Genomic DNA, 51,182 nt, shown 5'->3' with positions numbered 1-51,182 from the left:
GGGGGGGGGGGGGGGGCGGGCCGCGCGCGGGGGGGGGCGGGGGGGCGCCCGCCCCCGCGGGGGGGGGGGGGGGGGGGGGGGGGGGCGGCGGGGGGGGGGGGGGGGGGGGGGGGGGCCCCCCCCCCCCCGCCGCACAGCACCACCGTCATCCATGACATCGACGCCGTCAGGCCAGTGATCGGCGACGAGACCTCCTTGCCCGAGGCATTCGATGCCGGTGCTGAACGTCTGACCAGCAGACTGGCCGATCCTCACGACGCCGACCACTGGCGTGCCAAAGCGGGCTGCCTCCCCGGTGGGCCCCTGAGTGTCCGGTTCCGGGCACGTTCGCCCGTACCCGACGGGGCACATTCGTCCGTACCCGACGGGGCACGTTCGCCCGTACCCGACGGGGCAGTTCACGTGTATACCGATGCCGTGCGCGCGTACCTGATGACCAACGCCATCCACGCGTCCAACATTCCTCGCCGGATTCGCCAGGACGACCGTGCTCCTTGGCTACCCGTCAGCGGCATGCCGGCGCCGGCACCTCAGTCATCGGGTGGTTCTGACGGGTGCACTGTTCCGCCCGCGCGGTCGACCGCTGAGTTCGGCGTCGAGTGTCTCCTGAGCGGCACGCATGACCTCGGCGTACACGGGATCCTGAAGCCGCTTCCACATGTCGCCCTCAGAGACCTCCTCGATGCGGCTGACTACCCACCAGATGTTGCCGAAGGGGTCCTTGACGCGTCCTCCACGCTGCCCGAAGGCGTCGTTGGCCAAAGCGGTGACAACATGGCCGCCGGCCTCCACGGCTCGCGAGAACGCCTCGTCCGCGTCGGCGACGAACACGCGCAGCAGGCTCGGCATGGACGGCCAGTCCGCGTGCCGGTCGAAGGCCAACACGACCGTGTCACCGACCCGGATCTCACCGTGCCCGATCAAGCCGTCCTCGGTCTGCACCCGCCCGAGCTCCTCGCCCCCGAACACCTGGGCTACGAAGTCGAGGAAGGCCCCCGTATCGTCCGTAACGACCCAAGGCGCAACGGTGGTGTAGCCCTCCGGCGCTACGGCGGCCTGCTCAATCATCACAGTCTCCTTTCACTGGTATTGGCGACGGACAGCCACGATAGGCAGGAGCTGGGTCAGTTCCTGTCCTGGACAGCGGTGAGCCTGGGCCACGGTCCGTGCCACCTCGTTGAGTTGCTCGCAGACCTGGCTCAGCACTCGGCGCCGCATCGTCGTGCTCGAAGACCTATGCGCCGCTGGCGTCAACAGGCCCAGGTGGTCTGCCCCAAGTGGTCTGCTCCGTAGGCGAGATGGCCCTCTGTCGAGCTTCGCACCCCGTGCGAACCATCGGTGGCGCGGAATTCAAGCGCGCGCGTTGATCTGGGCCGCAGTGATGTCCGCGAGCCGTTGTGCGGTGTTGAAGTGAGGGGTGAGCCGGGTCTTGGTCAGGGCGAAGGAGACGTTGGTGGCCGGGTCGGCGTAGACGTAACTGCCGCCTCCACCGACCCAGCCGAACGTGGTGGAGGCTTCCTGTCGCTGCTCACCGATGCGCCCAAGGGGATAGCCCATGGCCAGTCTCGCATGGTTGCCGAAGACCTGGTCGGTGCCTTCGAAAGCCACCGCTGCCAGCTCGTCCAGCTGCTGTGAGCCGATGAGGCGGCCGTCGAGAACGGCCGCGTTCATGGCGGCGGCTGCCCGCGCGGTGAAGGTACCGACCGACGGAATGTCTGCCCGCAGGATCTGGGGGCTGTTGCCCATGGCCGCGCTCGGTCGCATCTCCCAGGGCGCGAGCACAGCGTCCCCTGGCGGGGTGGCCGGCGGGGGTGTGGCGTCCTCCAGCCGGGCGAGACGGCTCAGGTCGGCTCGGGGCACCCCGAAATACAGCTCACCCTCGATCCCCAGGGGCACGGTGACCCACTCGCGCAGGAGCTGCCGCATCGGTTTGCCGGTGGCCCGGCGTGCGAGTTCGCCGACCAGGAAGCCGAAGGTGTACGCGTGGTATCCGGTCTTGGTCCCGGGGTACCACTGCGGCTCGGCGTCGGCGATCGCGGCACAGACCCGTGGCCAGTCGGTGAGATCGTCGGGGCCGATGCATCGGGGCATGGCCGGTACACCGACGGAGTGTGTGAGCAGGTGCCGGAGAGTCGCGGTCTCCTTACCGTGGGCACCGAACTCCGGCCACAGATCAACCAGGGGTGTGTTGTATCCGACCGCCCCGGTTTTCACGAGCAGGTGAGCGATCAGTGACGTCACGACCTTGGCCGCGGAGAAGCTGAAGAACGGGGTCTGCGAAGACACCCCGCGCCTGCTTCGGGTGTCGGCGAGACCGGCGACGGCGTCGGCGACAAGTCCGCCCTCGTGGTAGACGGCGACCTGCAAGCCGGTTTCGGCTCCGCTGCCGACAAGTTCGTCCACGGCGCTCTGGATCTCTTGCTGCAGTGAGAACATGATCGTCACCGATTCGCCCAGGTGTAGCGCGTCTGACTGGACGTCGGCAGTTTGCGGAAGGCGAATCCGACCCTCGGCTCGACTCGATAGAGCCTGACAGCACCAGTGATGACCGCTTCGCCCAATCCGTACCAGGTGCCCTCTGGGTCGGTCAGATGTGGGCCGTACTTCCGCTCGAAATCAGCGGTGGCCCGCTCACGCTCGGGGCGGCCGTCCACGGTGTGTGCGACGCCCTCGATGACGACGTCCACACCGGTCAGAGCATTCGTACCGGTCGTCAGCACACAACGGGGATTGTCCTCAAGATTTCGTGCCTTACGCTCCTGACCGCCCGTGGTGAAGCACATTCCACCCAGACTCCAAGCCGCCAACAGTGGTGTCACATGGGGTCGCCCGTCAGGTCGCACCGTGGACAGCCAGAACACCTCGGCCCCGGTCAACACCGCCAAGGCCGACGCCCACGGCGTTACGCGCGCCCTCGGGGACGAGAAGGGTCCCAGGAAGACATCCGGTTCTCGGTCCGACATGTCGCGTCCTCACTCAGTCAGGTTCAGTCACAGGCACCGGTAAGCCGCTTCCGTCCAGCCGACGCGTGATGCTCTGCGGCAGCCGACGTGGTGATGACCCGCGTGCGCCGAGAAAGTCATCGGTCCCGCGACAGACCATCCCCACGTGCGGCCGTCTCCCCCTTCTCAGGCGGGCCACGCGGCTGATCCAGCAATACCGTCACGCTCTCGGGAGGGGCGATTTCGGGAGGGGCGATTGCGGAGCGCTGCACATCCTGCTAAGCCCTCGCGATGATGTTCCAGCTCGTCGAGTCCGCCCAGGAACGCTGGCGCGCGACCACCGGAGCCCACCTGATGTCCCTGGTCCGTGCGGGCGCCCTGTTCGAGAACGGCGTCCTGGTCGAGCGTTCTGAGAGGATCACAGCATGACCGGCCAACGGCACGCCGCCACCGAATCCCACCGTCCCTTTGCTGAGCCCGTCCCGCTCGACCTGTCCGATCCGGACACTCTGCGTCACCTGTGGGACCTTCAGCGGGCCTCCTACGCGGTCGAAGCCCGGCTCATCAACTTCGACGGCATCCCTCCCCTGCACGAGTCCCTGGAGGAGTTGCGCACATGTGACGAGTCCTTCCTCGGGGTTCGCGACGAGTCGGGACTTGTCGGAGCAGTCGCCTGGACCCGCCTGCCGAACGGTGCTCTGGACATCTGCCGCCTCGTGGTTCATCCCGTCGCGCATCGCCGCGGCATTGCAACGGCCCTTCTCGACGCTCTGGACTCGATCGAGCCCGCGGAACTGACCGTCGTGTCCACCGGAGCCGCAAACCTGCCGGCCATCGCGGTCTATCATCGGCGCGGATTCACAGCTGTCGGCGAGCGCCAGATCGCGCCGGGCGTCATGCTCACGCTGCTGGAACGCAAGAACGCATCAGCACCGCCTCCAATCCACAACTCTTGACGATTGCTCCAGTCGATGGCGCACGTCTCTTCCGCTACCTCGGCCGCCTCGGCCAGGGGCTGGTCGCCGATCTGGACGTAGAACTGGACGTAGAAGTCGTTACCGACGTCGTAGCGGAGCTGGATGGCCGGGGCCGTCGCGCCCGTCGTTGGAGCGCAGACGTCGCCAGCAGATGAGTGCACACCTCAGGACGACAAGATGCCCTGGAAGACCAACCGGTCTGGATGCCCCTTGCCTCCCGGGTGGCGGGTGCCGGGGCCGAGGCTCAGCCTTGGGCGAACCGCGCGGTCAGCGGGGCCGGGCGTAGCGGCGGGCGAGGGCCGTCCGTTCCTCGTCCACCCGGCCCGGCACCGGGCGGCCGTCCCTCTCCCGCCGCGTGGCCAGCGGGGTGAGTATCGGCTCCAGCCCGGGGAGCGGAATCATTTCGCTGCCGCTTCGCTGCACGCTGATGATGAACGTGAGCTGCACCGCTGTGGACGGGCATCCCGTCTGCGTGCTCCAGCGCGTCGGTGACCTTGGTGACCTCGCCGTCCGCGTTGTGCTGCGCATGCGGCAGGGGAGGTTCGGCCGCGGGCGCCGGCCCCCGAGGCTGGGCTCGGGGTGGAGACGCCGAGGGGCCCCGCACGGAACCGGGGGGCCGGGGTTCACGTGCGGGGCCGCGCTCACTTGGTGGGGGCCGTCAGACTCCGGTCAGGGCGTACGAACCCGTGCCGTCCTGCCTGCCGCTGGAATACTGGCGGATCAACTCACCGTCCGCGTACCGGTCATGGCCCATCATGGAGCCGGTGTACTTGTTCTGCAGACCGATCTTCGAGCTGCCGGGTACGTCGCGGTAGATGTAGAACCGCTGGAGGTCGTCCTCCCCGCAGGCGGCCGTTGTCAGGTAGGCCTGCTCCTGGTTGGCGATGGTCGCCGGGATGGTCGCGCATCCGCCGTTGCCCCAGTTCCACAGGGAGGCTTCGATGACACCGTTGTTCTCCGTGACGTTGCACAGGCGCCAGTTGTCCAGGTGGGCGCTGAAGAAGTTGGATTCGCGCAGGCGGATGCCGTCGTTGGTGAGGAGCGGTGCGCTCCAGTTCAGGGGCTTGCCGGGGACGTCGATCCGGTAGACGGCGGATTGGCAGTTCAGGGCTGCCCGCGTTTGGGAGGCCGGGTTCCCGGTGGCCTTCACGCTCTTCTCGGCCCCGGCGGCCGTTTCCTGCCCGGCCTTGGCGGCCTCGGCCTTGGCCGAGGGGGCCGGCCCCGCCGGGTGTTTCGCGGTGGCGACGGGTGAGCCGCAGTCGAGGAGGCCTTGCGCCTTGCGCATGATGCTGTTGGCGGGGACCGTGTCCTCGCAGCGCACCGCGCCTTCTTCGAGGGTGGTGAAGGTGGTGTAGCTGCCGGTGTCGGGGCCCTCGGTCCACTTCAACGCCCAGCTGCCGTCTCCCTGTTGGGTGCGGTTGCAGTTGAGGCTGCCGTAGGTGCCTGTGACCTTCTTGGTTCCCTCGTAGAGTCCGTAGTAGCCGGGCTGGCGGAAGTCCCAGGTGATGGACTTGTTGGTGCTGCTGGTGGTGGTGTAGTTGACCTGGACGTTCAAGCCCAGGCTCGCGCCGACCGTGCCGAGAACCTCGACGGGGAAGCTGCCCTGAATGTTGCCGTTGGCGCCCACGGTGACCGAAAGGGTCTCCTGGACGTTGGTGGAGATCGTCTGGGTACCGGTGGAGCCCTGAGTGACGTACCAGCCCTTGAAGTGGGTGATCGTCGGGGACACTTCGGTGGACTTGATGACCGGATGGCGTGTGCCGAGGTCGGCGGACGTGCAGGCCTCGCCCGCCTTCGGCTGGCTGGCGGCCGTGGCGGGTTTCGGATGCCCTGCGGCGGTGGCGGGACCGGTCGCGGCAGTTATGGCGGCGAGCGTCGACGCAGCGGTCACGGTGAGGGCTACCAGCCCTCTGGTCCAGCGGCCGGAAGATCTTAAGTGGCTCATCATGCCCTTTCCTCGGCCGGGCGGCGTGTTGTCCCAGGCCAGAATTCTGTCCGTTATGCAGTGGAGAGCGGTCGATCGAGACGAACGTAGCGTCGGTGGCGCCGCAGTGACGATGACGGAATCAGCCGGTCCGAGGCGAAACCCATGACCCTGCCCGGTCTGTTACTCAGCCTTGACCTCCGCGAGGTCATCAGAATTTCATTTGCGGAGCTATGCTCCGGCACCCCCGTCGCACAGATGGGGTGTTTGATTCGTGATTCCGCTGCCGTCACCTGGGCGCCAAGCGCCACCAGACCGGCCTTTCCTGATCTGCCGGCGCGGCTGACCGCCATAAGCCGCCAGGATATTCGGCCAACTTGCACATTCTGAAACGGAGCACCTTCGACGGCCGTGGCACCTTGAATGATTGCGTGCCAGCGTGAACGGACCCGTGAACGAGGGGCAGAGCACTGTCAGCGCATTCCCGCGGTCGGCCGGGCCCGAGGACGCGGCGGCCGACACTGGACAGTATCCGTGCGCCGGGTCCGGGCAGTGCAGAGCAAGGCGGGGCAGGGCGGCAGCGACGGGAAACAGTGCGTGGACATTACCCCGCGTGCGGTCGGCGGCGTGGCGGGGCGGCACAACCCCCTTGCCGGGGGCGGCGGTTAGGGTAGGTCTGACGGGTCGGGCACGAAGCCACAGGCGTATGGCCGCAACGGTCAGTGCCGCAGAAGACGTCGGCCCGCTCGTCGAAGCTCGCGGCATCCGCTCGGTTGATCTTCAACTCTCCGCCACGGGATACCGGTCCGCAACCGGAACAGAATCCCGTTGATCATCCTGCGGTAGCACTTCCAACGACCGCCCCGCACAACGTTTTTCGGCAAACACGGTCTCCGCCTGGCCCACTCCGCGTCACGGAGCGCCGTGGTGAACATCAAGGTGACCGCCGGAGTGGTGCGTGCGGCCAGCCCGCAGCAGAGGGACAGAGCTTGAGACATCCGGCGTCGTTGCAGGTCCCAGCATCCCTCGCTGTGCGAGCGGTCGCGCCCGAAGGAGGGATTTCCTCGGGTCGCGCGGCAGGCCCACACCGCATCAGCTCCCCCCTCCGTCGGCGAAGGCCGCGCGTACGACTGAGCAGCGAGTTCCAGGGCACGGGATACACGCGTGCGCCCTACGTGGTCGTCACCGCCGCACCGATACACGGCGAACCGCTGAACTCCCGCTCCGGGGGCGGGCAGAGAGGCCCGGTCGACCGCGACCGCTCTAGGAAAGTCCGCTTGGACGGCCGAGATCGTCCGGGTAACGGTATGCGCCGCCCGGGCCGGCGACGTCATCGGTTTCGTAGCGCATCACGAGGTAGTGCCAGTCGTGGTTCCCGCGGACCATTCTGGCAACATTCTCCACGAACGCCTCGGTAGCAGCGCGAACCGTACTGTCGGCCGGGCTGTCGGCCAGGTCGCGCATCAAGTCCCGCCGTGCGGCGCGGAATTGGACGACGCGTTCGGCAAGGATGAGGGATACGGCCTCCACCGCTTGCTGAGTGGTGCACCCCTGGTCGCGTTCGATGATCGCGATGCTGTTGAACCCTCTCGCCTGGTACCGCTCGCGAGGGACGGAGAAGACGTCATTGAGCATGCCCATGTGCAATGACGCCGCACGACGCAGGCGCAGCATCGAGGGAAGGCGCCGGATCCCCGGTGGGAGGAACGTGCCGAGCGAGGGCTCCATGAAGTCGTAGCACCAGTCCATGCCAAAGCTGAGTTCGCGCCAGTCCTCCCAGTCGGTCATGCCCAGTTGCTCCCGCCGGCCCGCTACGTATTCGTAACGTGACTGGTCGGTGTACGAGAGCAGCAACTCGCAGTAGTGGCGGGAGAACTGGTACAGCCAGTCCCGTGGGCGTCCCCTCCGAGTGTGCTCCCAGACCCGCGCCAACGCCATGGACAGGGAGCTGGTGCCCGGCTGTCCACGGCCGCGCAAGATGGCGACCAGTTCGTCCACACCGCAACGCACCGCCTCGGGATCGCCCTGCACGGCTCCTTCTTCGAGCTGATCGTCGAAGCGGAAGAAGAGGAACATCCACTTCATACCCTCAAGGAGGGTGTCCTGGTCGACGTCGGGCCAGGTGAACGAGCAGGCCAGGTCGATGGAGGAGCGGCGTGCGCGCTCACGCGCGGAAGCGGTGGGGGCCAGGTTCGCCTCTTCGACCCACTTCCACAACTGTCTCGCGACCCTACCGGTATAGGGATTTATGGCCAGAGGGAAGGGACAACAGAAGCTGTTCGGGATCACGATGCTCACGACACCCCACCTGACGGTGCTCACGACGCTCCCAGCGCCGGGCCGGTCCCGCGTCTTGTGTGAGGCGATCTGTCCGCTCGGCAGACCCATCACGCGCTACGGGACGGGCGCACAGGAGCATCGGAAACCGTGAGTGCTCCGGGCAGGAGGTACCGGCGCGTTCTGGAGCTCCCCTGTGACCTGGAACCACTGGCTCCGCCTCGCGCGCGCCCCGGGCGACCGAGCCACCGGCTCACGTCGGCCTGAACGCGCCGCACACCACCGCCCACAGCCGCAGGGAACATCCCTGGGGTGGACGCGACAAGGGGCCGCTTCCTCTTGGGGCCACAGTGATCTGGATACGCAACGGTCCGAGCAGTTCGATGCTCCGGGTCGACGAGCTCGCTCCCCCCTCAAGGCCGTCAGGTCGTGCTCCTGGACATGCCGGCACAGTCGCGTACAAGTCGCATGCAAGAGGTACGAACGACCGTATGGGCCTGCGAGGTCGGGCCGGGTATCTACGGCATCCGCACGCCTCGCGTCCCGCCCGAGAACGGACCGCTGACCGCCCGGTCACGGGCTGACCCGGGGGCGGGGGCGCCGAACGTCACCCTGGCACCGCCCGCCCCGAGCCCTCGGTGAGCCCTATACCGACGCGACGGACGTGTAGTGCGAGGCGTCCCCCGCGATCGAGTAGCTCTCCTTGCCCTCGATGCCGACCGGCACATCACCGGCGACCGTCACACGGTTCAGGCGGCGCGGCAGCCCGTCGTAGTTGTCGATGGCGTAGTGCTGGGTGATCCGGTTGTCGAAGAGGACGAGCTGGTTGGGGGACCAGCGCCAGCGCAGGATGTTCTCGGGCCGCACTACGTACGCCTGGAGCAGATCGAGGATCTTGCGGGACTCGGCGACCGAGAGGCCCACGATCCGCTGCGCGAACCCGCCGATGAACAGGCCGCGTTCACCGGTCAGGGGGTGGACGCGGACCACCGGGTGGGCGGTGCGGAAGTTGATCGAGGTGAACTGGGCGCGCTGTTCGGCCTTCTTGTCGTCGATGTCCTCGTCCGGGACCACATAGTCGTAGTCGTTGGTGTGCTCGGCCCACAGCGTGTCGGCGAACTGACGCAGCGGCTGGGGCAGACTGCGGTACGCGGCGGCCGAGTTGGCGATCAGGGTCTCGCCCCCGTACGGCGGGACGGTGATGCTGCGCAGGGTGCTGGCCTGCGGCGGGTTGAGCACGAAGGTGACGTCGGTGTGCCAGTGGTTGGCGCGTCCGCGCTCGCTGTCCACGGGGAGCACGTTGGGCGCGTCGGCGACGGCGGCCACCGTGGGGTGGGCGGTGGTGAGGTCACCGAAGTGGCGGGCGAAGGCCTGCTGGCCCTCGTCGTCCAGGTCGACGTCGTCGAAGACCAGCGCCTTGTGCTCGTTGAGGGCGGCGCGCAGGGCGGCCACGCTCTCCCCGTCGAGCGGCTCGGCGATGTCGACGCCGGACACCTGGGCGCCGATGTGTGCGGTGACCTTGCGGATCTCGATACCGGACATGTTGAGGGGGTCCCTTCGGTCGTGGGTCAGACCCGGCTGAGGGCCGGGACGGTGTGCTGGTTGGCGGGGCGGGGCAGGCCGTAGCGGTCGCGCAGGGTGCCCCGCGGGCCGTACTCGGTGCGGAACAGGCCACGCGCGCGCAGGATCGGCACGACGTGGTCGACGAAGAGTTCGAGGCCGGACGGCAGCACGGCGGGCATGATGTTGAAGCCGTCGGCGGCGCCCAGGCTGAACCAGCTCTCGATCGCGTCGGCCACTTGCTCGGGCGTGCCGGCGAAGGTGAGATGGCCGCGCCCGCCGCCGAGGCGGCCGATGAGCTGACGGACGGTCAGATGCTCGCGACGGGCGAGTTCCACGACCAGGGTGTAGCGGCTCTTCGCGCCCTCGATGGCGCTCTCCGGCGGCAGTCCGGCCGGGAGTTGGGAGTCCAGCTCAAGGACGCCGGGCTCCAGGTGCAGCAGCCGTTCGAGGCGGTGGAGGCCGTGCTCGTGCACGATGTGGTCCTCCAGGACCTGCTCGTGGTCGCGCGCCTCGGCCTCGGTGGAACCGATGACCGGCACGATCCCGGGCAGGATCTTGAGGTGCTCGGGGTCCCGGCCGGCCTCCCGGGCCCGGCTCTTGAGGTCGGCGTAGAAGGCCTGCGCGTCCCCGAGCGTCTGCTGGGCGGTGAAGACGGCCTCCGCGTACCGGGCCGCGTACTGCTTGCCGTCCTGCGAGGAGCCCGCCTGCACGAGCAGCGGATAACCCTGCGGACTGCGCGGGACGTTGAGCGCACCCTCGACGCTGAAGTACGTCCCCCGGTGGCGCGGTGGGTGGATCTTGCCGTCGTCGCCCCAGACGCCGGCCGCCTTGTCCGCGACGACGACGTCGTCCTCCCAGCTGTCCCAGAGCTTGAGCGCCACGTCCAGGAACTCGGCGGCGCGTTCGTACCGGGTGGCGTGGGCGGGTTCGTCGTCCAGCCCGAAGTTGCGGGCGGCCTCGGCGCCCGCGGTGGTCACGATGTTCCAGCCGGCCCGGCCGCCGCTGATGTGGTCGAGCGAGGCGAACCTGCGGGCAAGGTTGTAGGGCGAGTTGTACGAGGTGGAGGCGGTGGCGATGAGGCCGATGTGCTCGGTCGCCACGGCCAGGGCGGTGAGCAGGGTCAGCGGTTCGAGGACGCCCGCGGGGCGCTGGCCGACATGACTGAACAGGACCGGCCCGTCGGCGAGGAAGAGTGAGTCGAAGGTGCCGCGCTCGGCGGTGCGGGCGAGCTCGCGGTAGTGGTTCAGGTCGACGCTCGCGTGCGGGTCGCTCTCGGGCAGCCGCCAGGACGCCTCGTGGTGCCCGGTGCTCATCAGGAAGGCGTTGAGGTGGAGTTGGCGCCGGGTCACTGGGGGTCCTCCTGGTGCTGGGCTCGATCTGGATAGGTGCGCTCTGCATGGGCTGGATAGGTGCGCTCTGTATGGGCGCGCTCTGGACCGGGGCGCTCTGGACGAGGGCGCTCTGGGTGGGCACGCTCTGGACCGGGGCGCTCGTGGCGTCGTTCCTCGTGTGCGGTCACGCCGAGTGCGGCGAGCAGGCGTTCGCGGTAGTCACCGAGGAGCGGATCGCGGTACGAGCGCGGGTGCGGGCGGTCGATGGTGAGGTCCACACCGATGCGGCCCCGGTCGAGGACCAGGACCCGGTCGGCGAGGACGATGGCTTCGTCCACGTCGTGCGTGACGAGCAGCACGGAGGGCCGGTGGCGCTGCCACAGCTCGCGGAGCAGCACGTGCATCCGGATGCGGGTGAGCGCGTCCAGGGCGCCGAACGGCTCGTCGGCCAGCAGCAGTTCGGGGCGGCGCACCAGCGAGCGGGCCAGTGCGGCGCGTTGTGCCTCACCGCCGGAGAGCTCGTTGGGCCAGGCCCGCTCGCGGCCCGCGAGGCCCACCTCGGCGAGGGCTTCTCGGCCCCGCTCGGCTGCTTCCTTGCCGTCCGTGCCCAGCAGGACGTTGTCGAGGACGCGGCGCCAGGGCAGCAGCCGGGAGTCCTGGAAGACCACCGACACCCGTTCCGGGGCGGCCAGTTCACCGGTGCCGGTGACCTGATGGTCCAGTCCGGCGATGGCGCGCAGCAGGGTGCTCTTGCCGGAGCCGCTGTGGCCGAGCAGGGCCGTGAACTGTCCGGCCGGGATGTCGAGGTCGATGCCGTCGAGCACCGTGCGTCCGTCGAAGGACCGGGTGAGCCCGGTGAGCCGGACCGCCGGGGCCTGGACGGTGGTCAGTTGCTCAGTGTGCGTCGCCATGACAGCACCCTCCGTTCGACGAGACGGACCGCGCTGTCGGAGACGAGGCCGAAGACGCCGTAGATCAGCAGTCCGACGAGGATGATGTCGGTGCGGCCGTAGTTCTGGGCCTGGAACATCAGGTAGCCGAGGCCGCTGGTGGCGTTGATCTGCTCCAGGACGACCAGCGAGAGCCAGGACCCGGTCACCCCGAGCCGGAGCCCCACGAAGAAGCCGGGAAGGGCGCCGGGGACGACGATCTGCCGGATGAAGCGGAGCCTGGACAGGCCCTGGACCTCGGCCAGTTCGACATAGCGGTGGTCGATGCCGGACAGCGCGGCGTGCAGGTTGAGGTAGATCGGGATGTAGACGACGATGGCGATGATCGCGATCTTGAAGGTCTCGCCGATGCCGAGCCAGAGGATGAACAGCGGGATCAGGCCGAGGGTGGGGATCGCCCGGTTGAGCTGGACCGTCCCGTCGATGAGCGCCTCGCCGACCCGGCTGAGCCCGGCCGCGAGGGCGAGGACCACTCCGGCGGTGAGCCCGAGGGCGAAGCCGTAAGCGGCGCGTTCCAGCGAGGTGAGCACATCGGTGGACAGGGTGCCGTCGCTCCACAGCTGCCCGGCGGTGCGCAGCACCGTCCAGGGCGCCGGGATCGCGGCGGGGTCCAGCTGTCCGGCGGCGGACGCGGCGGCCCACACGGCGAGGACGAGCCCGGGGCCGATCAGCCGCGCGGCGGGCAGCCGTTTCCCGGGCGCGAGCGCGCGGCGCCTCGGCCTGCGGACGGGGGCCGCCGATGCGGCCGGCGGGGACACCAAGGGGGTGGTCGCGGTGGTGGTCACGGCCGTCACCTCTGGTACTCGGCCGGGACGGCCTTGGCCGCGAGCCCCTCGAAGCGGCGGTCGAAAAGCGAGTCGACCTGGAACTTCTTCACGAAGCCGCCCTCGGCGAGGAGGTCCGCGGTGTCCTGCTCCCACCGGATCGACTCCTCCCAACTGGGCGGAAACAGCGGCTTGTTGGCGAGCGCGGTGATCGACCGGGCCTGGCCGGGAGTGAGGTTCTGGGTCTTGACGTAGAACTCCTGGTTCCAGACGTCGGGGTGTTCGTACGCCCACACCTGGCCCTTGGCCCAGCGCGGTACGTACGCGGCGACCGCGGCGGCCTTCGCGGGGTCGGCGAGCACGGCGGCCGGCGCCCACAGCAGGTTGAGCAGGTCGACCACGCCGGTCGTGATCGTGTGCGCGCCCTTGGGCCCGTACTGCTTCAGGTAGGCGGGGGCCTGGCTGTTGGCGAGCGGGGCGATGTCGACCTGGCCGGCCTGGAGCGCGGTGAAGAACTGGTTGCTGGTCAGCGGTACGAGCTTCACGTCGTCATGGGTCAACCCGGCCTGTTTCAGGGCCCGTAGCAGGACGACGCCCTGCGCCTGCCCCTGTGAGAAGGCCAGCTTCCTGCCCTTGAAACCCTGGACGTCCTTGATGTCGCTGCCGGGCTTGGTGGCGAAGACGTAGGTCGGCTTGCGGGTGATGTCGATCGCGACGATCTTCGCGTCGTAGCCCTGGAAGTGCGCCTGGATCGGGGGGATCCCCGCGTTGTTGGCGACGTCGAGGGACTTGGCGCGGAAGGCGTTGATGACATCGGGGCCGGCTCCGGTGTTCACCCAGTCCGACACGGTGAACGGCAGGTCGTCCAACCCGGCCAGTTTGAACTGGAGTTGCTGGACGCCCTGGTACGAGGCGATCTTCAGACGGGTGCCGGCCGGGACGGCGGTGGACAACGGGGCCGACGCGGCCTTCTTGGTCACGGTGTCGGCCTGGGCGCCCGCACAGCCGCTGAGACCGGCAGCGGCGGCGACGCCCAGCAGGGAGGACAGGAACAGCCGCCGGTCGACACCGGGCACGGCTGGGGGCACTGGTGGCATGGCAGGACTCCGTGATGGCAGCGTGATGACAGGAGGAAGAGAAAGGCGCGCGCAATTGCGCGCGGGCAGGGCAGGGCCGGAAAATGCGGAATGGAAAACACGTCGGCGAAATCCGGACGTGTCGCGGAAGTGAAATGCGGCGCACGCCGTCAGCGGGCCAAGAGGCCAGGGCGCCCGAATGCCGACGGCGGGTCAGGACACTGCCGGACGCCGGCGCGCGGGTGACCGTGGACGTCGTCAGCGCGCTCAATCGCCTTCCGCGACGCGTCAATTCACCGATAGGTCAGCGACAGGGACTTCGGGACGTCAGCGACAGAGGCTTCGAGTGCGGCTGCGCGCGCGGCGGCACATCAGCAACACAGGGTGCGGCCGATCCGCATCAGGTCGATGACCCGGCACCTGGTCAGCAGAACCGGTCGGCAGGGCGTCGGCGCGGCACCGGCGCTCCGGTCGCGGACCTGCCGCGACCGGATAGCCACCGGGGAGAATTCCTGCGCGCTGCTCATGCCGAGAATCCTCGCTTCCGCCCACAATCCCTGTCAACATTCGGAGTTTCTGAATTAATTCGGCTCCATGGTTCTCCTGGCGGGCTTCGCGACCCTCCCCCTCGACGCCTCCGGTACGCCCAGCGGATCCCGGTACAGGACGTCGAGCGCCACCGAACCCCCGGCCACGGCGAGGACGGAATCCGGGAAGCTGCTCGGCACGACCAGCGCGTCCCGGCGCCCCACCGCATCGCGCAGCGCGGTGCGGCAGTCCTGCCGGTACATGACGCCGATCTCGGTGACGACGACGGTCTCCGGGTTGAGGACGTCCAGCAGCAGCCTGGCCGCCTGTCCGACCATCCTGGCCCGCTCCACGAGGAGGCGCACCGCGGCCGGATCCCCGTCGGCCGCCGCCCGCACCACGTGCACCGGATTCGCCGTGCGGATGACCTGGTGTTCGCGGGCCCGTCGGCACAGGGTGCGTTCGCTCAACTCGGCCTGGAGACAACCGGTTCGGCCGCACTCGCACGGTTCCGTACCACCCGCGAGCGGAAGGTGGGCGATGGCGCCCGCCTGCGAACGAGGGCCGTGGTGCACCTCGTCGTGGGTGGCGAAGGCGGCGTCCACCACGTTGCCGACGAACAGGTGCAGCATGCTCCGGCTCCCGCGGGCCCGCCCGAACAGCCGCTCCGCGTTCACCAACGCCCGCGCGTGGCCGTCGACTTGGACCGGAAGACCGGTGCGCTCACCGATCGTGTCGCGTACGGGTACGTCCCGCCAGCCGAGGAGGGCGTGCTCCACGACGGTCCCGGAATCCCGGTCCACCCAGCCGCCGGCCGCCACCCCGACACCCAGCGGGACACGGTCTTCGGCGTCGGACAGCAGCGCGCCGAGCGCGTCGGCGGCGTTGCCGAGGACGCGGTCGGGCTCGGTGCCCTCGCCATGGCTCAGACGCCGCTCCGCGACCACGCGCCCGCGCAGGTCGAGCAGGGCGACGCTGGTGTACGGCACCGCCACGTGCACCCCGCCGACCACGAACCGGTCGGCGTCCAGATCGACCGGCACATGGGGCCGACCCGCCCCTTTCGGACGCCGGGGTGCCGCGGTCTCCCGGATCAGGCCGAGCGCGTCCAGGCGTGCGCAGTGGTCGGTCACCGACGCCGGGGAGAGGCCGGTCAGGCGGGCGATGGTGCTGCGGGCGACGGGGCCGTGCTCAAGAACGGAACGCAGCACCGCGCTGGCGCTGGTACGGCGCCGGGCACCGTCCGCGGCCCGGCGCGCCGCCGGGATGGTGGATGGGTCGAGCAGGGGAAGGGGGGCCGCTGAACGGGACATGGGGTACTTCCTCGGGGAGCTGGTCCGACACCGCGCCGTCGCGTACTCGGCGGATCCGGGCTCGCTGCTCCCGGCCGCCTCAGTCCGGGCGACAGGTGGCCGTGCCCTGGCGCCGCAGGTCGACATAGCGACGCGACGCGAAGTTCTCAGCCTGCGGAACCATGGCCCGAAGCTAGCAAACCGGGCCGTCGCCGCCTAGAGGCCGCCCACGGTACGGACTCCCCGGACGGACCCCCCCGGACGGACTCCCCCCGCGCCCCGCACACCGGAACGTCGGCCGAACGTCGGCCATCCCGACTTTCGGCCGAAGCCCCCTCCGCCCCCTCCACCCGCTTCGCCCACTCCGCCCCCGCCAGTTAGACGCTCTCACCAAGGTTGTTGACGACCCTTTCGCGTGCTGTTAGAACTTATAACGAACGGCAAGCCATTTCACTCAGAGGATCACGCCATGCCCAGCACCCGCCATGTCCGCACCGCCTTCGTCGCCGTCCCGCTCGCTCTCGCCGCGCTCGGCGCCACCGCGGCGCCCGCCGGGGCAGCCTCCCGGCCCGCCGGCTCCCTGACCTGCCGCGGCGAGGGCGTCGACCCCGACGCCGCCGTCCGCTACCGGACCCAGACCGTGATCCACGCCCCGCTCAGCACCATCTGGAAGCTCCAGACCGAGGTGGGGCGCTGGCCCTCCTGGCAGTCCCCCGTCGCCACGACGGAGCGGCTCTACCACGGCCCCCTGCGCCCGGGCGCGGCCTTCCGGTGGACGACCCCCGTCCCGCCCAACCCCTCAACTCCCGCCACCAGCCTGACGATTACCTCGACCGTCCGACAGATCAAGCACAACGCGTGCATCCGCTGGACCGGCCCCGCGGTGGGCGAGGGTCTGCACATCGACGGTGTCCACGTCTGGAACTTCAGCAAGGTCAAGGACGGCGTTCTCGTCCGTACCGAAGAGACGCACACCGGCCCGCAGGTCGATGCCCATGTGCCCGCCGCGACCAAGATCCTCGGCGACGGCCTCGAAGGCTGGCTGCGTGACCTGAAGACCGCGGCGGAGGCTCACCACGGCGGCGGCCGCTCTCGCTGAACCCGGGCCAGGACAGGGCCGCCGCGCCCCTGGGGCACGGCGGCCGAACGGCCGCCGCCTTTCGGCCGCGCGGCACTCCCCCCTGGTGGACCCTGGTGATTCCTCCAGGGCACCGCCCCCCACAGGGCCGTTTTCCGTGTGCTGAACCAGTCGTTTTCAGCCTTCCCCCGGGCTTCACTGGCCTGGATGGCACGGCCGAAGGGCGTTGGGGAGACATGGATCTGAACACGGTGGCGGACGTGCGGGACGCACGGCTTCGCGAGCCCTGGCAGCCGGGGGACGCATGGCTGGGCGGGGGCACCTACCTCTTCTCCGAGCCGCAGCCACATCTGCGGCGCCTGGTGGATCTGAGCCGGATGGGCTGGGAGCCGCTGATCCTCGATCCGGACGGATCCCTGGAGATCGCGGCAACCTGCACCATCGCGCAGCTGTACCGGTTCGGGCGGACGTTCTCCGCCGAGGCCGCTCCCCTGTTCTCGCAGTGCTGCCGGGCCTTCCTCGCCTCGTTCAAGATCTGGAACATGGCGACCGTCGGCGGGAATCTGTGCAACGGGCTGCCGGCCGGGCCCATGATCTCGCTGACCGCGGGACTCGACGGCTCGTGTCTGCTCCAGTCCCAGACCGGCGCGACGCGCAGCGTGAAGGTCGTCGACTTCATCACCGGCGCGGGCCGCAAGGTCCTCCAGGAGGGCGAGCTGTTCCGCTCGGTCACCCTGCCCGCCCGCGCCCTCAACTGCCGTACCGCCTACCGGCAGGCGTCCCTGTACGGGCTCGGCCGCTCGGGCGCCCTGGTCATCGGCACGCTCGACCCGGTCGACGGGTCGATGGCGGTCACGATCAGCGCGGCGACCGTACGGCCGTTCCGGCTCTGGTTCCCGCTGCCCCCGGACCGGGCCGAGCTGCGGCGGGTGATCGAGGCGACCGTCCGCGAGGAGGACTGGTACGACGACATCCACGGACTGCCCGAGTGGCGGCACCACATGGGGCTGCGCCTCGCCGAGGAAGTGCGCAGCGAACTGACTCAGCTCTCCAGGGACGGTGTGCGATGAGCTTCGACATCGAGGTCAACAACCAGCGCTTCGAGGCCGAGCCTCGCGCCGGCCAGTGTCTGCGCACCTATCTGCGCGAACGCGGCTGGTTCGGCGTGAAGAAGGGCTGCGACCAGGGCGACTGCGGGGCCTGCACCGTCCACGTGGACGGCGAACCGGTCCACAGCTGTCTGTACCCGGCGGTACGGGCCGAGGGCCGCAGCGTCACCACGGTCGAGGGGCTCGCCTCGCCGGAAGGCGAACTCCACCCCGTACAACAGAAGTTCCTCGACGCGCAGGGATTCCAGTGCGGCTTCTGCACCGCCGGATTCCTGATGACGACGGCCGCCCTCGAAGCCGAGCGGGGCACCGAGCACGACGACGGCAAACTCGCGGACCTGCCCCGCGCGTTCAAGGGGAACATCTGCCGCTGCACCGGCTACCGCGCCGTCGAGGACGCGGTGCGCGGTGTGCGGCACACCGAACGCCCCTGCGCCGGCAAGGCAGTTGGCAAGAGTCTCGGCGCACCGGCGGGCCCCCAGGTGGTGACCGGCACCGCGCGCTACACCTTCGACGTCGAGGTGCCGGGCCTGCTGCACCTGAAGCTGCTGCGCTCCCCGCACCCGCACGCCCGCATCGTCTCCATCGACACCACCGAGGCGCTGCGCGTACCCGGCGTACACGCCGTCCTCACCCACCACGACGCGCCCGCGACCCTCTACTCCTCGGCCCGCCACGAGCACCCCACCGAGGACCCCGACGACACCCGCGTCCTCGACGACACCGTCCGCTACGTGGGCCAGCGCGTGGCCGCCGTCGTCGCCGACAGCGAACAGGCCGCCGAGGTGGGCTGCCGTCGGGTGGAGGTGGTCTACGAGCAACTCCCGTACGTCGTCGACCCGGAGAAGGCGATGGCCCCGGGCGCCCCGGTGATCCACAAGGGCAAGGGGCCCGAGGTGCGGATCGCCCGCGTGGAGAACAACGTGGCGGGCGAGGTGCACGGCGAGATCGGCTGTGTCGCGGACGGCTTCGCCGAGGCCGACGTGATCTACGAGGAGACCTTCCGCACCCAGCGCGTCCAGCACGCCAGTCTGGAGACCCACGGCTGCGTCGCCTACTTCGAGCCGAAGGAGGACGGCACCGGCGAGCGTCTCACCGTCCGCTCCTCCACCCAGACCCCGTTCCTGACGCGCCGCGCCCTGTGTGCCCTGTACGGCCTGCCCGAGGACGAGGTCCGGGTCGTGGCGGGACGGGTGGGCGGCGGCTTCGGCGGCAAGCAGGAGATGCTGACCGAGGACATCGTGACGCTGGCCGCGCTCAAGCTGCGCCGCCCGGTGAAACTGGAGTACACCCGCGCCGAGCAGTTCTACGGGGCCACCACCCGCCACCCCTTCACCATCGGCATCAAGGTCGGCGCCCGCGCCGACGGCCTCCTGACCGCGATCCAGATGCGTGTGGTCTCCAACACCGGGGCGTACGGCAACCACGGCCCCGCGGTGATGTTCCACAGCGTGGGTGAGTCGTTCGCCGTCTACCGCGCCCCGCACAAGAAGGTGGACGCGTTCTCGGTCTACACCAACGTGGTGCCGGCGGGCGCCTTCCGGGGCTACGGCCTCGGCCAGGTCACCTTCGCCGTCGAGTCGGTGATGGACGAGCTGGCCCGCCGGCTCGGCATCGATCCGCTGGTCTTCCGGGAGAAGAACATCATCGGTCCGGGCGAGCCGATGCACAGCCCGATCGGCGAGGAGGAGGACCTGCACATCGCCTCGTACGGCCTCGACCAGTGCCTGGACGTCGTGCGCAACACGCTGGCAGAGGACGAGAGTTCGGCGAAGGCGCCCGAGGGCTGGCTGGTCGGGCAGGGCACGGCGATGGCGATGATCGCGACCGGTCCGCCCGGCGGGCACTACGCCGACGCCCGGGTCTCGCTGCTCTCCGACGGAACGTACGACATCGCGGTCGGCACGGCCGAGTTCGGCAACGGCACCACCACCGTCCACAAGCAGATCACCGCGGGCGCCCTCAACACCACCGAGGACCGGCTCACCGTCCGGCAGTCCGACACGGACGTCGTCCGCCACGACACCGGCGCCTTCGGCTCGGCCGGCACGGTCGTGGCCGGCAAGGCCGTACTCCTGGCCGCCGGTTCGCTGGCCGAACGGCTGCGGACCTTCGCGGCGCGGCACACCGGGGTGGCCCGCCACCTGTGCGTGCTCGGCGCGGAGGCCGTCGACTGCGCGGGCCGTGTGGTGACGCTCAAGGAGCTGCACGAGGCGGCCGTCGCGGCGGGCGCCGAGGAGGAGATCGCCGCCGACGGCCACTGGGGCGGCTCACCCCGCTCGGTCGCCTTCAACGCCCAGTGGTTCCGGCTCGCCGTGGACCCCGGCTCCGGCGAGATCCGCATCCTGCGCAGTGTGCACGCCGCCGACGCCGGCAAGGTCATGAACCCGATGCAGTGCCGGGGCCAGGTCGAGGGCGGTGTCGCCCAGGCGCTCGGCGCCACCCTCTTCGAGAACGTGCGCGTCGACGACCGGGGCGAGGTCACCACCGCCGCGTTCCGCCGCTACCGGCTGCCGCAGTACGCGGACGTGCCGCGCACCGAGGTCCACTTCATGGAGACCACCGACGCCATCGGGCCGCTCGGCGCCAAGTCGATGAGCGAGAGCCCGTTCAACCCGGTGGGCCCCGCCTTCGCCAACGCGCTGCGCGACGCCACCGGCATCCGGTTCACCGAGCTGCCGGTCACCCGGGACCGCGTCTGGCTCGCCATGGACCAGCGGCGGCGGGCGATGTCCGAAGGGGCCTCGGCCGGCACCTGATCACCACCGGCCGACCGTTGCGGGCGGCGCTACTCGTCCTCCTGGTACGAGTGGCGCTGCTCCGTCCAGGGGTCGGCCAGATTGTGATAGCCCCGCTCCTCCCAGAACCCACGCCGGTCCCGGGTCATGTACTCGATGGCCCGCAGCCACTTCGGCCCCTTGTAGCCGTACAGATGGGGTACGACGAGACGCAGCGGAAAGCCGTGCTCCACGGTGAGGGGCTCGCCGTTGTGGTGGGTGGCCATCAGGGTCCGCTCCGAAGCGAAGTCGGCGAGCCGCAGATTGGCGTTGTATCCGTACTCCGCCCAGGCCATGACGTGGGTGACCCGCGGGTCGGGCGGCGCGAGCTCCAGCAGGACGGACGCGGGTACGCCGTAGAACTCGTGGCCCAGCGTCGTGGTGCCCGAAGCGCAGTGCAGGTCCGTGGTGACCGTGGCCGCGCGCAGGGCCATGACCTCGTCGAAGCTCCAGGTGTACTTCTCCCCCGTGGCGGTGGACCCGAAGACCTGGAGGTTCCAGCGCTCGGCACGGAATCGGGGCACCGGCCCGTAGTGCGAAACCGGCCACCCCTTCACCACCCGCTGCCCCGGCGGAACGGGCCGCCCTCCCGCGGGAACCGGCCCCCGCTCCGGCGGAACGGGCCCCTGCCCCGGGGGGACGTATTCACTGCCCGTCACGCGACTCACCCTTCTTCTGCACCCGCAACAGCAAGATCAAAACACCCACTTGCCTCGCAAATGCTACCCCGTACGCCATGATCCCCTCTTGGATGATTGACCGTACCCATACCGGCCATACGGGCCTGTTTCTGTGTCCTGCTCCAGTAGCCCGCCCCCGGTGGCCCTTGCTTCACTTGGGGCACCGGGACGGGGCGGTTGAGTGGCTCTCGCCGCCGCGGGACACCCGGCAGGAGGCCCCACGCCGTTCGCGGTTCGGCGAGGGGCCTCCTAAGGATTCCCCGCAGGGATCCCTCCGGCACCCACAGGGATTTCGTCGGCATCCGTAGGGATTTCTCCAGCCACCAGCCCCGGCGGGACACGGCATCTCAGCACCAGAGATGGTCTGGCATATGCGCATCGAGTGGGCGCATCCTTGCGTAGATGCCAACCGGTGTGGCCGGAAGGGCTCGTAGGTGAGGAGTGCGCGATGGCCGTGGTCGTCATGCAGCAGGCGTCCGCCGAGACCCCCGCGGCGGTGAGCGGGGCGATCGGCGCGGCAGGTCTCACCGTCCGTCGCGTGCCGCTCGGGGAAGGCACGACCGGGCCGCTCGGACTCGGTGACGTGGAGGGCCTGATCCTGCTGGACGCCCCCGGCCCGGCCGACACCGTCACACCGGCCCTGGTGCGGGCGGCACTCGCCGCGCAGGTGCCGGTCCTGGCCCTGGGCGGCGGCGCCGAGCTGCTGGCCGACTCCGCGGTGCGGGCCGCCGCGACGGGCGCGCCCCGCGGATGCCCGGAGCCGGCCCCGGCGGCCGTCACCGACCCGCTCTTCGCCGGGCACGAGCCGCCACCCACGGCATTCCGCCTCGGCGGCAGCGCGTGGGGCGTGCGGTCCACCGGGGAGCCGGGGCACCCGCCGGACGCCACCTGCGGTGAGACGATGGCCCAACTCCTCGGCCGCTTCGCCGAGTTGGCGGCTTTCCGGGCCGAACACACCACCACCAGGACCTTCTTCACCCAGCGGGCCGACGCATGGGAGGAGCGCTTCGCCTACCAGGCCCCCGCCTATGCCGCCGCCGTCACCCGCATGCGACTGCGGCCCGGCACCACGGCCATGGACCTCGGGTGCGGCACCGGGCGTGCGATGCCCGCCCTGCGGGAGCTGGTCGGACCGCACGGCCGGGTCGTCGGTGTCGACGTGACACCGGCCATGCTCTCCGCCGCCGCCCGGCACGGCCGCACCGAGCACGGTCACCTCCTGGCGGCCGATTGCACCCGGTTGCCCGTGCCGCGCCGTTCCGTGCAGGGCATCTTCTCGGCGGGGCTCCTGGACCACCTGCCCGATCCCCGCGCCGCCCTCACCGAATGGGCCCGCGTCGCCGCTCGCGACTGTGTGCTCCTGCTGTTCCATCCCTCCGGGCGCACCGAGCGTGCGGCCCGGCACGGGCGCCCGCTCGACCCCGCCGACCTGCTCGCCGAGCACAATCTGCGTCCCGCCCTGACCGCGACGGGCTGGCGCCTGGACGAGTACGAGGACGCCTCGGGGCACTTCCTGGCACGGGCGGGACTCGTCGACTGACCGAAGGAGCGAACTCGTCAGGACCGACGGAGAGAACAAGCCGCGACAACCGCACCCCTCCGCTTGTCCCTACCTCCAAAGATCGCCGCGCGAATGCCACCACCGTTGGGCCATCAACCAAGCATCTGCCAGATAATTGTCGAATTTCGGCCGCAGATGCAGGATGGACCCAGACGGTCCGCCGCGGAGGAGGCAAGAGATGGACGACGGGGATCACGGCATTGCCGTGCGTGCCTGGCTGCGGGACATCGCGGTGTTCGCGGGGCCGCTTCCCGAGTTCGAGCCCCAGCAGGCACCGGCCGATCCTACGACCCTGTTCCTGTCCTGGCTCGCGCAGGCCGTGCGGGACGGCTTGCGCGAGCCGCACGCGATGACCCTGTCGACGGTCGACGAGTCGGGCGATCCGGACGCACGCGTCCTGATCCTCAAGGGGGCCGACGCCTTCGGCTGGCAGTTCGCCGGACACGGCTTCAGCCCCAAGGGGCGCCAGCTGACGGTCCATCCGCGGGCCGCGCTCACCTTCTACTGGCCCGAGCACGGGCGGCAGGTCCGGCTGCGCGGAGCGGTTGCGCCCGGATCCCCGAAGGACAACGCGCCCGACTTCCTGGGCCGCTCGACGACCGCCCGCGCCGAGTCGCTGCTCGGCCGCCAGAGCCAGTACCTGGCGGACACCGCCGAACGCGACCAGGCTCTGGAGAAGTCCCTCGCCCTGGTCGAGAGCGAGCCGGCGCTGGTCGACTCCGCCTGGACGCTCTACACCCTCGCCGCGACGGAGGTGGAGTTCTGGCAGGCGGCCAAGAGCCGCGTCCACACCAGGCTGCGGTACGAGCGGACCGAGCGGGGCTGGGAACGCTTCCAGCTCTGGTCGTAGCACCCCTGCCGGTCCCCCGCTCCCGCCCGGCACAACCGATGGGCGCGCGGGACCCCTTCCACGGTTCCTGCTCACGAAGCGAGGCAAACCCATGACCACACGCACCGAGGACGGCAGCGCCGGAGACGTCGACTACGGCGCCATCGGCTCCGGATACGCCTCCTACCGCCGCCCCGACGAGCGGATCGCCCGGCGCATCGCCGAGGCGCTCGGCGACGCCCGGACCGTCCTCAACGTCGGCGCCGGCGCGGGCTCCTACGAGAACGCGGCGCAGGCCGTGACGGCGGTCGAGCCGTCGGAGTCGATGCGTGCCCAGCGGCCCGCCCGCCTCGTGCGCGCCATAGACGCCGTCGCCGAGAACCTGCCGTTCACGGATGGGGAGTTCGACGGGGCGATGACGCTGTTCAGCGTGCACCAGTGGTCGGACGTGCGGGCCGGGCTGCGCGAGATGCGGCGGGTGGCCCGCGGCCCCGTGGTCGTCCTCACCTGCGATCCGGCCCTGGTACGGGACTTCTGGCTGTACCGGTACGCGCCCGAGGTCCTGGACACCGAGGCCCGGCGCTACCCGGCCGTCGAGGAGGTGGTCACCGCGCTCGGCGGCGACTGCACCGTCGAGAACGTGCCCATTCCGCTGGACTGCACGGACGGCTTCAACGAGGCCTACTACGGCCGTCCGGAGAGGCTGCTCGACCCGGCCGCCCGCCAGGCCTGCTCCGCCTGGAGCTTCGTCGACGACCTGGCCCGCGAGCGCTTCGACACCGCCCTGCGCCGCGACCTGGCCTCCGGCGCGTGGGACGAGGAGTTCGGCCATTTGCGCGACCAGCCGGTCTACGAGGGCTCGCTGGTGATCGTGCGGGCCATGCCGTAAGCGCCGTACGAGGACAGCGGACGCTCGGCGGCTCGTGCACGGGGCTGCTCGACCCGGCGTGAGCGGCGGCCCCGCGCCGAGGGTCCGGCCTGCTACTTGTTCGGCCCCCGCAGCCGCCCGAACGCCTTCGTCAGCCCGCTCAGCGGCGAGGCCTCAGCCTTGTCCGGCCTCGGGCCCGGCAGCCGGGGAGCGTCCACGCCGGGCGCCTCGGCCAGGGCGGCGTGGGCCGCCTCCGCCGCCTCGCGGTAGAGGTCGCGCTGGTGGGTCATGGCGTCCAGCGCCTCGGCGTACTGGGCGACCATGGCCTGGGCGTGGGCCAGCTCCTCGTGCGGGTCGAGCAGGTGCCAGCCCCTGCGCAGACGGGTCAGCGCCTGCTCCGCGTCCGCCGTGAGGATCTGCGGCATGGCCGCGAACTCCCGGATCCTGTCGAGGAGTTCGGTCGGTTCCGAACCGTCGAGGAAGACGCTGCGCACCGTGAAGCGGTCCGCGTCGTACCACGTGCCCGGAGGCACCGTGGGCAGCACGACGCCGCCGCCGCGCGGCATCCGCACGCTCAGCTCGCGCTTCATCGCGTGGTCGGCGATCTGTGCCTGCTCCGGCGTGCCCCGGTGTTCGATCACCCGGTGGCGCAGGCTCGGCGGGAGGAAGGCGGAGATGGGCCGCTGTCCCCGCGCGTCCGGCGTCATCGCCTCGTGCACCACGACGTGGACGTACCAGCTCTGCCGGGTGCACTCCCGCAGCAGGTGGCGCAGCTCGTCGTCGTCCTTCGGCAGGTGGTTCGTGGTCCGCAGCCGCAGGTTCGCCACCGTGTCGTGGTCCCAGTCGATCTGGTCGCTGTCCGGCCAGAACATCGTGGCGGGCGACGGCCAGTGCGCGTCCCAGGCCCGCTCGGCCTCGGCGGCCAGGACCCAGGTCACGCCCTCGTCGGTCTTGCGACGGCTGTCGGGCTCGTACGTGGTCAGCTGTGCGCGCACGGTGACGTCGCCGGACACCCGCCAGCGGGCCTCGAACAGGCGGCGGGCCGACGGGCCGGGGTCGGCGGACTCGTCCCGCGGGTACAGGACGGTGGGGCGCGCCGCCTCGACGGGGTCGAGGTCCAGGAAGTCGTCCAGCACGCCGGCCGCCTTGAGGGCGATCAGGTTGCGCCGGACGTCCCGCTCGGGCTCGGGCCCGAGGTGGCGCCCGCGCCCCAGCCACGCGGTGTCGGGGACGGTGGTCGGGGAGGTGCTGTTCTTGGCCATGGAGTCGTTCTGTGAGTGATCGGGGCCCGACCAGTATGCTCTGTGGCTCCCTCGATGCAAGCGGCCCCGCCTTCCCGGCCGCGGCGCCCTCTCGCGCCTGTCCGCATATACCGGTCATTCCCGTCCGCCCCTACCGGTCGAGTCGGCGTCCGGCGGTCGCCGCGGGAGACCGGGATCGGGGCCGGCGGCCGGGAGGATCCCTTGGACGGGCGAGGCCGGCTGGGCGGGAGAATGCGGAAACCCGGCGGGCCCCCGGATCGATCCGGGGGCCCGCCGGGCGTGTCCTGGTACCTCGTGCGGCGGAGCGCCGTGCCTGCCGCGGCGTCCCGAAGGACGCCGCACGGGGTGCCCGCAAGGGCTCAGCGGCTGTCCGCGGAAGGAATCAGTTCGCGGCCGGTACCCCCGCCGCGGGCACGGCCGCCGGCTTCGGGTTGAGCAGGCGCTCCGCCAACTCGCCGAAGATCAGGCCGAGTCCGCCCCACAGGGTGGCCTGGATGGCCAGCGCGGAGAGCCGGAACCGCCACAGCAAGGTGGCGGGGAAGTCGGCCGGCACCTCGTTGATGACCGGCAGGAACGCGTAAGCGAGGCCGATCACCAGCGCGAAGGCCGCCAGTGCGACGACCGTGGCGTACCAGGTGCCCAGGCGCGGCGCGAGACGCTTGCCCAGAATGGTCGCGGCGATCGCGAGGAGCACGCTGAGCACCATCATCAGGAAGTACAGGGAGGTCCGCTTGCCGATGGTGTCGGGGTCGCCGACCGACGGCGGGTTCGCCGGGTACTTCAGGAACGGCACGACGTACACCGCGAGCAGCGCCGCTCCCGACAGGAGCAGTGCAGTGGCGCGCGCGGAGAAGCGCCCGACCCGGCCGAGCGCGAAGCAGAACGCGAGCGCGGCGATGCCGCCGAAGGCGATCCCGTAGACCAGGACGCCGGTGGCGAGGCCCGCGGTGGACTGGAGGGAGCGGGAGACCAGTTCGACCTCGTGCTCGTGTGCCGGGGCGTGTGCCTCCTCGAAGCCGATGGCGCTGTCCACGCCGGGCTCACCGAGGAAGTACGCCACGACGAGGGCGAGCAGGCCGGCGCCGAGGCCGGCGAGCATGCCCCGCACGAGGAGGTTTCTGACCGTTGCGGAGTTCATGGATGTTCGGCGTCCCTGTCAGTGGCAGGGGAAGCCGAGCAGGTGGCGGGCGTCGTGGACCCACTCGTGGACACCGGCGCCGCTGACCAGGGAGGTGGCGCCCTGTTCGGCGCCGACGAAGTACAGCAGGACCAGCATCAGGATGCCGAAGAAGGCCGCCCAGGGGACGACGGCGCTCAGCGGCAGCTTCGCGGGAAGGGTGGGGGTGGTGGCAGTCGGCTGGGCGACATGCTGCGCCATGGCAGGGGCCTCCTCTGGGAGTTCGCGTCCCATCTCGGTGGTGCACATGACGACGGCTACGGGTCTGACTCCGATCCGCCTCTCCTGGGGCGACTCGTTCACAGTGGCGCGACCGTGCCGGAATTCCACCGGCTTCCGTTCTGACGTCGTCGATATCCAACTGAAGGTACCGCGCGGCCGGGAAGCGGCCAAGACCACGCCACTTGGCGTGATCTTCCTCTCCCGCCGACCGCGAACTCGGGCCCGGAAAGGCCCATTTCGGCCATCGCGGCCCGGATCGGGTCAAGGTGTCGCACGGGGCGCACGGGCGCGGACGTCACCTCGCTGACCTGTGGTCGCTCCGCGGGATGGGCGGTCCGCCACCTGGGTGCCCACCGGGCGGACTCCGCAGGACGAGGGTCGCCCCAGGGCGTTCACGCGTCCGGTCCGGCCGCAAGCCCGGATCCTGCGCACAGGACGACGGGCCGTGACGCGTTTCTGACGCCTCGGCGCGAAGCGAGCGCGCGACAAAGGGCGGGACACGCACGGTCCGGGCGGCCGCTCTACCTCCCCCAACTGCGCGAACGGCCTGGCTTCAGGCCTGCGCGCGCCACCTCCGACGCCCCGTACGAGAGCCGACGGCAGGTCCGGACGGAACGTTCAGCCTGACCGAATCCCGACGGTACGTGGGCAAACATCGCGAAGGCGCGATCATCGTATCGAGTTAATGTCCCCGGCTTCCCTTGGTCCGGGGGGCGAACCGGCCGTTAGTGTCCTTCTGGTCCCGGACGGAATCCGTTCGTATACCCCTTTCGTACCTCTTGCCCCGTGCATCCGCATGCCCGCTGCCGCCCCCCGACCGAGGAGAGCTCGCCCGATGACTGTTGATTCGCGCCCGGACACTCGGCTGGAGCCGCCACGGCAGTCCCTGGGCACGGCGGCCGCGCGCAACCTCGCCACCACCACCAAGTCCGCCCCGCAGATGCAGGAGATCAGCGACCGCTGGCTGCTGCGGATGCTGCCGTGGGTCGAGACCAAGGGCGGGGTCTACCGGGTCAACCGGCGCCTCACCCACACCGTCGGCGACGGCCGGGTGGAGTTCGTCCAGGACGGCGCCGCGGTCCGGGTGATCCCGCGCGAGCTGGGTGAACTGGCGCTGCTGCGCGGCTTCGACGACGTGGAGGTGCTCACCGCCCTCGCCGATCGCTGCGTCCAGCGGGACTTCTCGGCCGGCGAGACGCTGGTGGAGGAGGGCACCCCGGCGGACCGCCTGCATCTGATCGCCCACGGCCGCATCGGCCAGACCTCGGTCGGCGGGTACGGCGACGAGCTGTCCTTCGATGTACTCGGCGACGGCGACCACTTCGGCGAGCACGCCCTGCTGGACGAGGACGCCCGCTGGAAGCACACCGCGACCGCCGAGACCTCGGGCACCCTGCTCACGCTCTCCCGCGCCGACTTCGCGGGAGTGCGCTCCTCGGCACCGGAGCTGCGGGACCACGTGGAGACGTTCGTCTCGCTCCCCCGCCGACGGCAGAACCACAAGGGCGAGGCCGAGATCGCGATGGCGGCCGGCCACAAGGGCGAGCAGGAGCTGCCGGGCGCGTTCGTCGACTACGAGGCGGCGCCGCGCGAGTACGAGCTCTCGGTCGCGCAGACCGTTCTACGGGTCCACACCAGGGTCGCCGACCTCTACAACGGGCCGATGAACCAGACCAAGGAACAACTCCGGCTCACCATCGAGGCGTTGCGCGAGCGCCAGGAGCACGAGCTCATCAACAACCGGGAGTTCGGACTGCTCCACAACGCCGACTTCAAACAGCGGCTCCAGCCGCGCTCGGGCCCGCCGACCCCGGACGACATGGACGAGTTGCTCTGCCGCCGGCGCGGCTCCAAGTTCTATCTGGCCCACCCGAGGACGATCGCGGCGATCGGCCGCGAGTTCAACGCCTGCGGTCTGCGCCCCGCCCAGGTCGATCTCGACGGTCGGTCGGTGCAGGCGTGGCGCGGGGTGCCGATCCTGCCCTGCGACAAGATCCCCGTCACCGAGGAGCAGACCAGCTCGATCCTCATCATGCGTACCGGCGAGGACAACCAGGGCGTCATCGGGCTGCGGCAGACCGGTCTGCCGGACGAGGTCGAACCGGGGCTCTCGGTCCGCTTCATGGGTCTCGACGAGAAGGCGATGACGTCCTACCTCGTCAGCACCTACTACTCCGCCGCCATTCTCGTACCCGACGCGGTAGGCGTCCTGGAGAACGTGCAGATCGCCCGGCGGCCCAGGTAGCCGGCCCGGCCCGTACGCCCCCGCGCGGCCCCGCCCGTCCGCCGGGGCCCGTCGCGCACGCCCGAACCGCCCGGGGACAGCCGCCCACCCCACGAAGGAGTCCTGGATTGCCCGCGCCCGATCTGACACCTCCCCAGTCGAGTCTGCCCGAGGCCGTCGCCCGCTTCGGGGCGTACACCCTCGCCGACGCGGCGGCCCGTGCCCGTGACATCCAGGCCGCCACGGGCGCGCCCCCAGGCGTGCCGCCCCAGACCGCCGCACCTGTTCCGGCGACACCCCCCGCCATCGCGGTGCCGACCGGGCCGCCGCCTCCCGCCATCGCGCCGGCCGCGACCGCGCCGCCATCGCCCGCGCCCCCCGGGGTACCCGCGGCCGAGGCGCCGGACGTCGGGGCGGCGCCGCCGAGCAGCGATCTGGACCGGCTCCTGCGGGGTCCCAGCGGGATCGGCACGTCGGGCCTGCGCCTGACCCTGCGGGAGGAGACGCCCGTACCGGCGGCGCCGCCGGCGGTCGAGGGCACCCCGATCCCGGGCCTCTACCACCACCCGGTGGCCGAACCCGATCCGGTGCGGGTCGAGGAGGTCAGCCGCAGGATCAAGTCCTGGGCGCTGGACGAGGTTTCGCTGTACCCGGACGACTGGGAGGAGGAGTTCGACGGCTTCTCCGTGGGCCGCTACATGGTCGGCTGCCACCCGGACGCCCCGTCCGTCGACCACCTGATGCTCGCCACCCGGCTGATGGTGGCGGAGAACGCGGTGGACGACTGCTACTGCGAGGACCACGGCGGCTCACCCATCGGCCTCGGCGAACGGCTTCTGCTGGCCCACACCGCCCTGGACCCGCTGTACACGACCGGGGAGTACCAGTCGCAGTGGGCCGAGTCGTTGCACTCGGACGCGCCCCGGCGGGCCTACCGCTCCGCCATGGAGTACTTCGTCCGGGCGGCCAGCCCCTCGCAGGCCGACCGGTTCCGGCACGACATGGCCCGGCTGCACCTGGGATACCTCGCGGAGGCGGCCTGGGCGCAGCAGGACCACGTACCCGAGGTGTGGGAGTACCTGGCGATGCGTCAGTTCAACAACTTCCGCCCCTGCCCCACCATCACCGACACCGTCGGTGGCTACGAACTGCCGGCCGACCTGCACGCGCAGGCTGCCATGCAGAAGGTCATCGCACTCGCCGGAAACGCGACGACCATCGTCAACGACCTGTACTCCTACACCAAGGAACTCGACTCACCCGGGCGGCACTTGAACCTGCCCGTGGTGATCGCCGAGCGGGAGGACCTCTCCGACCGGGAGGCCTATCTGAAGTCGGTCGAGGTCCACAACGACCTCATGCGCGACTTCGAGAGCGCGGCCGCGTCCCTGGCCGCCGACTGCCCGCTCCCGAACGTGCAGCGCTTCCTGCGCGGAGTGGCCGCCTGGGTCGACGGAAACCACCACTGGCACCAAACGAACACCTATCGCTACAGCCTGCCCGACTTCTGGTAGGAAGAATGGACTCATCTGTGACCAGCACCGAACTCACCGCCACCGACGCCGCCCTCTTCATCCCCGGCCCGGCGACCCCCTACCAGGGTGACATCGCGCGCTACTGGGACGGGGAGGCCCGGCCCGTGAACCTGCGTCTCGGCGATGTCGACGGTCTCTACCACCATCACTACGGCATCGGCGACGTCGACCACTCCGCGCTCGGCGACCCGGGTGACAGCGAGAGCGAGAAGAAGCTGATCACCGAGCTGCACCGGCTGGAGTCGGCGCAGGCCGAGGTACTCCTCGGGCACCTCGGTGACATCGGGCGCGAGGACACCCTGGTGGACGCGGGCTGCGGCCGGGGCGGCTCGATGGTGATGGCGCACCAGCGCTTCGGGTGCAAGGTCGAAGGTGTCACCCTGTCGGCCAAGCAGGCCGACTTCGCCAACGGGCGGGCACGCGAACTCCACATCCAGGACCATGTCCACGCCCAGGTCTGCAACATGCTGTCCACGCCCTTCGAGACCGGCCAGGCCGCAGGCTCGTGGAACAACGAGTCCAGCATGTACGTCGATCTGCACGACCTGTTCGCCGAGCACTCCCGCATCCTGAAGGTGGGGGGCCGCTATGTGACCATCACCGGCTGCTGGAACCCCCGGTACGGCCAGCCCTCGAAGTGGGTCTCGCAGATCAACGCGCACTTCGAGTGCAACATCCATTCGCGCCGCGAGTACCTGCGCGCGATGGCCGACAACCGGCTCGTGCCGCAGGCCGTCATCGACCTCACCCCGGACACCCTGCCGTACTGGGAGCTGCGGGCCACGTCCTCGCTCGTGACGGGCATCGAAGAGGCGTTCATCAACTCCTACCGGGACGGCTCCTTCCAGTACGTCCTCATCGCGGCGGACCGGGTCTGACCCCTTCGGGCCGGCGCCGGCGACAGCACGGAGAGCGACGCCCCCGTCCGGGGCGTCGCTCTTCCGCGTTCACGACAGGTTCACGGCACCCGGCCGACGGCGGTCGGCATGAAATTTCGGCCGCCCTTGGTTACGGCGTTCCCCTGTTCATACGTTCGGGTTGAGTCGAGGTACGACGCTGGCGCCTCTTGTCCGCACGCCGTGTGGCGCGCCGCCGCGCAGGGACCGGTGATGCGGAGGTGGCGGGCGGTGCGGCGGTGGGCACGGGCGGAGTTCCCGTCCTGTTTTCAGGGATTTCCCGCTCTGGCGAGCACGGCTCGCCCGGTGGTTGCGTTCGAGCCGGCAACGACCGCTGAACCACCCAGAGGAGAACGTCGTGCTCGAACGCGTCTACCGGAAGCTCGTCCTGCTGCTCCCGGGCCGGCCCGACACCACCATCCCGCTGCAGGTGATCGCCCAGACCGCGGTGGTCGGCATCCTCGCCGTCACGGCCCGCTGGGCCTCGGTGCTCGTGACCGCCACGGTGGCGGGTGTGGTGTGGATGGGGCTGCCTCCGGAGGCACTGATGATGGCGGCTCCGGTGGCGTGGGCGGACCGGACCGTGGTCGTCTACCTCCGCGTCACCCGGCTGTAGCCGCACCGGCCGAGAATCGCCCGATCCCGCCGCACACCGCCCCAACTGCCCTCCACACCCAGCCAGTTGGGGCTTAGCATGGCTCCTCTGCCAACCGGTGCCAGCCGCAGACCAGTTGACCGGGCCGCACCCGAAGGGGGAGAGAGCCATGTCCATCGACGTGAGCACGCCGAGCGTGGCGCGCATGTACGACTTCCTCATCGACGGAACCGACAACTACGAGTCGGACCGGGCGGCTTGTCGCAGGCTCCTGGAGATCGCCCCCAGTACCCGCGAACTCGCCCTGATCAACCGGGCGTTCCTGGTGAGGTCGGTGCGCTACCTCGCCCAGGAGTGCGGCGTCCGCCGCTTCATCGACCACGGCTCCGGGCTGCCCACCCGGCCCAACGTCCATCAGGTGGCCCAGGAGTCCCAGCCCGGCGCCCAGGTCGTCTACATCGACAACGACCCGCTCGTGCACGCGCACGGGCGGCTCATGCTCGCCGAGGACCTCAGGACCACCGCCGTCGTCGAGGCCGACATGCGCGATGTCGACGGCAACTTCGGGCGTCCCGAGGTGCGGCGCCTGACCGAGGACGGGGAGCCTGTCGCCGCGCTCTTCGTGTCCGTCCTGCACTGCGTCCCCGACGCCGACGACCCCTGGCAGCTGGTCAAGGACGTCGCGGCCCGGCTGCCCGACGGCAGCCACCTGGTCGTCTCCCAGCTCGCCAGCGACCACGCCCAACTCCGCCACCGGGTGACGGAGTTCATGCGCGAGACCACCGGCGGCACCTGGGGGCGGGTGCGCTCCACCGCCGAGGTCCGGAGGTATTTCGACGGCCTCGCCCTACAGAAGGCCGAGGAGCCGGTGGAGGTCTCCACCTGGTACCCCGACACCGACATCTTCCCGCGCCAGGCGACCCAGGAGTGGATCGAGTACGGCGGCGTCGGCAAGGTCGTCCGGCCCTAAGGCCGGTCCGCGTCGTCCGCGAAGCCGGCGATGAGCCGTTCCAGCAGGGCCAGCGTTTCCCGCTTGCCGAGGCTGTGCTGGATCAGCTCGGTCATCGAGGCGGCGTGCAGGTCGACGTCGCCGAGCTCGCTCAGCCAGGTCCCGCCGCTGTTCAGCCCCTCGGTGTAGACCATGTCCGGCTCGTCCCGCGGCCGGAACTTGAAGACCGTCATCGCGGTCGTCGGCGGGAACACCCGCGCGCAGGCGCGGTCGGTGAAGACACGGATGTGCACCCGGTCGCGGTTCTCGGCGAGGTTGAACAGGTGCCTCAGCTGGCCGCGCATCACCTTGCGGCCGCCCACCCACTTGCGCAGCGCCCCTTCGGAGATGACCGCCGAGTAGTCAGGAGCCTCGGGCGATTCGAGTATCTGCTGCCGGCGCCGGCGCACCTCCCACCGGCGGTCGATGGTGGGGTGGTCCGGTCTGCCCAGGTAGGGGGCCTGCATGATGGCTCGGGCGTACTCGGAGGTCTGGAGCAGACCGGGCACCAGCGAGTCGGAGAAGGTGCGGATCTCCGTGGCGGCGCTCTCGACCGCCATCAGGTTGTGCAGGGACTTGTCGACCACATCGCGGTAGTCCGTCCACCAGCGGCGCTGGTTCGCGTCGTCCACGAGGCTGGTCAGCGCCCTCAGGGACTCCCGGTCGTCGTAGCCGTAGAGCGTGGCCAGCCGGGTCACGGTCTCGGTGTCGGGCCGGGCGTCACCGTTGGCCGTCTCGTACCGGCTGAGCTTGGAGGCCGAGCCGATCGCGCCCGCGGCCACCACGTCCTGGCCGCGCAGCCCCGCCTCGATCCGCATCTCACGCAGCCGGAGACCCAGTACGCGCGCGGGCGGGGCGGCGCTCGCGCGGGGACTCTCGGGCTCCTCGTCCGGGACGGGACCGAGAACGCGTGCGGCCACCCTGACTCCTCCAGCGCACGGCGACCCTCGCCGATACGCGCCCATCCTGAGGAACCGGGGTGGCCGCCACAACCCGTCGCTACGGGTTTTCAGCCAACCATTCCGTCGAACTCCCCCTTGCGCGCCCCGTCAAGGAAGGCCGCCAGTTCGGAGGAGGTGAAGACTAACGCCGGCCCTTGTGGGAAGCGGGAGTTGCGCAGGGCCACCTCCCCCTCGGGGAGCCGCGCAATTTCAACGCAGTCGTTGTAGGCATCGCTCGCGGTCGCCTTCACCCACACCGCGTTCGCGATCTCGTCGGCCCGTACGCCGTTGCCATGGCCTGCCATCGGGTTCCGCCTCTCTCCGTCCGAGCTGCGCGAAGCCCTTGGCGGCCCCGCGCGCCGTCGAGCTCCCGGCCCCTTCGCCGCCGGGCGCGGACCCAAGGCGGTGAAATTTCAGGGAACCGAGGAGTGCCGCCGATCGTAGCGATGCCGCGCCGAGCCGTGCTGTCCCTCGAAAGTGGGCAATTCCCGTTGCCCACAAGGGGTTTCACTTGCGAAGCCGGGCCAATCGCACGCCCCGTACGTCACTCCCGCCACGGCGGCGGCGGGGGCAGGCGACGGATAGGTTAGGTTAGGCATACCTAAGCAGAGGGCTTGGGTATCGACGCCGCCTCCCAGGAGGAACCCGTATGCGCCCCTTCCGCGTCCGCTCCGCCACGCCGACCGCCGCCGAGCGCGTACGGTCGATCCTCGCGGCGGCCCATTCGATGACCGTGGTGACCGCCGAGGGCCGACACGAGGTGTACTGCGCCGGCGAAGGCGGCGCGGCGGGCCGTGTCCATCTGCACGAGCCCGGAGACCTCGACCACGGGCAGCGCACCGGTCCCCTGCCCGTCCGTCTGGAACTCACCGACATCGCTCCCACCCCGGTACGCGACCGGATGCGCGCCCGCGTGACCCTTTCGGGACTCCTGAGCGCCCCCTACGATCCCGCCGCGGCGGAGAGCACCTGTGTGGAATTCGCCGCGGCGTGGATCGAGGACGCCCAGGGGCGTACGGACATTTCCCTGGACGCTCTCCAGGAGACGGAGCTCGACCCACTGGCCACCCGTGAGGCGAGCATGCTCAACCATCTCGTCGACAGCCACAAGGATCTCGTTCCGCTGCTGCTCCGGCTGGTCCGGCCCCAGGTGAAGAGCTCGCTGTCCCGTGTCCTCCCCGTGGCCCTCGACCGCTACGGACTGACCCTGCGCCTGGAGTACCCCGCCGCCCACCAGGACGTACGACTGCCCTTTCCCCGCCCCGTCAAGGACATCGAGCAGGCGGGCCCGCAGATCCACGCCCTGCTGTCCGCGGCCCGCCGCTCCTCCCACGCCAGCCGCCTGCCGGCCTGAACGCGCCTGCCCGCACCGCCCGAAGCCTGCCCTTCGTGTCCACGGCGTCCTTCCAGGCCCCCTCTCCCTCGGGGCGCCGGCGGGCGGTACTCGTGGCCGGCCACTCCTGGCCGGCGGCCGTGATGGTGCTGGGCGGCTGCGCTGCTGTTCCGGCGGTGCTGGTGGTCGGGGTGCACGGTGCCAGGAAGATCGCGTGGCCGGAGTCCCCTTGCCGCGTCGCTGCCTCATGGTCTACAGATTTCCGCCATGAGCCCTGAACCCGAATCCGTCACCCCCGCCCTGCCCGCGTCCTTCTACCGGGAACTCACCGACGGTTCCTTCGAGAGCACACCGGCGACCGCGGGCCCATGGAGCCCGAAGACCCAGCACGCCGGTCCCCCGTCGGCGCTCGTGGGGCGGGCCATGGAACGGCACCCCGGGCGGCCCGGTGCGAGGATCGCCCGGGTCACCGTGGAGCTGCTCCGCCCGGTGCCGGTCGCGGACCTGCGGGTGGAGGTGCGGGCCGTACGCTCCGGCGCCCGAGTCGAGCTCCTGGAGGGCGAGTTGACCGCCGACGGCGAGCCGGTGCTGCTCGCCCGCGCCTGGCGCATGGTGGCCAGCCCCGAGGACACGCCCTCGCTGCGGCACGGGCCCGCCGCTCCGCCGCTGCCGGGGCCCCGGCCCCTGGGCAGCATGACGGGGGCGTACCTGGGCGGCTATGTCTCCGCGATGGAGTGGCGGTTCGAGGACGGCCGGAGCTTCGACTCACCGGGCCCGGGCACCGTCTGGGCCCGCCAGCGCGTCCCGCTGGTGGCCGGGGAGCAGGACACCGCCCTGACCCGGGCCCTCACCCTGGCCGACAGCAGCTGGGCCGTGGCGTTCGAGCTGGACCACCGCCAAGGCCTGGTCATCAACACGGACATCACCCTCGCCCTGCACCGCGATCCCGTCGGCGAATGGCTCTGCCTGCGCTCGGAGACCGCCTCCAGCCCGGCCGGTTCGGGCCTGGCCACGGGGCTGATGTACGACGGCTCCGGGGACTGCGGGCGGGTGGTGCAGACCCTGCTGGTGACAGAGCGCAGGGCCGGCTGAATCGGAGGCCGGGTCCGAGGCGGTGTCCGTCCTCCCCGGACCCCCCGCCGGCACCACCCCCGTTCCGGCACCACGCCCGTCCCGGCACCACGCGGACCACGCGGATGACCCGGCCGACATGGACGACGCGGACGACATGGACGACGCGGAGGAATCGAGTCGGCTCGGACGACCTACGGGGAGCCGCCACGCACGTGTGCGCGCACCCCTTGCAGGCCGAACAGAACGAGGAGCTCGACCGTGCCGCCGTCGGAACTGCCCAGCCAGTGCGGAAGGGAGGTGTCGAACTCGGCGGCCTCGCCGGGCGGCAGGGTCAGATCACGCTCGCCGAGCACGAGCCGCAGGCGCCCGCTGAGCACGTACAGCCACTCGAAGCCCTCGTGTGTCTGCGGAGTCGGCGCCCGCGGTTCGGGGCGAGCGGGAATGACCATCTTGAACGCGTGTACGCCGCCGGGCTGCCGGGACAGCGGCACGAACGTCATCCCGAACCGTTGGACCGGCTTCAGATGGATGCGGGGGTCACCGGTGCGCGGGGCGCCGACGAGGTCGTCCAGCGGGACGTCGTACGTCCGGGCCAGCGGCAGCAGCAGTTCCAGGGTCGCCCTGCGCTGCCCGCTTTCGAGGCGGGACAGGGTGCTCTCCGAAATCCCGGTCGTCGCGGCGAGGGCGGCGAGGGTGATCCGGCGCTCGCGCCGCAGCGCACGCAGTCGCGGTCCCACCGCGTCGAGCACGTCTTCCGTTCCCCGGTCCACGCCACCATCTTGCCAGAGCGGCAACTTTTCGTGCCAAGTCGTGGAGGGCCTGCCGAGACTGGGCGCACACCTACCCGAGGAGCCCTCCATGAGCACCCCCGAAGCGGCGGACGCGGTCACGTACTGGCAGGACGTCTACGCGGCACGGCCGGTGGCCACCGACCCACGGCCGAACGTCCGCCTCACCGAAATCGTCACGGCCCTGCCGCCCGGCACCGCCCTGGACCTGGGCTGCGGCAACGGTGGTGACGCGCTGTGGCTCGCCCGCCAGGGCTGGCGGGTGACCGCCGTCGACATCTCGGCCGTGGCGGTCGAGCGGCTCACCGGCCTCGCCCGCGCCGGCGGCCTGGGCGAGCGGGTCGACGCACGGCAGCACGACCTGCACGAGGCCTTCCCCGGGGGCGGGTTCGACCTGATCAACGCCCACTATCTGCACACCCCTTACGCCCTGGACAGGTCGGCAGTGCTGCGCGGCGCCGCACACGCACTGCGCCCCGGCGGCCGCCTCCTGGTCGTCGACCACGGCTCGACCGCCCCGTGGTCGTGGAACCAGGACCCCGACGCGTACTTCCCGACCCCGAGCGAGGTAACGGCCGGGATCGGCGTGGACCCGGCCGCCTGGACGATCGAACGAGCGGAACCGTCCAGCCGCATCGCCACGGGGCCCGACGGCCGGAAGGCCGAGGTCACCGATCACATCCTGGTGGTGCGGCGGACTTCTTGACGGATCGTCAGGGGTGCCCGGGTGAACCGCCGTCGCCGGTCGACACACTTCCGGAGATGTCACCTCCCGCGGCCACCGACCGCTCGCCCGGTGCGCTCACCGCCCCAGGAGCGGGCGTGCCGGGTGGCGTCGACGGCGGTCGTGGCACGGCCGGGTCGGACATCGGCCGGGGGCCGTCGCCGGTCGAGACGGCCCCGGAGATCGTGCCGCCCACCGCGACCGACCGCGCGCCACCCGCCGTGACGCGGGGCCCGCGCCCGGGTGAGCGGGAAGGCGCCGCCAGCGCGTACGTCGAGACGCCCAGCGCGGCCATGCCTACGAGGGTGCCCACGATGCCCGCCACTTGCCCGGCCGTGTCGAGGTCCGCCACCAGTACGAGCACGAGCAGCCCGATGGCCACCACGGCCCCGGCCACCACCCCGGCCCACGCCCACACCCGCTGTCGTGTCGTCATGTCCTCCATCGTGGCGGCACGCCCCCGGCGGTGTCCCGCCGTCGGCGCAACGAGGCGTCATGGCCGGCGGGGGTGGACGGCGCCCAGCTTGTTTCGCAGAACCCCCGCGAGCGGGTGGTCCGCTCCGAGTTCCCGTACGCATCGGGCCAGGGTTCGGCGGTCGAGCAGGGCTGCCCGCTCCGGGTCTCCTGCCGCCCGGAGGGCGTCGGCGAGGTTGCTCTGTGAGGCCAGGGTGTCGGGGTGGCCGTCCCCCAGCGCCCGCCGCCGGGTGGCGAGGATCCGCTCGTGCAGCCGAACGGACTGTTCGAGGTGCCCCGCCCCGCCGTTGGCGTACGCGTGCAACGCCATGGCCCGTCTGAGGTGATCGCCCGCGAATTCGTAGCTGGCGGCGAGATTGGTGTGCCCGCCCGGGGTTCCCGGACGGGGGATGTCCTGGGTCGCGAGCCGGTCCACGAGGGACTGCTCGAAAAGGGCGATCGCCTCCTCCAGATCGCCCGCCGCCTGGTACGCGTAGGCGAGGTGGATGCGGGTGTTCAGGGTGAGCAGATGATTCTTGCCGAGCGTTCGCTGACGGACGGTGAGGGCGCGGCGGGCGTACGCGATGCCCCGCGGGGACGCGCCCTGATTCCTCAGGAAGCCGCCCGTGCGGTGGAGGAGATCGGCGGTGGTGTCGGTGTCACTGTCAGGGTTCGCGTGACTGATGAGGGCGTCGATGTGCGGGAGCAGGGCGCGCCAGGCCGGCCAGTGCTCGGGCGTCTCGCCGTCGGGCAGCGCCCGGACCAACTGCCCGGTGGCGCGGGCGCGGGCATCGTCCACGTCGCGTGGACGACGGTAGGGGTCTTGCGGGTCGGCGGTGCGGGCGAGGGCTCCCACCAGGCGGTGCACGCTCAAGGTGGCGGTGCCGGCATGGGCGGTGACCAGCCCGTGCGCGACCAACCGGCCGATGGAGCGGGTGACTTGAGACGGTTCCGCCAGTCCGTCCAGGAGGTGGCGGGGCAGGTGGTCGGGGGCGAACCAGGCGAGGGTGCGCAGCACGGTTCCGGTGAGGGGATCGTCGGCGAAATGGTCGAAGGTGACGTGCCAGATGCGCGCGACGGTGCGAGCGGGGTCGGTGCCCTCGGCGGCGTCCGTGAAGAGGCCGGCCGGATGCCCGGCGAGCAGATCGAGGTAGCCACGCGCCGTGATGCCGGTCTCGGCGATGTACGAACCCGCCTGCTCCAGGGCCAGGGGCAGCCCGCCCAGTTCGGCGCACAGTTCGTCCGCCCCCTCCAGACCGCCGGACGGGTCCGCGGCGAGGATGCGGCCGAGCAGGTCCAGCGCCTCGGTCCGGTCCAGCGGGGCGAGGGGGACCGGAACGGCAAGGTGGTCCCAGCCGGTGGTGCGGCGGCTGGTGATCAGGAAGCGGCCGCCGCGCGTACGGGAGAGCAACGGCCTTATGTCGGCTGGGTCGTTGACGTTGTCGAGGACGAGGAGCCACCCCTCGTGGGCGGCGAGCCATTGGACGGCCCGTTCCCGCAGGGCCTCCATCGACAGCAGACCGCTCAGTTCGGGCCGCAGGGCGGTGGCGAGCCCGGCGAGTCCCGTGTCCAGGGCGGCCGGGCTGTCGGCCGTGATCCACCAGACCGGGTCGTGGCCGTGTCCACGGGTGGCGGCCCAGTGGGCCGCCAAGGTGCTCTTGCCGATCCCCCCGAGGCCGTGGACCGCTTGCACCACCGCACGTCCCGGGACCCGCAGGGCCGCGTCGAGCCGGTCGAGTGCGTCCCCGCGGCCGACGAACTGGGCCGCCGCGTACGGCGGGAGGTTGATCAGGCCGGCGGGGGAGGACAGCTCGGCCATCGGAACGAGGGCCTGGGGAGGCAGGACCGTCGCGTGCTCGGCCCGGGTGAGAACGTTCACCGCGTGATCGCCGGTCGAGGCGATCCCCACCCGCTGCCCTGCCGCCACCGAGCGTTCCCCCGCGGCCTCCACCACGGCATGCGGCTCGCCCGCGCTGTGCGACGGCTGCCCCGCCGCTTCCGGCAACTCCCCCGCGCTGTGCGGCGGCTGCCCCGCCGCTTCCGGCAACTCCCCCGCGCTGTGCGGCGGCTGCCCCGCCGCTTCCGGCAACTCCCCGGCACCGTGCGGCGGCTGCCCTCTCAGGCGCTTGAACCACATGAACGCCCCTCTCCCGCGCGACCGCCCGTGCCTTCCGCCACCCTCCATCATTCGGCCGGCCGGCACCCCGCGTCACGCGGTCCGGCCGATTTGCTGCCCTCGGCGAGTCGGCCCGGCACCGACGAGGCCCGCTCCGCAGCCCGCCGGGAGATCGTCACGCGCCGTCGTCCGCTCCCGTCACCGCGTGGCGAGCCGTTCAAGCAGGGTGGCACTCCGGGCCAGCAACTCCCTTTCCCCATCGGTCAGTTCGGCCTCGATGGCCTGCGCCAGCCAGCCGGCCCGGCGGCCGCGCTCTGCTTCGAGCGCGGACCGGCCGGCTGCCGAGAGCTCGACCAGCGACTTGCGGCCGTCGCTCGGGTGCGCACGGCGGGTGACCAGGTTCTGTTCCATCAGCAGCCCGACCGCCCGGGCCATCGACTGGGGGCGTACCCGCTGGTCGGCGGCGAGGTCGCTGGTGGTCATCGCGCCGTTGCGGTCGAGCGCGCCGAGCACGGCGGCCTGACCCAGCGGGATGCGGTCCTCGTGTTTGACGCGTCGGGTGAGCTTGCCCATCGCAGTGCGCAGTTCGGTGGCGATGGCGGCGGCTTCCGGGGTGGACATAGGGCACTTTAACCCGCCGGCCGACCGGGCGGCACGGCTGTCCTGCACAGCGATGCTGTGCAGCAAAACTGAGCAGCATTGCTGTGCAGTCTTGCTGTAGGGTTCGGCTCGTCGGGCTCAGCGCCAGCGCTGTCGCAGCCGGAGCCACGGCATACGACAACGGGAAGGAACTCCCATGTCCGCAAGCCCAGTCGAAACCGCGGCCTCCGCCATCCGGACCGTCCACGGCCGCCGGATCATCGACAGCCGGGGCAACCCCACGGTCGAGGTCGATGTCGTTCTGGCGGACGGGTCCCTGGGGCGCGCCGCCGTCCCCTCCGGGGCCTCCACCGGCGCCCGGGAGGCCGTGGAACTGCGCGACGGCGACTCCGCGCGCTGGCACGGCAAGGGCGTCGACCGGGCGGTGGACCATGTCAACGGGGAGATCGCGGCGGCCGTGCGCGGCCGGGACGCGGTGGATCAGGCGGGCCTCGACGCCGCCCTGACCGCCCTTGACGGCACGCCCACGAAGTCACGGCTCGGCGCCAACGCCATCCTCGGCGTCTCCCTCGCCACCGCCAAGGCCGCCGCGGCGGCCCACCGCCGGCCCCTCTACCGCTACCTCGGCGGCGCCCACGCCCGCCTCCTGCCGCTGCCGTTGATGAACATCGTCAACGGCGGTGCCCACGCCGACAACCCGCTGGACTTCCAGGAGTTCATGATCGCGCCCATGGGCGCGGACACCTTCGCCGAAGCCGTCCGCATGGGCAGTGAGGTCTTCCACACCCTGCGCCGCGACCTGCTGGCCGCCGGGCACTCCACCGGGGTCGGCGACGAGGGCGGCTTCGCGCCCGCGCTGCGCACCGCCGAAGAGGCGCTCGACTTCGTGGTGACCGCCATCGAGCGCGCCGGCTACCGCCCGGGCACGGACATCGGTCTGGTCATGGACCCGGCGTCGTCCGAGTTCTTCCGCGACGGCGGGTACGAGTACGCCGGCGAGGGGGTGCGCCGCACGCGCTCCGAGCAGGTCGACTACCTGGCCAAGCTCATCGACGCCTACCCGGTGGTCTCCATCGAGGATCCGATGGCGGAGAACGACCTGGAGGGCTGGCGTGAACTGACCGCACGCGTGGGAGACCGCTGTCAGCTCACCGGCGACGACGTGTTCTGCACCAACGAGTCGCTGCTGCGCGAGGGCATCCGCACCGGTGTCGGCAATTCGGTCCTGGTCAAGGTCAACCAGATCGGGACGCTCACCGAGGCACTGGACGCGGTGACCACCGCCCACCGGGCGGGGTGGACGGCCGTCATGTCGCACCGCTCGGGCGAGACGGAGGACACCACCATCGCGGACCTGGCGGTCGCGACCGGCTGCGGTCAGATCAAGACCGGCTCGCTCTCACGCTCCGACCGGACCGCCAAGTACAACCAACTAATCAGGATCGAGGAGGAGTTGGGCGCATCAGCCCGGTATGCGGGCCGCTCCGCACTGCGCCGGGCGTGAACAGCGGCGGTCCCGCCCCCTCAGGGGCGGGGCTGCTGCTGGGTGACGCAGTGGATGCCGCCGCCGCCCGCGCCGAGGGCGTCGATGTCGAGCTGCTCCACCACCCGGCCCGGGAACAGCTGCCGCAGGCTCGACTCGGCCGCGGCGTCCGCACGCGCGTCGCCGAACCGGGCCGAGATCACCGCGCCGTTGCAGACGTAGTAATTGGCGTACGAGGCGACGAAGTTGGGGTCGTTCGACCGGATGCGGGCGTAGTCGGGGCCCTGGATCCGGGCGACGGAGAAGGGATCGCCGTCGGCGTCCCTGGCCGCCGACAGGATCTGGTACTGCCGGCGGGCGTCCTTGGACCAGGCGTCGGTGTCCGTGGCCAGGGGCATCTGGACGAGTCCCGAGCCGGCCGCCAGGAACCTGGAGGTCGCGTCCACGTGGTCGTCGGTGATGTCCCGCCCGGTCACGCCGTTGAACCAGATCACCTGGTCCGCGCCGAACGCGTCGCACAGGGCCGTCTCGATCTGCGCCTGCTTGAGCCGGGGGTTGCGGTTGGTGTTGATGAGACTGCTCCGGGTCGCCATGAGCGTGCCGTTGCCGTCCGTCTCCACCGCACCGCCCTCCCCGACCAGGGCCGCCGCGGTGAACGGGACCCCGAGACTCGCCGCTATCCGCTGCGCGACCAGGGCGTCCTTGGCATGGGTCTGTTTGTTGCCCCAGCCGTTGAAGTTCAGCCCCACGGCATCCAGTCCGCCCGCGCCGTCGGTGCGGAAGACCGGCCCGGTGTCACGCATCCAGCAGTCGTCGACCGGAATCGTGCCGATGACGGTGACGGACGGCCCGCACGCACTGCGGGCCTTCGCCACACTGGCGGAGTTGGCGCACAGCGTGACCGGTTCGTACTGGGCGATGGTCTTCGCGATGAGCGCGATGTCGGCCTGGACTGCGCCCAGTTGACGTTCCCAGATGGCACCGCTGTCGGGCCACGCCATCCAGGTACGGGTGTGCGGAACGGCGTCGACGGGCACGGCGAAGGCCGGGGCGGGGGCCGGGGCGGGGGCCGCATGCGCCCTGCCCCCCGCGGTGGCCGCCCAGGTCGCACCTGCCGCGGCGGCTCCGACGGCCGTCAGGAAGGTACGCCTGCCGAGCCGGCCGGACGCGGGGACGCTCGAAGCACGGTGGTCGTTCATCTCTGCTCTCCGATCAGTTGTGTACGGTGCGCTGTCCATGGGTGCTGTCGGGAGGTGACGGGGTGTGGTGCAGGGCCCGGCGCGCGGCCGCGATGGCGTGCGGATCCCAGCCGGGGCGCGGCACGGACTCCATCAGGAGCCTTGTGTAAGGGTGTTGTGGCGCCGAGAGGACCTGCTCGGTGCTGCCCGCTTCAACGATCCGGCCCTGTCGCATGACGAGCACGTCGTCGGTGACACAGCGCACCACCCCGAGGTCGTGCGTGATGAAGAGGTAGCCGACGCCGGTCTCCGCACGGATGTCGGCCAGCAGATTGAGGATCTGGGCCTGCACGGACACGTCGAGGGCCGCCACGGCCTCGTCCAGGACGAGGACGGCCGGCTCCACCGCGAGCGCGCGGGCGATGGCGACGCGCTGGCGCTGGCCGCCCGACAGCTGTCGGGGCAGCGCGTCACGGGACCGGGCGCCGAGCCCGACCTGGTCGAGGAGTTCGGCGATGCAGCGGGCGTGGTCGGTGCCGGGGAAGTGGAGGCGCAGGGTCTCCCGCAGCGCCGCCTCGGCACTCACCCTTGGATCGAGGGAGAGGAAGGGGTCCTGGAAGACCATCTGCACCTCCCGGGCGCGCGCCAGCCGGGCCCCCCGGCCACGCACCCGGCCCGTGCGCTCGGTGCCGCGCACCCGTACGTGCCCGGCGTCAGCGCACTCCAGGCCCACCACGATCCGGGCGGTGGTGGTCTTGCCCGAGCCGGATTCGCCGACGATGCCGAGCGAGCCGCCCCTGTCGAGGGAGAACGACACGTCGTCGACGGCCTGGACGCTCCCGTACCGGCGGTGTACGCCGCTGACGTGCAGCACGGTCTCAGCCATGGTCGGCACTCCCCCGGACGCGGTCGTTGTGGTGGCAGGCGACCCGGTGCTCACGCCCGTCGGGGTCATCCGTGACGGCCCGGTCCCCGGGGGCCTGTTCCGTGCAGAGGGAGGTGGCGTGGACGCAGCGGGGCGCGAAGGGGCAACCCGTCAACTCGGCTCTCAGGTCCGGTGGTTGGCCGTCGATCGCGTTGAGCCTGCCCTGCGGCGCGTCGAGTCGCGGAGTGGCCGCGAGCAGGGCCGCCGTGTAGGGGTGCCGGGGCCGGGTGAACAGGGCGTCGGCGGGGCCGGCCTCGACGATCCGGCCGGCGTACATCACATACACCCGGTCGCTGATGGTCGCCGCGAGGCCGAGGTCGTGGGTGACGAAGAGCAGCCCGGTGCCGAAGCGGTCGCGGAGGTCACCGAGGAGCGCGACGACCTCGGCCTGGGTGGTGACGTCGAGGGCGGTGGTCGCCTCGTCCGCGAGAAGCAGTGCCGGGTCGCCCATCAACGCGGCACCGATCATGACGCGTTGGAGCATGCCGCCGGAGAGCTGTCCCGGGTACTGGCGCATCGCCGCCGGAGCGAGACCGACCGCCACGAGCATCTCCCGGGCACGCCGCTGGGCCTCATCGGCGGGCGTCCCGGTGTTCAGGCGCAGGCTCTCGGTGAGGAAGTCACCGATCCTGCGCAGCGGGTTGATGGCCGCCCGGGGGTCCTGGAAGATCATGGCGGCCGTACCGGTGCGCAGTGCGCGCAGCCGTGCGGCGTTCATCGTCAGGACGTCCTCGCCCGCGACCTCGACACTGCCTTCGGTGGTGGCACCGGGCGGAAGCAGGCGCAGCACGCTGCGCGAGGTGAGGGTCTTGCCGGAGCCCGATTCGCCGACCAGGGCGACGGTCTCCCCGGCGGCCACGGTGAGGTCGACGCCGTCGAGCACGGGCCGGGCGGTGCGCGGAAGACGCAGGCGCAGCCCTCGGATGTCGAGCACGGGCGAGGCGGTGACGGAGTTCGTGGACGCGGAACTTCCGCGCTTCTCCCGGGTGTTCATCGGTCCCTCCTGGCGACGCGGTCGGCCCAGCGCTCGCCGACGACGTTGAACGCGACGACGGTGAGCACGATCGCGACACACGGCCAGATCGCGGAGAGCGGGTAGCCGCGCTGGATGGCGGTCTGGCCGTCGAGCACCATGCGGCCCCAGTCGGGCGTGAGTGCGGGCACGCCGAGGCCGAGGAAGGAGAGCCCGGCCAGGTCGATGAGGGCGTACCCGAAGTTGATGGTGGACTGGGCGAGGACCACGGGCCCGACGTTGGGCAGGACGTGCCGCAGACAGATCTGCTGGGCCGAGTGGCCCTGCACCACATAGGCGTTCACATAGGGGCGTTGACGTTCGGCGAGCACCAAGGAACGGGTGAGTCTGCTGACGTACGGGAGATAGGCGACCGCGAGCGCGATGACGGGCGCGGTGAGCCCCTCTCCGTACACCGCGACGATGAGGATCGCGAGGAGCATGCCGGGGAAGGCGAAGACGAGTTCCGTGCTGCGCGAGAGTACGGAGTCGAGCCAGCCGCCCCGCCACGCCGCGGTGGTTCCGACGACCACGCCGGCCAGGGTGGAGAAGGCCACCACCGCGAGGGGCCCGAGCAGGGAGGTGCGGGCTCCGGTGACCAGTCGGGCGAGCGTGTCGCGGCCTGAGGAGTCGACGCCGAAGGGGTGGGCGGCGGACGGGCCCGCGAGTGCGTTGCCCAGGTCCACGGCATTGGGGTCGGCCGGGGAGATCCAGGGGGCGAGAAGTGCCGCGAGGACGACCACGGTGACGAAGGCGAGGCACAGCAGGTAGAGGGGTGCGCGAGGGGTGCGGAGCCGGGACAGGCCCGGGCGCCGCAGGACGGCGACGCTCATGAGACGGGCCTCCGGGGGGCGAGGGCGATGCGCGGGTCGACCAGGGGATGTGCCAGATCGACTGCCAGATTGACCAGCATGAACAGGCCGACCATGGTCAGCGAGATCGCCTGCACGGTGGGGAAGTCCTTGGTGGTGATGGACAGTTCGAGGAGCTGGCCGATGCCGCCGACGCCGAACGCCGACTCGACGAGGACGGTGCACACCAGGAGCGTGGACACGATCAGACCGCCGGTGGTGAGGACCGTGCCGAGCGCGTTGCGCAACACATGACGGCCCATCACCTTGCGTCGGGGCACGCCCCGGCTGAGGGCGACGGTCACATGTTCCTGTCCGAGGACCTCCACCATGGCGCTGCGGGTGACCCGCGCGAGCATGCCGATCAGGTACAGGGCGAGCGCTACCGCGGGCAGCGTCAGGTGCCACAGCATCTGGACCGGCCCGTCGCCGGTGCCACCGGCCGGGAACCAGTGCAGGCGCACCGCGAACAGGCCTTGGAGCAGCACGGCGGCGACGAAGGACGGGGTGCCGACGGCGAGCGTGGTGGTGACCAGGATCGTCGAGTCCACCGCGCCGCCGCGCACCGCGGCGATCCGGCCGAGCGCGAGACCCACGACCACGACGAGCACCAGGGCCATGGCGACCAGGAGCAGGGTGCTGGGAAGGCGGTCGGCCAGCAGCCGTGACACATCGGTGCGGTAGGTGATCGAGCGGCCGAAGTCGCCGTGCAGCAGCTGGCCGAGCCAGCGGAAGTACCGTACGGCGAACGGGTCGTCGAGGTGGTACTGCCGGTTGATGGCCTCCAGCGCGGCCGGGGACGCGGAGCGTCCGGAGAGCAGGAAGGCGGCAGGGCTGCCCGGCGCCAGATACATCGCGCCGAAGATGACGAACGATGCCGCCAGCAGGGTGACCGCCATCTCGGCGAGGCGGCGCAGGCCGAATCTGAGGAAGTTCACCGTGCGGCCCCCACGTCCGCCGCCCAGGGGTAGTACAGGTAGGAGATGGTGGTGGGGGCGCCGGTGATGCGCTTGTTGAGGAACACGGCGGTCGGCCATTCGGCGACCGGGATCCACAACACCTGCTCGGCCGCCTTCTGTTGGAGCTTCGCCTCGACGGCGAACCGGGTGGCCGGGTCGTAGGCGGCGCGCGCCCGGTCGACGAGCTGGTCGTAGGAGCGGTCGCTGTATCCGGCGTAGTTCTGGTAGGCGCCGGTACGGAAGTTGCCCAGCAGGTCCAGCGGGTCGGTGATGGAGTCGTAGTACGTCTCCGGGAAGAGGTCGATGCCCTCGCGTGCCTTGGGGTCGGTGAACAGCGCGGTGAACGCGTTCGGGGCGATCGTCTTCAGCTGGACGTCGAGTCCGATCTGGGTGCCGGCCGCCTGGAGGGCGGTGGCGAGCAGGGACACGTCCTGCCCGATCTGGCTGGTCGCGACGGTCACCTTCTTGCCCGTGGCCCCGGCTTCCTCGATGAGCTTTCTGGCTTCCCTCAGGTTCGGCACGGTGGAGGGCAGCCCCGCGAAGGCGGTCTGCCGGGTCTGTTCGGGCGCCTCGGCCCAGGCCGCTCTGGTGGTGAGGGACGGGGTGACGGTCCCGGCCCCGCCCAGGCCGGTCTTGACGAAGCCCTTGCGGTCGAGGGCCAGGGACAGGGCGCGCCGCACGCGGACGTCACCGAGCACGCCGTGCATGTTGGTCACGTTGACGTTGTCGGTGCTGAGGCCCTCCCCGAAGTACAGGGTGCCCGCCCCGCTGGAGCGCAGCGCCCCGTAGCTCTCGGTGGGGATGAGGTATCCGCCGTCCACTTCGCCGCTGAGCATGGCCTTGGTGCGCGCGGAGGAGTCCGTGAGGAATCGGAACACGACCTTTCCGGACTTGGCCCTGCTCCCCCAGTACCCGGCGAACCGGTCGAGCTCGACCGACTGGCCCTTCTCCCACTTCCCGAGCTCGTACGGTCCCGTGCAGTCGAGGCCGCCGGAGGTGCCGTAGTCCTTTCCCGCCGCCTCGACGCCGGCCCTGCTCGCGACCACGCCCGCGGCGGTCGCCATGTACTGGGGGAACTGGGAGTCGGGGCGCTTCAGTTTCACCGTGACCTGGAGGGGCCCGGTCTTGGTGACCGAGTCGACGTTCTCGAAGACCTGGGCCCAGGAGGCCCCGTTGTCGGGGTTCCTCTGCCGGCCGAGACTGAAGACGACATCGTCCGCGGTCAGGGTGGCCCCGTTGTGGAAGCGCACACCGGCGCGCAGATCGTAGACCCAGGTCGACGGCTCGGGGTTGGTCGCCTTCTCGGCAAGCCCCGGGACCGTCTTGAGCTGGGGCGTCCAGCGCATCAGGCTCTCGCAGACATTGGAGAGGATCATGTTCTGCGGGTAGTCGAAGGCGGAGATGTAGTCCAGTGTCGGGGGCTCCGCGTACAGGGCCCAGCCGAAGGAGTCGATCTCGCCCTTGGCGGGCGGAGTGGTGGCGGACAGCTCGAAGTCGGCTGCCGCGGCTGGGGAGTTGGTGCCCGGCGGTCCCGCGCAGGCGGACAGCAGGAGGGCGGCGGACAGGGCCGCGGCGATCAGGGCGTGCCGGTGGGGACGGCGTACTCCTGGCCGGGGCGGTGGGGTGGGCATCGACGCGGTTCCTCTCCGTACGGGCGCGATGGGGGTCGGGCGGGCGCAGGCGGCCGGCCGGCCCGGCCTGGGCGGTCAGGATCGGGCGGGCGGCGCCGGGCGGGAGGGGTCAGGCCCGGCGGGGCGCGGCGGGCACCTGCTGGGTGATGCAGTGGATGCCGCCGCCTCCGTGGGCGAGCGCCGTCGTCGGTACCCCGACGACCTTGCGGTCGGGACAGGCGGCGGCGATCACGGCCAGCGCCTCCGCGTCCTGGGGCAGGCCTGCCACCGGGACGACCACTCCGCCGTTGGCCACGTAGAAGTTGAGGTAGCCCACCTCGACGGGCACGCCGTCGACCTCGGTGAACGCGCTCTGCGGAAGATCGACGATTTCCAGGGTGCGACCCTGGGCATCGGGGGTGGCTTCGAGGATCGCGCGGTTGGCGCGCATCCGGGCGTAGTCGGGGTGCTCCGGGTCGTCCGGGAGCTGGACCACGACCTTGCCCGGCGCGACGAAGGCGCAGACGCCGTCGACATGGCCGTCGGTCTCGGTGTCCAGGAGTCCGCCGTACGGCAGCCAGACGACCTTGCTGACACCGAGCCGGGCCTTCAGCTCGGCCTCGATCTCGTCCCTGGTCAGGCCCGGATTGCGGTTGGGGTGGAGCAGGCACTGCTCGGTGGTGATCAGGGTGCCTTCGCCGTCCACGGTGATCGCCCCGCCTTCGAGAATCATCTCCGAGCGGATCGCGGTCTCGCCGAAGTGTTCCAGGAGCAGCGCCCCGAGCCGGTCGTCGGCGTCGTACGGGTGGTGCTTGCGGCCCCAGGCGTTGAAACGGAAGTCGACGCCGGCGCGGTGGCCCTCGGGGTCGAGAACGAAGACCGGCGCGGAATCCCTGAACCAGGAGTCGTCCAGCGGCAGTTCGATCACGTCGACACCCTCGCCGCACCGGGTACGGGCCTCGTCGCCGTGGCCGGGCGGCGCGACCATGGTCACCGGCTCGAACCCGGCGATGGCCCGAGCCACCTGGGCGTACTCCTGCCTGGCCTGCTCAAGGACGGCGCCCCACAGGTCGGGGCGGGTGGGCCAGGCCATCAGGCAGCGCTCGTGCTCGGTCCACTCGGCGGGCATGCGGAAGGTCATCACAGCTCTCTTCGTCAGGTGTTCGACAGCTCTTCGCGACGGCGGGGCAATCGGTCTGCGCAAGGACGGGGCAATGGCGGGCCACGAAGGTGTGTGGCCGGTTCCGGGCGGGTCGCGCCCGAAGGGGCGGGCCGAGCGGGCGGTCGATGACCGCGACGGCCGTTGATGTGCCCGGAATACTCCTCCGAACTGAAAATTCAGTCAAGATGGGCGACCGAAAGATCTAGGCCGCGTGGTGCCGGCCGCGTGGGCCGGGGAAGCCGTCGGCTCAGGGCCGGTGACTCGGGCCTGGTGGCTCGCGGCCCTCCGGCCCGGCCCGGTCGTCTCGGGGGCCGCCTCGTCGGCGCGGGTCCGGCGACTACGGGGCCGGGCTACAGGAAGTAGAGGCGGTTCAGGGATACCTCGTGGGCCGGTTCCGAGCTGATCGGGACACCATCAAGGGTCACGAGCCCGGTGTCCGCCCCCACCTGTACGGCGCCGGTACGGGAGTTGAGCAGCAGGTCGGCGGGGCCGATGCCGCGGGTGCCGCGTACCGCGACCCGGCGGCGGCGGGTGGGCAGCTGGTCGCC

At 71.0% G+C, this 51,182-nt stretch carries 48 protein-coding genes, 1 pseudogene and 1 riboswitch; of the genes and pseudogenes, 17 read left to right on the top strand and 32 right to left on the bottom strand.

Annotated features, from left to right (window positions below; genetic code table 11):
* Positions 1–534: 534 nt before the first annotated feature.
* The 3 genes from ACFYNP_RS36130 to ACFYNP_RS36120 form a co-directional block, all read right to left on the bottom strand.
* Positions 535–1,068: a VOC family protein gene (locus tag ACFYNP_RS36130; protein WP_388791499.1), complete on the bottom strand. Its 534-nt coding sequence runs from the start codon at positions 1,066–1,068 to the stop codon at positions 535–537.
* A 282-nt stretch (positions 1,069–1,350) separates the two neighbouring features.
* Entirely contained in the window at positions 1,351–2,436 is a 1,086-nt protein-coding gene (locus tag ACFYNP_RS36125; RefSeq protein WP_388791497.1) for a serine hydrolase domain-containing protein, read from the bottom strand.
* A 5-nt stretch (positions 2,437–2,441) separates the two neighbouring features.
* A complete protein-coding gene (locus tag ACFYNP_RS36120) occupies positions 2,442–2,963 on the bottom strand; it encodes a pyridoxamine 5'-phosphate oxidase family protein (protein WP_388791495.1) in 522 nt (173 codons plus the stop codon).
* Between the two features lie 270 nt (positions 2,964–3,233).
* Between ACFYNP_RS36120 and ACFYNP_RS36115 the strand changes: the two genes are divergently transcribed.
* Complete coding sequence (locus ACFYNP_RS36115; RefSeq protein ID WP_388791493.1) at positions 3,234–3,371, top strand: hypothetical protein; 138 nt, start codon at positions 3,234–3,236, stop codon at positions 3,369–3,371.
* Positions 3,368–3,898: a GNAT family N-acetyltransferase gene (locus ACFYNP_RS36110; RefSeq protein ID WP_388791491.1), complete on the top strand. Its 531-nt coding sequence runs from the start codon at positions 3,368–3,370 to the stop codon at positions 3,896–3,898. The genes ACFYNP_RS36115 and ACFYNP_RS36110 overlap by 4 nt, the downstream gene beginning before the upstream one ends.
* Positions 3,899–4,186: 288 nt before the next feature.
* Here the strand turns inward: ACFYNP_RS36110 and ACFYNP_RS36105 are convergent, their stop codons facing one another.
* The 11 genes from ACFYNP_RS36105 to ACFYNP_RS36055 all read right to left on the bottom strand — a co-directional run bounded on the left by ACFYNP_RS36105 (position 4,187) and on the right by ACFYNP_RS36055 (position 15,645).
* Positions 4,187–4,366, bottom strand: coding sequence for a hypothetical protein (locus ACFYNP_RS36105; protein WP_388791489.1), 180 nt, complete (start codon positions 4,364–4,366; stop codon positions 4,187–4,189).
* A 211-nt stretch (positions 4,367–4,577) separates the two neighbouring features.
* Positions 4,578–5,864 carry a hypothetical protein gene (locus tag ACFYNP_RS36100; protein ID WP_388791487.1) on the bottom strand — a complete coding sequence of 429 codons (1,287 nt, stop codon included), beginning with the start codon at positions 5,862–5,864 and terminating at the stop codon, positions 4,578–4,580.
* 698 nt (positions 5,865–6,562) lie between these two features.
* Entirely contained in the window at positions 6,563–6,778 is a 216-nt protein-coding gene (locus ACFYNP_RS36095) for a transposase (RefSeq protein WP_388791503.1), read from the bottom strand.
* Between the two features lie 328 nt (positions 6,779–7,106).
* Positions 7,107–8,141 (bottom strand): hypothetical protein, encoded by a 1,035-nt coding sequence (locus ACFYNP_RS36090; protein ID WP_388791485.1) that lies wholly within the window; start codon positions 8,139–8,141, stop codon positions 7,107–7,109.
* A gap of 624 nt (positions 8,142–8,765) precedes the next feature.
* A complete protein-coding gene (locus ACFYNP_RS36085) occupies positions 8,766–9,662 on the bottom strand; it encodes a TauD/TfdA dioxygenase family protein (protein WP_388791483.1) in 897 nt (298 codons plus the stop codon).
* A gap of 26 nt (positions 9,663–9,688) precedes the next feature.
* Positions 9,689–11,032, bottom strand: a complete 1,344-nt coding sequence (locus ACFYNP_RS36080) for an LLM class flavin-dependent oxidoreductase (RefSeq protein ID WP_388791481.1) — start codon at positions 11,030–11,032, stop codon at positions 9,689–9,691.
* Complete coding sequence (locus tag ACFYNP_RS36075; RefSeq protein WP_388791479.1) at positions 11,029–11,925, bottom strand: ABC transporter ATP-binding protein; 897 nt, start codon at positions 11,923–11,925, stop codon at positions 11,029–11,031. Before ACFYNP_RS36075 ends, ACFYNP_RS36080 begins: the two co-directional genes overlap by 4 nt.
* Positions 11,901–12,758 (bottom strand): ABC transporter permease, encoded by an 858-nt coding sequence (locus tag ACFYNP_RS36070; protein ID WP_388791477.1) that lies wholly within the window; start codon positions 12,756–12,758, stop codon positions 11,901–11,903. The genes ACFYNP_RS36075 and ACFYNP_RS36070 overlap by 25 nt, the downstream gene beginning before the upstream one ends.
* Entirely contained in the window at positions 12,755–13,825 is a 1,071-nt protein-coding gene (locus tag ACFYNP_RS36065; RefSeq protein WP_388791475.1) for an ABC transporter substrate-binding protein, read from the bottom strand. Before ACFYNP_RS36065 ends, ACFYNP_RS36070 begins: the two co-directional genes overlap by 4 nt.
* Before the next feature lie 350 nt (positions 13,826–14,175).
* The gene (locus tag ACFYNP_RS36060) at positions 14,176–14,331 is read right to left on the bottom strand and encodes a hypothetical protein (protein WP_388791473.1); all 156 of its coding nucleotides are present in this window, start codon (positions 14,329–14,331) and stop codon (positions 14,176–14,178) included.
* A 54-nt stretch (positions 14,332–14,385) separates the two neighbouring features.
* Complete coding sequence (locus ACFYNP_RS36055) at positions 14,386–15,645, bottom strand: ROK family protein (RefSeq protein WP_388791471.1); 1,260 nt, start codon at positions 15,643–15,645, stop codon at positions 14,386–14,388.
* Between the two features lie 448 nt (positions 15,646–16,093).
* Between ACFYNP_RS36055 and ACFYNP_RS36050 the strand changes: the two genes are divergently transcribed.
* The 3 genes from ACFYNP_RS36050 to ACFYNP_RS36040 all read left to right on the top strand — a co-directional run bounded on the left by ACFYNP_RS36050 (position 16,094) and on the right by ACFYNP_RS36040 (position 20,570).
* On the top strand, positions 16,094–16,723 hold the full coding sequence (locus ACFYNP_RS36050; RefSeq protein ID WP_388791469.1) for an SRPBCC family protein: 630 nt from the start codon (positions 16,094–16,096) through the stop codon (positions 16,721–16,723).
* Between the two features lie 215 nt (positions 16,724–16,938).
* Positions 16,939–17,772, top strand: coding sequence for an FAD binding domain-containing protein (locus ACFYNP_RS36045; RefSeq protein WP_388791467.1), 834 nt, complete (start codon positions 16,939–16,941; stop codon positions 17,770–17,772).
* Positions 17,769–20,570, top strand: coding sequence for a molybdopterin-dependent oxidoreductase (locus ACFYNP_RS36040; protein WP_388791465.1), 2,802 nt, complete (start codon positions 17,769–17,771; stop codon positions 20,568–20,570). The genes ACFYNP_RS36045 and ACFYNP_RS36040 overlap by 4 nt, the downstream gene beginning before the upstream one ends.
* 29 nt (positions 20,571–20,599) lie before the next feature.
* Here ACFYNP_RS36040 and ACFYNP_RS36035 read toward each other — a convergent pair whose 3' ends face one another.
* A complete protein-coding gene (locus ACFYNP_RS36035; RefSeq protein WP_388791463.1) occupies positions 20,600–21,148 on the bottom strand; it encodes a molybdopterin-dependent oxidoreductase in 549 nt (182 codons plus the stop codon).
* Positions 21,149–21,716: 568 nt separating this feature from the next.
* On the opposite strand from ACFYNP_RS36035, the gene ACFYNP_RS36030 reads away from it, so the two are divergent.
* The 3 genes from ACFYNP_RS36030 to ACFYNP_RS36020 all read left to right on the top strand — a co-directional run bounded on the left by ACFYNP_RS36030 (position 21,717) and on the right by ACFYNP_RS36020 (position 24,547).
* Positions 21,717–22,808, top strand: a complete 1,092-nt coding sequence (locus ACFYNP_RS36030; RefSeq protein ID WP_388791461.1) for a methyltransferase domain-containing protein — start codon at positions 21,717–21,719, stop codon at positions 22,806–22,808.
* A 199-nt stretch (positions 22,809–23,007) separates the two neighbouring features.
* Complete coding sequence (locus ACFYNP_RS36025; protein ID WP_388791459.1) at positions 23,008–23,679, top strand: pyridoxal 5'-phosphate synthase; 672 nt, start codon at positions 23,008–23,010, stop codon at positions 23,677–23,679.
* Positions 23,680–23,770: 91 nt separating this feature from the next.
* Positions 23,771–24,547, top strand: coding sequence for a class I SAM-dependent methyltransferase (locus ACFYNP_RS36020; RefSeq protein WP_388791457.1), 777 nt, complete (start codon positions 23,771–23,773; stop codon positions 24,545–24,547).
* A 92-nt stretch (positions 24,548–24,639) separates the two neighbouring features.
* Here ACFYNP_RS36020 and ACFYNP_RS36015 read toward each other — a convergent pair whose 3' ends face one another.
* The 3 genes from ACFYNP_RS36015 to ACFYNP_RS36005 form a co-directional block, all read right to left on the bottom strand.
* Positions 24,640–25,788: a hypothetical protein gene (locus ACFYNP_RS36015; protein ID WP_388405084.1), complete on the bottom strand. Its 1,149-nt coding sequence runs from the start codon at positions 25,786–25,788 to the stop codon at positions 24,640–24,642.
* A 382-nt stretch (positions 25,789–26,170) separates the two neighbouring features.
* Positions 26,171–26,926, bottom strand: a complete 756-nt coding sequence (locus tag ACFYNP_RS36010; protein ID WP_388405082.1) for a CbtA family protein — start codon at positions 26,924–26,926, stop codon at positions 26,171–26,173.
* A gap of 18 nt (positions 26,927–26,944) precedes the next feature.
* Positions 26,945–27,166: a CbtB-domain containing protein gene (locus tag ACFYNP_RS36005; protein ID WP_100576377.1), complete on the bottom strand. Its 222-nt coding sequence runs from the start codon at positions 27,164–27,166 to the stop codon at positions 26,945–26,947.
* Between the two features lie 39 nt (positions 27,167–27,205).
* Positions 27,206–27,339: riboswitch (cobalamin riboswitch) on the bottom strand.
* Positions 27,340–28,022: 683 nt separating this feature from the next.
* On the opposite strand from ACFYNP_RS36005, the gene ACFYNP_RS36000 reads away from it, so the two are divergent.
* The 5 genes from ACFYNP_RS36000 (at position 28,023) to ACFYNP_RS35980 (ending at position 33,407) form a co-directional block, all read left to right on the top strand.
* On the top strand, positions 28,023–29,432 hold the full coding sequence (locus ACFYNP_RS36000) for a family 2B encapsulin nanocompartment shell protein (RefSeq protein WP_388791455.1): 1,410 nt from the start codon (positions 28,023–28,025) through the stop codon (positions 29,430–29,432).
* A gap of 209 nt (positions 29,433–29,641) precedes the next feature.
* On the top strand, positions 29,642–30,925 hold the full coding sequence (locus ACFYNP_RS35995) for a family 2 encapsulin nanocompartment cargo protein terpene cyclase (RefSeq protein WP_388791501.1): 1,284 nt from the start codon (positions 29,642–29,644) through the stop codon (positions 30,923–30,925).
* 17 nt (positions 30,926–30,942) lie between these two features.
* Positions 30,943–31,824 (top strand): geranyl diphosphate 2-C-methyltransferase, encoded by an 882-nt coding sequence (locus ACFYNP_RS35990; protein ID WP_388791453.1) that lies wholly within the window; start codon positions 30,943–30,945, stop codon positions 31,822–31,824.
* Between the two features lie 376 nt (positions 31,825–32,200).
* Positions 32,201–32,458 (top strand): hypothetical protein, encoded by a 258-nt coding sequence (locus tag ACFYNP_RS35985; RefSeq protein WP_388405075.1) that lies wholly within the window; start codon positions 32,201–32,203, stop codon positions 32,456–32,458.
* A 148-nt stretch (positions 32,459–32,606) separates the two neighbouring features.
* Positions 32,607–33,407: an SAM-dependent methyltransferase gene (locus tag ACFYNP_RS35980; RefSeq protein ID WP_388791451.1), complete on the top strand. Its 801-nt coding sequence runs from the start codon at positions 32,607–32,609 to the stop codon at positions 33,405–33,407.
* Here ACFYNP_RS35980 and ACFYNP_RS35975 read toward each other — a convergent pair.
* Together ACFYNP_RS35975 and ACFYNP_RS35970 are read right to left on the bottom strand one after the other, a co-directional pair.
* Positions 33,404–34,345, bottom strand: coding sequence for a helix-turn-helix domain-containing protein (locus ACFYNP_RS35975; protein ID WP_388405069.1), 942 nt, complete (start codon positions 34,343–34,345; stop codon positions 33,404–33,406). The two genes, ACFYNP_RS35980 and ACFYNP_RS35975, sit on opposite strands and share 4 nt — an antisense overlap.
* Positions 34,346–34,434: 89 nt before the next feature.
* Positions 34,435–34,671 (bottom strand): DUF397 domain-containing protein, encoded by a 237-nt coding sequence (locus tag ACFYNP_RS35970; protein WP_388405066.1) that lies wholly within the window; start codon positions 34,669–34,671, stop codon positions 34,435–34,437.
* 344 nt (positions 34,672–35,015) lie between these two features.
* Here ACFYNP_RS35970 and ACFYNP_RS35965 point away from each other — a divergent pair, with 344 nt between their 5' ends.
* Together ACFYNP_RS35965 and ACFYNP_RS35960 are read left to right on the top strand one after the other, a co-directional pair.
* A complete protein-coding gene (locus ACFYNP_RS35965; protein WP_388791449.1) occupies positions 35,016–35,720 on the top strand; it encodes a DUF2470 domain-containing protein in 705 nt (234 codons plus the stop codon).
* A gap of 246 nt (positions 35,721–35,966) precedes the next feature.
* Positions 35,967–36,791 carry a thioesterase family protein gene (locus ACFYNP_RS35960; protein WP_388791447.1) on the top strand — a complete coding sequence of 275 codons (825 nt, stop codon included), beginning with the start codon at positions 35,967–35,969 and terminating at the stop codon, positions 36,789–36,791.
* Between the two features lie 173 nt (positions 36,792–36,964).
* Here the strand turns inward: ACFYNP_RS35960 and ACFYNP_RS35955 are convergent, their stop codons facing one another.
* On the bottom strand, positions 36,965–37,543 hold the full coding sequence (locus ACFYNP_RS35955; protein ID WP_388791445.1) for a helix-turn-helix domain-containing protein: 579 nt from the start codon (positions 37,541–37,543) through the stop codon (positions 36,965–36,967).
* 88 nt (positions 37,544–37,631) lie between these two features.
* On the opposite strand from ACFYNP_RS35955, the gene ACFYNP_RS35950 reads away from it, so the two are divergent.
* Entirely contained in the window at positions 37,632–38,267 is a 636-nt protein-coding gene (locus ACFYNP_RS35950; RefSeq protein ID WP_388791443.1) for a class I SAM-dependent methyltransferase, read from the top strand.
* 7 nt (positions 38,268–38,274) lie between these two features.
* Here ACFYNP_RS35950 and ACFYNP_RS35945 read toward each other — a convergent pair whose 3' ends face one another.
* The 3 genes from ACFYNP_RS35945 to ACFYNP_RS35935 all read right to left on the bottom strand — a co-directional run bounded on the left by ACFYNP_RS35945 (position 38,275) and on the right by ACFYNP_RS35935 (position 41,475).
* Positions 38,275–38,721, bottom strand: coding sequence for a hypothetical protein (locus tag ACFYNP_RS35945; RefSeq protein ID WP_388791441.1), 447 nt, complete (start codon positions 38,719–38,721; stop codon positions 38,275–38,277).
* Positions 38,722–38,778: 57 nt separating this feature from the next.
* Positions 38,779–40,875: a tetratricopeptide repeat protein gene (locus ACFYNP_RS35940; protein WP_388791439.1), complete on the bottom strand. Its 2,097-nt coding sequence runs from the start codon at positions 40,873–40,875 to the stop codon at positions 38,779–38,781.
* Between the two features lie 177 nt (positions 40,876–41,052).
* Positions 41,053–41,475, bottom strand: a complete 423-nt coding sequence (locus ACFYNP_RS35935) for a MarR family winged helix-turn-helix transcriptional regulator (RefSeq protein WP_388791437.1) — start codon at positions 41,473–41,475, stop codon at positions 41,053–41,055.
* A 175-nt stretch (positions 41,476–41,650) separates the two neighbouring features.
* On the opposite strand from ACFYNP_RS35935, the gene eno reads away from it, so the two are divergent.
* Positions 41,651–42,958: a phosphopyruvate hydratase gene (eno, locus tag ACFYNP_RS35930; protein WP_388791435.1), complete on the top strand. Its 1,308-nt coding sequence runs from the start codon at positions 41,651–41,653 to the stop codon at positions 42,956–42,958.
* A 20-nt stretch (positions 42,959–42,978) separates the two neighbouring features.
* On the opposite strand, the gene ACFYNP_RS35925 is transcribed toward eno, so the two are convergent.
* The 8 genes and pseudogenes from ACFYNP_RS35925 to ACFYNP_RS35890 all read right to left on the bottom strand — a co-directional run.
* A complete protein-coding gene (locus ACFYNP_RS35925; RefSeq protein WP_388791433.1) occupies positions 42,979–44,136 on the bottom strand; it encodes an agmatine/peptidylarginine deiminase in 1,158 nt (385 codons plus the stop codon).
* A 13-nt stretch (positions 44,137–44,149) separates the two neighbouring features.
* Positions 44,150–45,001, bottom strand: coding sequence for an ABC transporter ATP-binding protein (locus tag ACFYNP_RS35920; protein WP_388791431.1), 852 nt, complete (start codon positions 44,999–45,001; stop codon positions 44,150–44,152).
* Positions 44,994–46,034 (bottom strand): ABC transporter ATP-binding protein, encoded by a 1,041-nt coding sequence (locus ACFYNP_RS35915; protein ID WP_388791429.1) that lies wholly within the window; start codon positions 46,032–46,034, stop codon positions 44,994–44,996. The genes ACFYNP_RS35920 and ACFYNP_RS35915 overlap by 8 nt, the downstream gene beginning before the upstream one ends.
* Positions 46,031–46,885: an ABC transporter permease gene (locus ACFYNP_RS35910; RefSeq protein WP_388791427.1), complete on the bottom strand. Its 855-nt coding sequence runs from the start codon at positions 46,883–46,885 to the stop codon at positions 46,031–46,033. The genes ACFYNP_RS35915 and ACFYNP_RS35910 overlap by 4 nt, the downstream gene beginning before the upstream one ends.
* Positions 46,882–47,841 carry an ABC transporter permease gene (locus ACFYNP_RS35905; protein ID WP_388791425.1) on the bottom strand — a complete coding sequence of 320 codons (960 nt, stop codon included), beginning with the start codon at positions 47,839–47,841 and terminating at the stop codon, positions 46,882–46,884. Before ACFYNP_RS35905 ends, ACFYNP_RS35910 begins: the two co-directional genes overlap by 4 nt.
* On the bottom strand, positions 47,838–49,493 hold the full coding sequence (locus tag ACFYNP_RS35900; protein WP_388791422.1) for an ABC transporter substrate-binding protein: 1,656 nt from the start codon (positions 49,491–49,493) through the stop codon (positions 47,838–47,840). The genes ACFYNP_RS35905 and ACFYNP_RS35900 overlap by 4 nt, the downstream gene beginning before the upstream one ends.
* Before the next feature lie 109 nt (positions 49,494–49,602).
* The gene (locus ACFYNP_RS35895; protein WP_388791420.1) at positions 49,603–50,613 is read right to left on the bottom strand and encodes an agmatine/peptidylarginine deiminase; all 1,011 of its coding nucleotides are present in this window, start codon (positions 50,611–50,613) and stop codon (positions 49,603–49,605) included.
* A gap of 371 nt (positions 50,614–50,984) precedes the next feature.
* A pseudogene (locus ACFYNP_RS35890) lies at positions 50,985–51,182 on the bottom strand (urease subunit alpha); the annotation flags it as partial.

Origin of the sequence: Streptomyces sp. NPDC006691 (genome assembly GCF_042869955.1) — a bacterium.
GTDB lineage: Bacteria > Actinomycetota > Actinomycetes > Streptomycetales > Streptomycetaceae > Streptomyces.
The sequence above is the reverse complement of the archived record's forward strand: the minus strand, read 5'-3'. Positions and strand labels throughout refer to the sequence as shown.

What these genes read in the sequence shown, in the direction of transcription:
- ACFYNP_RS36025 (WP_388791459.1), top strand. Translation starts at nt 23,008, where the DNA reads ATGGACGACGGGGATCACGGCATTGCCGTGCGTGCCTGGCTGCGGGAC.
- ACFYNP_RS36020 (WP_388791457.1), top strand. Translation starts at nt 23,771, where the DNA reads ATGACCACACGCACCGAGGACGGCAGCGCCGGAGACGTCGACTACGGC.
- ACFYNP_RS36010 (WP_388405082.1), bottom strand. Translation starts at nt 26,926, where the DNA reads ATGAACTCCGCAACGGTCAGAAACCTCCTCGTGCGGGGCATGCTCGCC.
- ACFYNP_RS36055 (WP_388791471.1), bottom strand. Translation starts at nt 15,645, where the DNA reads ATGTCCCGTTCAGCGGCCCCCCTTCCCCTGCTCGACCCATCCACCATC.
- ACFYNP_RS35950 (WP_388791443.1), top strand. Translation starts at nt 37,632, where the DNA reads ATGAGCACCCCCGAAGCGGCGGACGCGGTCACGTACTGGCAGGACGTC.
- ACFYNP_RS35935 (WP_388791437.1), bottom strand. Translation starts at nt 41,475, where the DNA reads ATGTCCACCCCGGAAGCCGCCGCCATCGCCACCGAACTGCGCACTGCG.
- ACFYNP_RS36030 (WP_388791461.1), top strand. Translation starts at nt 21,717, where the DNA reads ATGGCCGTGGTCGTCATGCAGCAGGCGTCCGCCGAGACCCCCGCGGCG.
- ACFYNP_RS36065 (WP_388791475.1), bottom strand. Translation starts at nt 13,825, where the DNA reads ATGCCACCAGTGCCCCCAGCCGTGCCCGGTGTCGACCGGCGGCTGTTC.
- ACFYNP_RS35940 (WP_388791439.1), bottom strand. Translation starts at nt 40,875, where the DNA reads ATGTGGTTCAAGCGCCTGAGAGGGCAGCCGCCGCACGGTGCCGGGGAG.
- ACFYNP_RS35900 (WP_388791422.1), bottom strand. Translation starts at nt 49,493, where the DNA reads ATGCCCACCCCACCGCCCCGGCCAGGAGTACGCCGTCCCCACCGGCAC.
- ACFYNP_RS36005 (WP_100576377.1), bottom strand. Translation starts at nt 27,166, where the DNA reads ATGGCGCAGCATGTCGCCCAGCCGACTGCCACCACCCCCACCCTTCCC.
- ACFYNP_RS35915 (WP_388791429.1), bottom strand. Translation starts at nt 46,034, where the DNA reads ATGAACACCCGGGAGAAGCGCGGAAGTTCCGCGTCCACGAACTCCGTC.
- ACFYNP_RS35920 (WP_388791431.1), bottom strand. Translation starts at nt 45,001, where the DNA reads ATGGCTGAGACCGTGCTGCACGTCAGCGGCGTACACCGCCGGTACGGG.
- ACFYNP_RS36100 (WP_388791487.1), bottom strand. Translation starts at nt 5,864, where the DNA reads ATGAGCCACTTAAGATCTTCCGGCCGCTGGACCAGAGGGCTGGTAGCC.
- ACFYNP_RS35895 (WP_388791420.1), bottom strand. Translation starts at nt 50,613, where the DNA reads ATGACCTTCCGCATGCCCGCCGAGTGGACCGAGCACGAGCGCTGCCTG.
- ACFYNP_RS36125 (WP_388791497.1), bottom strand. Translation starts at nt 2,436, where the DNA reads ATGTTCTCACTGCAGCAAGAGATCCAGAGCGCCGTGGACGAACTTGTC.
- ACFYNP_RS35945 (WP_388791441.1), bottom strand. Translation starts at nt 38,721, where the DNA reads ATGACGACACGACAGCGGGTGTGGGCGTGGGCCGGGGTGGTGGCCGGG.
- ACFYNP_RS36050 (WP_388791469.1), top strand. Translation starts at nt 16,094, where the DNA reads ATGCCCAGCACCCGCCATGTCCGCACCGCCTTCGTCGCCGTCCCGCTC.
- ACFYNP_RS35970 (WP_388405066.1), bottom strand. Translation starts at nt 34,671, where the DNA reads ATGGCAGGCCATGGCAACGGCGTACGGGCCGACGAGATCGCGAACGCG.
- ACFYNP_RS36015 (WP_388405084.1), bottom strand. Translation starts at nt 25,788, where the DNA reads ATGGCCAAGAACAGCACCTCCCCGACCACCGTCCCCGACACCGCGTGG.
- ACFYNP_RS36130 (WP_388791499.1), bottom strand. Translation starts at nt 1,068, where the DNA reads ATGATTGAGCAGGCCGCCGTAGCGCCGGAGGGCTACACCACCGTTGCG.
- ACFYNP_RS36000 (WP_388791455.1), top strand. Translation starts at nt 28,023, where the DNA reads ATGACTGTTGATTCGCGCCCGGACACTCGGCTGGAGCCGCCACGGCAG.
- ACFYNP_RS36040 (WP_388791465.1), top strand. Translation starts at nt 17,769, where the DNA reads ATGAGCTTCGACATCGAGGTCAACAACCAGCGCTTCGAGGCCGAGCCT.
- ACFYNP_RS36075 (WP_388791479.1), bottom strand. Translation starts at nt 11,925, where the DNA reads ATGGCGACGCACACTGAGCAACTGACCACCGTCCAGGCCCCGGCGGTC.
- ACFYNP_RS36085 (WP_388791483.1), bottom strand. Translation starts at nt 9,662, where the DNA reads ATGTCCGGTATCGAGATCCGCAAGGTCACCGCACACATCGGCGCCCAG.
- eno (WP_388791435.1), top strand. Translation starts at nt 41,651, where the DNA reads ATGTCCGCAAGCCCAGTCGAAACCGCGGCCTCCGCCATCCGGACCGTC.
- ACFYNP_RS36110 (WP_388791491.1), top strand. Translation starts at nt 3,368, where the DNA reads ATGACCGGCCAACGGCACGCCGCCACCGAATCCCACCGTCCCTTTGCT.
- ACFYNP_RS36115 (WP_388791493.1), top strand. Translation starts at nt 3,234, where the DNA reads ATGATGTTCCAGCTCGTCGAGTCCGCCCAGGAACGCTGGCGCGCGACC.
- ACFYNP_RS35980 (WP_388791451.1), top strand. Translation starts at nt 32,607, where the DNA reads ATGTCCATCGACGTGAGCACGCCGAGCGTGGCGCGCATGTACGACTTC.
- ACFYNP_RS35910 (WP_388791427.1), bottom strand. Translation starts at nt 46,885, where the DNA reads ATGAGCGTCGCCGTCCTGCGGCGCCCGGGCCTGTCCCGGCTCCGCACC.
- ACFYNP_RS36060 (WP_388791473.1), bottom strand. Translation starts at nt 14,331, where the DNA reads ATGAGCAGCGCGCAGGAATTCTCCCCGGTGGCTATCCGGTCGCGGCAG.
- ACFYNP_RS35925 (WP_388791433.1), bottom strand. Translation starts at nt 44,136, where the DNA reads ATGAACGACCACCGTGCTTCGAGCGTCCCCGCGTCCGGCCGGCTCGGC.
- ACFYNP_RS35960 (WP_388791447.1), top strand. Translation starts at nt 35,967, where the DNA reads ATGAGCCCTGAACCCGAATCCGTCACCCCCGCCCTGCCCGCGTCCTTC.
- ACFYNP_RS36045 (WP_388791467.1), top strand. Translation starts at nt 16,939, where the DNA reads ATGGATCTGAACACGGTGGCGGACGTGCGGGACGCACGGCTTCGCGAG.
- ACFYNP_RS36095 (WP_388791503.1), bottom strand. Translation starts at nt 6,778, where the DNA reads ATGTTCACCACGGCGCTCCGTGACGCGGAGTGGGCCAGGCGGAGACCG.
- ACFYNP_RS35965 (WP_388791449.1), top strand. Translation starts at nt 35,016, where the DNA reads ATGCGCCCCTTCCGCGTCCGCTCCGCCACGCCGACCGCCGCCGAGCGC.
- ACFYNP_RS36120 (WP_388791495.1), bottom strand. Translation starts at nt 2,963, where the DNA reads ATGTCGGACCGAGAACCGGATGTCTTCCTGGGACCCTTCTCGTCCCCG.